Genomic DNA, 57,671 nt, shown 5'->3' on the forward strand with positions numbered 1-57,671 from the left:
ACGCACGCGCATAATCGCCCCAAAAGCATTCGTACGCACACGTAAGTGCGCATTCTCACGAAGAAATTCTAATGAATGTTTCTTCGGTTGCATCGGGAATTTCTCCGCATCCGAGTCTCCAAGGATTTCAAGTTTAGTAACCTGAATTTCATATTTCTGACCTGCGCCTTTACTTTCGGCCAAAGTTCCTGTTACCGAAACCGCTGCGCCGGTTGTAATTCTCTTTAAAGTTTCGTCAGGGGTATTTTCAAAATCGACAACACATTGAATATTATTAATCGTTGAACCGTCATTCAAGGCAATAAACTGATTATTCCTAAAAGTTCTAACCCAGCCTTTAGCATTAATTTCCTGTAAAGTCGTTGTGCTGTTTAATAAGTCTTTAACTTTTGTGTGTCTCATTTTGATTTTTGATTTTAAATTTCTGAAGTTGAATCAAAGAAAATATTGTTATAATTCTGTTGCAAATATAGTTGATTTGTTTGAAATTGTCATGTTTCGGAGAGGTGTATTCAGGTTTTTGTATTGTGTTTTTTTGGAGCAGTTTACTGTTATTCGATGTCTTTTGCTATTAGGCTGTGCATATGTTGTATTGGGACACAGATGACACGGATAAAACGGATTAACACTGATTTTTTAAATTAGAATAGAAAAGCAGATAAGCATTAACAAATAGAAAATCCAGCCGAAGCTGGATTTTTTATTTGAAGTTATAATGCAGTAGTTTCTGTAATTTATTTTTTCTCAAAATCTTCAATCTCTTCATCAGTGAATTCCAGTATTTCGAGTTTAGGTTCGATGAAATCCTGTTCGTTGGCCAATGTTTTATTCAGGGTCAAAACCAAAGCCGGCAGTAACATCAGATTGGATAACATTCCAAATAATAAAGTCAGTGAAACCAGTCCGCCAAGGGCAATGGTTCCTCCAAAACTGGACAGCATAAATACCGAAAATCCAAAGAACAGTACGATTGACGTATAGAACATACTCAAACCGGCATCATTGAAAGTCGCATAAACCGATTTGCGGATTTTCCAGTTGTTTTTCTTTAATTCCTCTCGGTATTGCGATAAGAATCGAACAGTATCATCGACCGAAAGTCCAAATGCAATTCCGAAAACCAATATTGTTGAAGGTTTCAGCGGAATGTCAAAAAAGCCCATAATTCCGGCTGTTAACAGCAACGGCAGTAAATTTGGAATAATTGAAACCAAGATCATTTTGAAAGAACGAAACATAAATCCAATTAAAAGTGCCGTCAGGAAAAAGGCGAAAACCAATGACGAAAGCAGATTGTCCAGCAGGTAGCCCGTCCCTTTTTGGAACACTAATGCTTTACCTGTAATAGTTACATGGTATCTGTCCGGAGGGAAAATTTTATCGGCTTTTTTGCGGATTTCAGCTTCAACGATTGGCATTACGCCTCCGTTTTCATCACGCATGAAAGTAGTAATTCGGGCAAACTGGCCTGTTTTATCTACATAGCTTTTCATTAGGTCGCCTTTGGTGTTTTTGGTAGCATTTTTGGCATACGACAAAATAAAAGCCTGTTCCTGCGAAGTGGGCAATTCGTAGTAATTCGGATTTCCGTTGTAATAGGCCTGTTTGGAATATTTGACCAGATTGACAACCGAAATAGGTTTTGATAATTCGGGAATTTCATCAATTGCGGTTTCCAGCTCGTCCATTCGCTTAAGCGTAGAAAGTTTCATGACTCCTTTTTTGTGTTTGGTGTCAATCATGATTTCGAGAGGCATTACTCCATCAAATTCTTTTTCGAAGAAGATAATGTCTTGGAAAAAAGGTGCTTTTTTAGGCATGTCTTCAATAATACTGCCCGAAATACGCATTTTGTAAATTCCGATAATACTGAATACCAAAAGAGAAACGGCCACTACATAAATTGAGAAACGGCTTTCTTTTACATTTCGTAAAATCCAGTCCATGAACCATTTTACATAACCCCTGTCCAAGTGCTCGATGTGACGGTCTTTTGGAGCCGGAATGTAACTGTGAAAAACCGGAATTACGATAATACACAAAAAGAACAATGCCAGAATGTTGATGGAAGTTACGTTTCCAAATTCAATCAGCAGTTTGTTATTTGAAGTGATAAAAGTGAAAAATCCTATCGCCGTAGTTACGTTCGTCATTAAGGTTGCCATCCCAATTTTGGTCGTAACACGCTGTAAAGCTTTGGCTTTGTTTCTGTGGATTTTGTATTCCTGATGGTATTTATTGGTCAGGAAAATACAGTTTGGAATCCCGATTACAATAATCAGTGAAGGAACCAATGCCGTTAAAACAGTAATCTCATAATTTAATAATCCCAAGAAGCCAAAAGACCACATTACACCAATAATTACAATAACTATCGAAATTAGTGTTGCTCTGAAACTTCTGAAAAAGAAAAAGAAAAGCAGTGAGGTTACCAACAATGAAGCTCCGATGAAAAGACTTATTTCGCTGATAATTGTCTGCGAATTTAATGTTCGGATGTATGGCATTCCCGAAACACGAAGGTCTATTTTGGTTTCTTTTTCGAATGCTTCTACGGCTGGAACTAATCTGTCAGTGATGAAATCCTTTCTGGCAGGAGTGTTTACGATTTTTTTGTCCAGATAAATGGCAGAGCGGATCGTTCCCGATCTTTTATTGAAAAGCAGTCCTTCGTAAAAAGGCAGATCATTAAACAGCTCCTTTTTTATTTTTTCGAGATAAGCCTGATTATTGGTTTTGCCTGCATCGACTAAAGGAACCAATTCGAATTTTTGAAGCGCTTCGTTTTTTTGTAATTTCTTTAAGTCATTTATTGAAATAACCAGATCAACCGCTTTGTCCCCTTTTAAGGTGTTCATCAATTTTGCCCAAGCAGTATAGGCTTTTGGAGTAAAAAAAGTTTTGTCTTTTACACCAATAATGACCAGATTTCCTTCTTCGCCAAACTTGTCCAAAAAGGCATTGTATTCAATGTTTACAATATTGTCCTCGGGTAACATATTGGCTTCGGTATGCGTAAAATGGATGTTTTTCCACTGCATTGCCAATAAAACTGTTGCCACAACAACGATGGACAACATTAAAATTCTATTTCGAAGTACGACTCTGGCAATTAATTCCCAGAATCCTAAGCTAAACCACTTAATCATGTCAAATTTTTAAATCTGCAAAGGTATGTAAAACCATTATAACCCTAGTCTTTTAGGGAAATCTTTTTCTTAGCTGGATTGTTATTTTTTTGTTTTTATTTTAGTTCAAAATAGCTTTGCAGCCTGTAATTTATATATATTTGATTTTTTTAAGGATTATGCAAAATCGTTGAAAAATAACTTTATGAAAAAGTATAAAAATACATTGTTTTATTTAGGTGTTACAGGTGGCTTTACAGCTTTGATATACTTCATAGTCAGGAAAGGGAAACAGCTGGAAGGCAATGAGACAATTCCTCATCCTCAAGTGAGCGGGGATTCTTGGCAGGAATTTTTGACATCAATGATTCATAATGTGCAGGATCCTTTAGCTATTTTATTAGCTCAAATCATTATGATTATTCTGGTCGCCCGGCTTTTTGGCTGGATTTTCAAAAAAATTGGGCAGCCAACCGTAATTGGCGAAATTATCGCAGGTATTGCACTCGGGCCTTCTTTATTAGGGTTGTATTTTCCAGAATTTTTCCAGGCGCTTTTTCCTTCCAATTCATTAGAGAATTTGAAATTCCTGAGCCAGATCGGATTGATACTTTTTATGTTTGTCATAGGGATGGAACTCGATATCAAGGTGCTGAAAAACAGGGCTAAAGAAGCAGTTGTTATCAGCCATGCGAGTATCGTGATTCCGTTTGCATTAGGTATTGGTCTGGCCTATTTTGTTTACAATCGTTTTGCGCCCGAGGGAGTTAAATTTCTTTCTTTTAGTTTGTTTATGGGAATTGCAATGAGTATAACCGCTTTTCCGGTTTTGGCACGAATTGTTCAGGAAAGAGGCATGCACAAAACCAAATTAGGAGCTATTGCCATAACCTGCGCTGCTGCCGATGATATCACGGCATGGTGTTTATTGGCAGTTGTAATTGCGATTGTAAAAGCGGGAACTTTTGAGAGTTCAATGTACATTATTTCATTAGCAGGTATTTACGTATTGGCGATGATTTATCTAGTGAAACCTTTTTTGAAAAGAATAGGTGATTTGTATGGTTCCAAAGACAGTTTAAGCAAGCCTGTTGTGGCTATCTTTTTTTTATTGCTGATAATATCTTCGTATGCAACCGAATTAATTGGAATCCATGCGTTGTTTGGCGCATTTATGATGGGGGCAATTATGCCTGATGTTCCGAAATTCAGAACGGTTTTTATTTCCAAAGTCGAAGATGTGTCTGTAATATTGCTGCTGCCTTTGTTTTTTGTATTCACAGGATTACGTACCGAAATCGGTCTCATTAACGAGCCTTATTTATGGAAAGTGACTGGTTTTATTATTCTGGTTGCTGTTATAGGCAAGTTTTTTGGAAGTGCCCTGGCGGCCAAATTTGTTGGACAAAGCTGGAGAAACAGCCTTATCATTGGGGCTTTGATGAATACACGAGGCCTGATGGAATTAATTGTTTTAAACATCGGATTGGCACTTGGAGTGCTTACAACCGAAGTTTTTACAATGATGGTAATTATGGCATTGATTACTACTTTTATGACAGGACCTGCCTTGGATTTAATTAATTATATTTTTAAAACTACCGATATCACCGATCATGACGAGGAAGCTGACCAAAGCAAGTACAAAATTCTGATTTCTTTTGGAAACAATGAAAAAGGAAAATCACTGCTGCGATTAGCACATAGTCTGGTAAAAAAACAAAACGAATCGGCGAGTATTACTGCGATGCATTTGTCCTTGAGTGATGAAATGCACTCTTTCAATATGGAAGATAAGGAGAAAAGCAGTTTCAGCCCTATTGTGAAAGAAGCGGTTATTTTAAAACAGGAAATCACAACTGTTTTCAAGGCAACACTGGATGTTGAGTCCGAAATTATTGATGTTGCCAATCAGGGAGATTATGATTTATTGTTAGTTGGTTTGGGAAAATCTATTTTCGAAGGAACTATATTAGGTAAAGTAATCGGATTTACTTCCCGAATTATTAATCCCGAACGATTGCTGGATAAATTTACAGGTAAAGAAGGCTTGTTTGCTAATTCACCATTTGATGATAGAACAAGACAGATTGTAACCAGGGTAAAACTGCCATTGGGAGTTTTGATTGACAAGGAATTGAAAGAAGTCAACCAGGTTTTTGTTCCTATATATTGTTCTGAAGATTCTTTTTTGATTGATTATGCCCAAAAATTAATTTATAACAATAATACTGCTGTTACCTTTTTGGATATGAAAGGACACATGGAATCTAATTTTGTTATTGCAAGTGCGGTTAGCTCTCTAAAACAAAAATTCCCTAACAATGTAATTCTTAATAACGAATCTATTCTGCTTGATGAATTTTTGATGAAGCAGGATTTAATGATTGTAAGCCTGGACAGCTGGAAAGATTTGCTGGATACCAGTTCAGGCTGGCTGAGCGGTGTACCATCTGTATTGATTATAAAACCTTAATTATGAACTGGATTTTACTTATCATCGCAGGTTTGTTTGAAGTAGGTTTTGCCACCTGTCTGGGTAAAGCCAAAGAAACTTCAGGGATGATTTCGACTTTGTGGATGGCTGGGTTTTTTATAGCACTTTCCATTAGCATGACATTGCTGTACAAAGCTTCGCAAACCTTGCCAATCGGGACGGCTTATGCAGTCTGGACAGGAATTGGCGCAGTCGGAACAGTTTTGGTTGGGATTTTTGTGTTTAAGGAACCTGCCACTTTCTGGAGGCTTTTCTTTTTGTTTACTTTGATATCTTCGATAATTGGATTGAAATTCGTTTCAGCTCATTAATACTTTGCGTCTCTGCGTCTTTGCGAGCCAATTTCACGCAAAGGCGCTGAGACGCAAAGAAAATGTAGGATCTGATTTCTGAGGAATACTATGAATTGTGGATAGAAAATCTTTTTAAATATTTCAAATCAAATGGATAACGCACAAGAAAACAACACTCTCATATATGTACTACTGGTAATTATTCTGGTGTTCGCTGTGGTGCTTTGTTATCTTATTTATAGATTGACCGCTTCCGCAAAAGCTAAAAAAAGTGTTGAAGAGCAGTTTGGTCTGCTGGAAATGAAAGTTAATAATCTGCAGCTGGAAACGCTGGAGTCACGCCTCAATCCGCATCTTTTCAAAAATATTCTCAACTCGATTCAGTCTCATGCTTATCAGACGTATTTTGCTCTGGATAAACTGGCGAATGTTCTGGATTATATTTTATACGAAAGCAGAAAAAAGTTTGTTTCTCCAAAAGAAGAAATCCAGTTTGCCTTAAATCTGATTGAAATCAACAAAATTAAGGTAAGCCCGCTTTTTGAACTGAAAGTGAAAACCAAGATTGACGAAACCGAAAAGCTTTATGAACAAAATCTGCTGGCACCGCTGATTTCGATTGATTTAATAGAAAATGCCTTCAAGCACGCCGATCTGCAGAGCGCCGATGCTTTTATTTCGATATTATTTGAGTTCAAGGACAATTGTTTCAGTCTGACAGTTTCCAATAAAATTTCGGAGAAAAAAGCTTTGATAAAAGAACGAAGCGGTATTGGAGCCACAACTTTGGAACAGCGGCTGAAAATTATCTACAAAAATCAGTTCAAATTGGATAAATTTGTTGAAAACGACATTTATATTGCGCATTTAAAAATCAATCTCCTTGAATACAAAAATCAAATGCTTACTTCTTGACGATGAACTTCCGGGTTTGACTTACCTGAAAATGCTTTGTGAGCAGATTCCCGAATTGGAAATTGTAAAAGCGTTTAATGATCCTCAAAAATTACTGGAAGAAGTTCCCAAACTCGATTTTGATCTGTGTATTTCGGATATCGAAATGCCTGGAATTGACGGTTTGACTCTGGCGGGTTTACTGCAGGACAAACTTGTTATTTTTACAACTGCTTACAAAAATTATGCTGCCGATGCTTTTGATATTAATGCGGTAGATTATATCACAAAACCAGTTACAAAGGAACGTTTGGAAAAAGCGGTCGCCAAAGCTCTTAAACGATTCCAAAAACTGGATGCTTCCAAAAAATTCATTCATCTGAATACTGATAAAGGAAAGTCGTTATTGCATTTTGACCAGATTCAGTATATAAAAACAGCTGCAGACAGCAGGGACAAGGAAGTATATCTTGCAGATGGCGGTGTTTTAATTCTGAAAAATATCAATTTTGAATCGTTACTGAATCAGCTTCCCAAGGCTGATTTTTGCAGAGTGAATAAAAAGGAAATTATCGCTTTATCGGCAGTGCAGTTTTTCAATCATAATGAAATTACGCTTTCTATTCATGAAAAAAGCGGAAAACCAATTGTGCTGGTTTTGAGTGAAACGTATAGAAATGATTTTTTGGCGAAAGTGAAAATTTAACGCATTACTCCTTGATTTTTTTAAACATATAAGTCATATAAGTTTTATATATGATAAAAAAGTAAAAGAAAACAATATATTAAGACCTATAAGATTATTTAAGTTTTTATGACTGTCCGCAAAGTGTACTAAATATTTTTTGCCTGATTACACAGATTTTCACAGATTTTATAAGCGTTATTAAAGAAATCTGTGTAAATTTTTTTAATCTGTGGCCAATTTTATTGGTTTGGTATTAGTTACGGATAGTCATATAAGTTTTTTTCAAATCGCTTAAATAGGCTTAAATGTCTTTGCTTTTTAAAGATTTCCAGCTAATAAAAAAAGGGAAAACTTATATGGCTTATATGTTTAAAATCCATTTGACGGAACTGTTATTACAAAGTTTTCCTCTCTTGTTACATCCAGCTAAAATTAACTGCCAATCCGTTTTAGGCTTTCAAAATCTGTTCCCATATTTGTACGTGAATTAACTACTTACTACATGAAAAATTTAACGAAATCTTTTTTTTATCTGATAATGATTGGCGGTTTCTCAGGATTGATCTATTGGATTATCCTAAAAGGGAAAATGCTGGAAACTGGACGAAATATTGTGTCTAATCATCAAGAAAATGGACATTGGAATGATTTTGTAACCTCAATGTCACATAATCTGCAGCATCCTTTGTCTATTCTTTTGGCACAGATCGTAACTATTATTTTGGCAGCCCGTTTCTTTGGCTGGGTCTGCCGAAAAATTGGACAGCCAACAGTAATCGGTGAAATGATTGCCGGTATTGTTTTAGGCCCGTCTTTGATCGGGATGTATTTTCCGGAATTCTCGGCCATGCTGTTTCCAAAGGATTCATTAGGAAATCTTCAGTTTTTGAGCCAGATTGGATTAATTCTTTTCATGTTTGTCATAGGAATGGAACTCGATTTAAAAGTGCTCAAGAACAAAGCGCATGATGCCGTAGTAATTAGTCATGCCAGTATTATTGTTCCGTTTGCATTAGGTCTGGGCTTGGCTTATTATATTTATTATTCTTTTGCACCGGCAGGAGTAGAGTTTCTTTCTTTTGGATTGTTTTTGGGAATTGCAATGAGTATTACGGCATTTCCTGTTTTGGCAGGTATTGTCCGCGAACGAGGAATTCATAAAACAAAATTAGGAGCAATTGTGATTACCTGCGCTGCTGCCGATGATATTACAGCTTGGTGTATTCTTGCGGCTGTTATCGCTATTGTAAAGGCAGGCTCATTTACCAGCTCATTGTATGTTATTGTTCTGGCGGTTTTTTATGTGCTTGTGATGCTGAAAATCGTCCGCCCTTTCTTAAAAAAGGTTGGTGATTTGAGATCGACAAGAGAAAGCCTGAGTAAACCGATTGTTGCGATTTTCTTTTTGACTCTACTGCTTTCTTCTTATGTTTCCGAACTGATAGGAATTCACGCTTTATTTGGTGCTTTCCTTGCGGGGGCAATCATGCCGGAAAACAATAAGTTCCGTTCTATTTTTATCGAAAAAATAGAAGATGTTTCGGTTGTTGTTCTGCTTCCTTTATTCTTTGTTTTTACTGGTTTGAGAACCCAGATCGGGCTGATTGACGACCCGAATCTGTGGAAAGTTACGGGAGTTATTATTATGGTTGCCGTAGCCGGTAAATTTTTTGGAAGCGCAATTGCAGCAAAGTTTGTGGGGCACAGCTGGAAAGACAGTCTGTCTATTGGTACCTTAATGAATACCCGCGGACTGATGGAATTGGTCGTACTGAATATTGGGTATGACCTTGGTGTTCTGTCTGCCGAAATTTTTACAATGATGGTGATTATGGCATTGGTAACTACGTTTATGACAGGACCTGCCTTGGATTTAATCAACTTTATGTTCAAAGATAAACCAACGGCTATTCCTGAAGAAATCAGCAGTAAAAGCAAATACAAAATCCTTATTTCTTTTGCGACAGCAGATAAAGGGAAACTGCTGCTAAAAGTAGCCAACAGTTTCGTCAAGAAACAAGGCGGCAATACGATAGTAACTGCGATGCATTTGACATTGAGTTCGGAACTGCATTCCTTCGATGTGAAGGAACATGAAAAAGAAGTCTTTCTGCCTGTTATTTCCGAATCCGAAAATCTGAACCAAAAAATAGTCACTCATTTTAAAGTGTCCAATGATATTGATTCTGATATTACCGAAACGGCCAATCAGGGCGATTATGATTTACTGCTGGTTGGTTTGGGACAGTCTATTTTTGAAGGGACATTATTGGGGAAAGTGCTTGGATTTACAACGCGGATTATCAATCCTGACCGTTTTATTGATAAAATTACCGGTAAAGAAGGGCTGTTCGAAAATTCTCCTTTTGATGAAAGAACAAGACAGATTATTGCCAACAGCAAAATGCCTGTCGGAATATTGGTAGATAAACAACTAGAAGAAATAAACCGTGTTTTTGTGCCGATTTTCTCTGCAGAAGACGGCTTTCTGATGGAATTTGCCCAAAAGCTGATCCATAATAACGGCTCCCAAATTACGGTTTCGGATTCTATGGGCGAAGCCAGAAAAAACAGGGAGATTCAGGAAGCAGTGCGTTCCATCGAGCAGATTGCGCCAAACCATATCATGATGATGCAGGAAAGAACGATCAAAAAAGAGTTTCTGGAGCAGCAGGATTTAATGATTATCAGCCTTGAAAGCTGGAAAAAACTGATTGACTCTCACAGTATCTGGCTCAATAATACGCCTTCAGTATTGATTATTAAACCTTGATTATTAATAGTTCTGGCAGTTTTTTTTCTGGAAAATTGCCAGAGTTTTTTTAAAAGCTTAAATCCAGTATAAAAGTAAGTTTTATGGCAATATTGTCTTTGATATCATCCAGATGATTTGGTCCGTAACGATAATACCCGCCAATTCCCAATCCATTATAGATTTGATTGAACTCTAAACCCGATTCAAAAAAGCCTTTGTCCAAAGTTTTGTATTCTATGCCTATATGTGTTTCGGGATTTTGCATACTGCCCCAAGCCATTCTGGTTACAAAATCTATGGCAGGTTTTATATTTTTAAACAAGAAAATCCTATTGAAACCGTGCTTGAATTGGAAAGACATGTATTGGCTTGAGAAAAATTCATTGAAATACATGGTTTCGAAACTGTTTTTTCCGGCAAATGTGATTCTTTGAAATATAGTATTCTGGTTCAAGTTGTTTGGGGAAATACTGTAAAGCTGTGGCAGAGGAAGGTCTCCATAGGCTCGGCCAGCTTCAAATAATAAAAAAGTCCGCTGTCCGTCTAAATGATTGATCAGATATTCTCCCTTAAAATCTATTTTTGTAAAGCTAAAATCATTTTTCAAAACATCTGGCATCGACTGTATAAGCTGAAATGTAAATTTTGGGTATCTTTTTTCGGCTTCGATCCTTCCAGTAGGCGTTTGCATATAATCGCTAAAGGGATTCCATTTTATAGATAATGTTGCCGTAGTCATCCTGTAGGAACTGTATGCTGTACCGTCTAGATAATAGGTATAATTAAATTTAGGTGTTACAAATGAATTGGACAGTGCCAATATGGTTTCCGTTTTTGGGATAATTTTGGTTTCCAAAGCTATTCGCCATTGTTCATACCTGTAAAATGTACTGAAATTGATTGAGCGGGGATCGTATATCTTGAAAGCTTTTTTTTCGACTACATAATCCGTGCTGGCTATTTCCCTGAGGTCATCAGTATAGCTTCCGCTGATCCAAGTATTGGAAAACTTATCCACTCTGGCACCGAGGCCTGCATTGTATTTAAAATCGTAATCTCTTAATCCATAAGCAGAATAGCCTTCAATCCGGTATTTTCTTGAAAAATCATCATTGGTAGTCCCGCCGATTCCTAATCGGAGGCCTTCGTAATTATTGTAGCTTATAATTTTTTTTAAATCAAGATCCCAGACTTTAATTGGAAAGTAGCCGCTAATGATTTTTCTTCCAAGATTGATTCTGCTTTCTATTCTTTTTTTTATTGAGATGCTATCGAGAGAGAGATAGGTGCTTTTGCTGCGGCTATCCAGATTACCTTTTCTGTATTCTTCCCAAAAGCTTTCTGGTTTATTTATGGCATCGTCCTTAATTTCGATAGCCACAATTGGCTTCTTGATTACTACAGGAGTATTGTATTCAATGTCAAAGTTGGTCGTTTGCGAAAGCACATAAACATAATCGGATTCAGTTCTTTTTCTTGGTTTCAGGTTTTCTTCAATGTCACCATCAAACTGGATTGTACCTCCCAGAATTTTTATATCATCATCATTGGTACCTTTTACGATTTTAAACTTTTTTTCGGCAGGAAACCATAATTCCTGTTCTGGAATATATTGGAATTCATGAATACTGCTAATATTCAATATTCCCCTGATCCGCATTATTGCTTTTGCAATACCAAAATTATTTTGGTCAATGTATAGTATGCCTTCAAGTCCGGCTTCCTTTTTCTTTTTTTTGTTTTTAAAATGAATCATAAAAGCATTCCTGCCGTTTATAGCAACGGTATCCAGAAGCTTGTAGTTGTAATCCTGTAATGCATTATTTGCTATTGGACTATTGTAGTTAGTTTCGAAAAGTTCATATTTCGAGTCGTATATAGAGAACGACTGCAGGCTGAAAGTTAATATTTCATAAACAGGCTGTTTGAATCCAGCCATGCGGGTTCCCAAAATGGTTTCTTTTAATCTCTTATTGTCGTATTGGTATTGTGATACTTTCTCTGTCTGGAATAAATGATGTTTTTTTATGAGCTGCTTGAATTTGTAATCAGTGGAATCTATTTTTTTGAAATGTTTTCCAAAAGGGCTGGTGACAAATACCGAATCTATACTGCCATTGATAGAATCTGGATTGGCAGTAACAATGAGTTTGTTGTAGGATTTGAATTCAAAACTGCTGAGTTTCTGCTGGGGATTGTTTTTTGCTTTGTTTTGAATAGCGTTTTTTATTATGGCCAAAGCTGGATTTGCTTTAGCGATAAAAACCTCGTTCAGCGGGTTTATTTTTGGTGTAAGCGCTATTTTGTAAAATGATTGATTGCTTGTTGTTTGGATAGTTTCGTTAATGTATCCAACATAAGAAATGCTGATGGATTCTATTTTATGTTTGGATGCGATGCTGAACTTTCCATCAACATCCGAAATAGCGTTTGTGCCATCACTTAAAACAATGGATGCAAAAGGGAGCGTTTTTTGTGTAGAGGCATCTTTCACAATTCCATTGGCTTGAAATTGTGCCTGAAGAGAAAGCGTAAAGAAGAACAGTAAAATAAAGTGCTTCATAAAACGGTTTAATACAGTGCGTTTATATGTGTTTTTGCTGGACAAAAATAGGAATAAAAAAATCTGTCTTGCTCAAAAAAACAAGACAGATTTAATATTTGTCACATCATGAGATTAAACCTTCATGATCTCGGCTTCTTTTACAGCAAGAAGTTCATCAATTTTTTTAATATAAGAGTTAGTCAGGTTTTGCACTTGCTCTTCGGCACTTTTGCATATATCTTCTGAAGTACCTTCTTTCTCTAATTTTTTAATATCAGTATTAGCATCTTTTCGGGCATTTCTAATTCCGATTTTAGCATCTTCCGCTTCAGATTTGGCTTGTTTTGCCAGCTCTCGTCTTCGGTCTTCGGTAAGCGGGGGAACACTGATTATAATCACATCTCCATTATTCATTGGATTAAATCCAAGATTAGCAATCATAATTGCTTTTTCAATAGGGTGCAGCATGTTTTTTTCGAAAGGCTGCAAAGTAATTGTTCTGGCATCAGGAACGCTTATTTTGGATACTTGCGATAATGGAGAAGCAGACCCGTAATAATCTACAAAAACACTTCCAAGCATTGCAGGTGAGGCTTTGCCCGCACGAATATTTAAAAAAGCTTTTTCTAAATGCTCAATAGAACCAGTCATGGATTCTTCGGTACTGTCTAATATAAATTCAATTTCTTCAGTCATAATTTAGATTTTTAGATTATTTGATTTTTAGACTATATTTATTTTAAAAGTTAACAGATTTATTAGTGTTTACTATTAATTTAATCTGTCAATATAAATTCTTGAAGTCTAAAAATCTAATGGTCTATTATATATTAACTACTGTTCCAATATTTTCTCCTTCACAGATTTTCAATAAGTTTCCTGATTTGTTCATGTCAAAAACCACGATCGGCAATTTGTTTTCTTGGCTCAGGGTAAATGCAGTTGTGTCCATTACATTTAATCCTTTTTTCAGCACATCATCAAAAGAAATGAAATCAAATTTAACTGCTGAAGCATTTTTTTCTGGATCACAATCATAAACGCCATCAACTCTTGTGCCTTTTAATATAACATCAGCATTGATTTCGATGCCACGTAAAACTGCGGCTGTATCTGTAGTAAAATATGGATTTCCTGTTCCTGCGCCAAAAATTACAATTCTCCCTTTCTCTAAGTGACGATCGGCTCTTCTTTTAATATAAGGTTCTGCGATGGATTCTATTTTTAAAGCAGTCTGCAGGCGGGTTTTTATTCCTTTGTCTTCAATAGCGCCTTGCAATGCCATTCCGTTAATAACTGTAGCGAGCATTCCCATATAATCTCCTTGTACTCTGTCCATTCCTTTGCTGGCTCCTGCAACACCTCTAAAAATATTTCCTCCACCAATTACAATTGCAATTTCAACTCCTGTATCGTGAATCTGTTTGATTTCATCGGCATATTCGGACAATCGTTTCGGGTCAATACCATATTGTAAATCACCCATTAAAGCTTCACCACTTAATTTCAGAAGGATTCTTTTGTATTTCATCAGTCAGTTTTATTTTTTTTAAGGTCACTTTCGTTTATCGAAAGCAATTTCGTAAGCCATCGAGCTAAATCTTACGAAATTTGTGCAAATATAGACATATTCTGTTTTTTTTGAAAATAGTGTTACTTAAAAAATTTAAATTAAATTTTTGTAAGATTTTTACCTGTTTTTAAGATTAGTGGCGTAAATATTTTGATGCGTAATGCATGTGCTTTTCTTTAGATTCTTTTAAAAAAGTTACGATGGCTTAATGTCGGATTGTAAAATTATAATCCGACATTTTGTGTCATTCCATCAGCATAATTTTAAAACAGTGTGTAGCCTAAAATAATTGAAGTGGTTTTATAATCAGAATCCCAAAAATTATAATCCAATAAAATTTTTCTGCTCGTATTATATCTCATTTCAATGCTGTATTTATTATGGAATTTATAACCTATTCCAAAAGCTATATTTGATGTATTGTTAATCTCTAATGGCGTTGAATAATCAATATTTCCGATTTTATATTGAATTTGAGAATTAAAAGCCACAGCAAAAACCAAAGAAGCATTTATAAATATTTTAGAATTGCTGTTTAGAAAAAAATAATGTCTTAAGCCTACAGGGATTTCTAGATATTTATATGTTGCTTCTGCTTTCAATGGAGTAGTATATGTAGTAGCATCTTTTGTTGTTTCAACATCATAAATTTGATAGGTGGGTTCTATTAAAATTGACCATTTGTTTTTATTAAATGGTAAAATAAATTCTGTTTCAATTCCAAATCCGAAAGTTGTTTTTTTTCCAAAATCAGTACTTCGGTATTTGGATTCGGAATTGTTTATGCTTAGTGAAGAACTGTTTATACGCGGTCTTAGCGTCAAGTTGAATACATCTTTCTTTTTTTTCATAGTGTAATCAACAATGTTAGCATTACTGCATTTATTGTATTCGCTAAACAGATTCACTAAACTGTTTTCATTATACTTAAGTTTCAAAAGATTTTTAATGTCAATTAATGAGCATTTTAAATTGTCGAATAGCTGTTTTCTGAACATATTGTTCTCTACAATCTGATTCTCTGAGTTTTTATAACTTTTTAACACTAATTGCTCAATCTTTGAGCCGTCCACATTATAGAAATATTTTACTGAGCTGCCTCCTCCTGAATATAAATTTGCTTTGCTTTCAATCAATACTTTTAAAAACAGCTGTGTTTGTTTAAATTTAGGATTCATGTCATAACTCATATCATTGATGTCCTCGCTTGATATTTCTACTTCAACAGTCTCCCTTATATATTTTGTGATGCCGTAAATTCCGAACTCTTTGACAGAATCGATATTATTTGTTTTTATATCGTCACTTTCGGACAGTCTGTATTTAAAATCAGTAGGATCGCCTAACCAGTCATTATTTTTAATAAAGCATTCAGTTTTTTGCCCCGAATTGTCTATATAATAACCCTTTTCATAAGAAATTTGAGAGTAACTGCTAACGGTTAACAGTGTGGTAAAAAGTAGTAATAATTTTTTCATTTTGTGGTTTAATAATTTTAAAAATGAGTAATGGCTTTTATGTGTAAGTATACGAAAATATTAATTCATTACATTGAATTAATAGATTTTTTCTTATCAAAAAAGAGGGTGCCAGTAGTTAGAGGATATCTATTGTTTATTGATGTAGTGTGATTTATGATTAATTGAAAGGAGGACTGCAGAATATACTATAATTATTTATTTTGTTTGATCCAAAGTGATTTTTATCACATTTTATACATATTCATATCTGTAAATTTGTATTAAATAAACTTGTATATGAAATGAGCATATTGTTATTGAGGAAGCTTTAGAGTAATCGCGAAAAAACGATGAAAGAAACTCCAATTTAGCAATAACAATATGTAAATTTCTTTTAATATGAATTAAATTAAAGGATAATGAAACGTTTAGTCGCCCAAGCATTGTTTAACAGCTATTCCTATTCAGAATACAAAAAAGTGGTAACTGATTTGCTTGCTGAAGGAAAGCCAACAGGAAATAATCAATCAAAGGAATTGCTGGATTATAGTATCCTGAACGAGACAAGAATGAAACGCTTGGATAAAACCTTAGAAGTTCCTGAAAGGGTTGCAGCTAAATTAAAATCGTTAAAAAAAGAATATATCTGGCTGGTTATTGCTGAAGGCTGGTGCGGAGATGCAGCCCAAATTTTGCCAGTGCTGAATAAAATGGCCTGCGAAACTAATAAGATTAAATTGAAAATTATTTTCCGCGATGCGAATGATGAGGTGATGAATCAATATTTGACAAACGGAGCCAGGGCTATCCCAAAGCTGCTGATTATTGATAAAGAATCTGGTAAAGTCTGCGATCATTGGGGGCCAAGGCCTAAAGGTGCCGCAGTTTTAATTAATAATTATAAAGAACAATTTGGAGGCATTGATGATGAGGCCAAAACACAATTACAGCTATGGTATTTGCATGATAAAGGGCTGTCTGTGCAAAATGAAGTCCTTGAAAAAATGTATTCTATAAAAGAATGTGTCTGTCTGTAATTTTTTTTGTTTTTTGTATAAAAAAAATGTAACTTGCTGATTGCTAATCAGGTCTGCTGTTTTGATTTACTTTTTTTAGGTGTCTTTAAATATTGTTTAACAATTAAAAAACATCGTTATGAAAAAACTATTTGAAAAATTTTATGATTATGTGTCACATTTTCTATTTGGAAATGAAAGTGCAGTTCATTATTGATCAATGAAGTAAGCAAGTTGAAAAAGTGTATAAATTGATACACTTTAAATTTCAGCAAAAGCGCATTGCAAATTCACTTTGATATTTGTAATGCGTTTTTTTTGTGATTATAATTTTGAAATAAGGGTTTGCTCAAAATCATTGACATTTATAGCATCTGCTACATTATAATGGCCAATTTTAGTTCTGCGCAAAACAGTCAGATGCGATCCAGAATTCATAGCTTTTCCAAAATCATAAGCAAGAGAGCGAATATAAGTTCCCTTACTGCAGACAACTCTAAAATCAACTTCAGGAAGTGCAATCCGGGTGATTTCAAATTCATGAATGGTAGTTTTTCTCGAAGCAATTTCTACCGTTTCACCAGCTCGGGCGTGTTCGTACAGACGTACTCCGTCTTTTTTTATGGCTGAAAAAACAGGTGGTTTTTGATCAATTTCACCCAAAAATTGTTTGACGGTCTCGTGAATCAAGGATTCGTTTATATGATCTGTTGAGAAAGTTTCATCTATTTCAGTTTCCAGATCATAGGAAGGAGTCGTTGCCCCAATATAAAAAGTACCTGTATATTCTTTGGCCTGACCCTGCAATTCAGAAATCTTTTTAGTGAATTTTCCAGTACAGACTAATAATAAGCCAGAAGCTAACGGATCTAAAGTTCCTGCATGTCCAATTTTGAATTTTTTGGGCAATCCTGCTTTGTTGATTAATGCATACTTAAGCTTATTTACCGCTTGAAAGGAAGTAAAATGCAAAGGCTTATCAATTAAGAGAACCTGACCGTTCAAAAAGTCTTCGGCTGTCATTAGATTATAGTCAATGGATGGATAAAATAGTGAATTGCCAGCAATACAATTCCAGCAATGATTCGGTAGTAGCCAAAAAATTTAAAACCGTTTTTGGTCAAAAATCCGATGAAGCTTTTTATTGCCAATAGTGCAACTATAAAAGCCACAATGTTTCCAATAACCAGTAAATTAATCTGATCATCTGATAGTACGAAGCCATCTTTATAATAATCATAACATTTTTTTGCAGTAGCTCCCAGCATGGTAGGAACTGCTAGAAAGAATGAAAATTCGGCTGCAGAAGTTCTAGATAATTTTTGTGACATTCCGCCCACAATAGAAGCACCGCTTCTGGAAACTCCCGGAATCATGGCAATACATTGGAATAAACCAATTTTTAAAGCCTGAACATACGTTATTTCGTTTGAAGTTTCTGATGCATTTGGGTTATTAAACCATTCATCCACTTTTAGCAGAATAATACCGCCTATCAATAAGGAAACGGCAACTGTTACTGGGTTTTCAAGCAAAGCATCAATTTTTTTGCTGAAAAGCAAGCCAAAAACAACAGCAGGCATAAAAGCTGCTAATAATTTGAAATAAAAATCAAAGGATTGAAAAAAGCGTTTGAAGTACAAAATTACAACCGATAAGATTGCTCCCAGCTGAATTACAATAGTAAAAAGTTTGGTAAAGTCATCGTGAGCAATCCCAAAAAAGGACGAAGCAATAATCATGTGGCCGGTAGAAGAAACAGGCAGAAATTCGGTAATACCTTCAATAATGGCAAGAACAATAGCTTGTAGTGTATTCATTTGGATTTTTAGATTATTGGACTTTTAGAAGTTTAGATATCTTAGATTTTTTAGAAGTCTAAACGCTCTAATGATCTAATTTGTCTAGTTATCTATTGATCTTTTTTAGGATTTTTAAGAATAGCATAAACAGTAATTCCAAAACCAATTAAAACAGTTGTTGGTGCCAAGCGGATTCTTCTAAAATTGAATATTTCGTCGTTAAATACATTTGGATCGTCGCTCCCGCCACCAGACATGAGGATAAAGCCCAGCGCAATTACACCAATTCCAATCAATAGAATTTTATAGTTTACTTTTTCAAAAAGGAATTCGTGCTTATTTTCTTCGTTGTTTTTCATTTTCATCTTTTCATTGCGAGGAACGAAGTAGTTTCATTCCCAATATTTTAAAAGTTTTAAAGCTAAGATCTAAATCCTGAATTAGTATAAATCATCAGTTCTTAAATTCAGGAATCGCTGTGTTGCAAAATAAGTACTTATCCAGGTAATAAGTACACCAATTCCAAATATAGCAACTAATACAAGTGCTACTATTGCCTTGTCAGCTAAAATTTCTAAACCAGGGTAAGTATTATCGAGGTAAATCAGCAATCCTAATAATGCTATAATGGCAAGTCCCGCACCAATCATTCCAAGTTTTATGCTTCGCAAAACAAAAGGTTTGCGGATAAACGATTTGGTAGCGCCCACCATCTGCATAGTTTTAATGATAAATCGGTTGGAATATATGGACAAACGCAAAGAACTATTGATTAATAGTACAGCAATAATTGTCAAAAGACCACTTGCTATTAATATCCACATACTTACTTTTTGAATATTGTCGTTTACAAGATTCACTAATTGCTTGTCATAAACAATATCCGAAATCATAGGGTTTTTGCGAAAGCGGGATTCAATTTTTGCGATACTGTCTCTAACAACATAATTTGCCTTTAAATGGATGTCATATGAATTCTGCAAAGGATTTTCTCCTAAAAAGGTCATAAAATCTTCACCAATAATGTCCGAATGCTGTTTGGCCGCTGCTTCTTTAGAAACGTATACAAATGATCTTGCAAAACGGGCAGTTTTTAATTCTGTGTCAAAAGCTTTTACGATGCTGTCATTGGCTTCGTTTTTAAAGAACACAGTCATAGCAATTTCTTCCTTGAAATCATCTGCCAGTTTTCTAGAATTTATAATGAAAAAGCCCAGTATTCCTAAAAGAAATAATACTAAGAATATACTCAGGACTACCGAAAAATAGGAGGAAAGCAATCTGCGTTTTTGGAATTTATCAAATGATGAAGCCATAGTTTGTTGTAATTATGGGGTAAAAATAATAAACATATTCTTTAATTTGAAGTTAAAGTTTGTCAAAGTTTTAAGTTTTAATATAGAAAGATGATTTTTTGACTCAAATTATACCATTTGTAAATTATAAATCTGTTCTGCTGTCAGTTTTGGGTGCAGTCGATAATTATGATGGTGTCTCGACTGCGTTATCAAAAGCAGTTTTTCAAACGCCCAACAATTCGCAAACTTGTCATTCCGCAGGAATCTGTTTCTTGATAGCAGCAAAATAGATCTTTTCTTGTCGATTTTCTTGCGGAGATGCTTACAGCATGACAATATTGTGTCAAAGCATTTACTAAATAAAGACAAATCAATTAGTGAAAATTTAGTGTAATTCGTGTTTATTTTTCAGTTTAGTTTTTACTTCAATTTACTCAAAATTGGATTAAATGCTTTCGAAGAAACCACTATTTTTTCGCCTATTCTAAGAGATTTCGTTTCTTCTTCCATCGCAATGACTTTTACGATGCTGGTGCCGATTAGCACAGATACGATGTAAATAAAATTTTCTTTCTCGATTTTTAAAATTTCGCCTATGAACTGAAATTTGCCACTGTTGGAATGGCTCGAAAATACTTCAGAAGGAGTCCCCTGTTTTGCGATTGTGCCATTTTCAATAACGATTACCTGATCCGAAAGTTTATAAATTTCAGAAATATCGTGACTGACTAAAATGGTTGTCAAGTTGTATTTTCGATGTACTTCCAAAAGATAATCCTGCAGTTTTAAACGCATTTCGGTATCAACTGCCGAGAGCGGTTCGTCCAAAAGCAGAATGTCAGGCTGCCGAACTAAGGCTCGTGCCAAAGCGGCACGCTGCTGTTGTCCGCCTGATAAATGATTTGGTTTTTGATGCTGTAAAGAAACTAGCTCCATTGTCTGCAGCAGTTCGTCAATAATGGTTTTGTCCTGTCCTTTTTCCAAAGCAAAAAGAAGGTTTTCCCGAATGTTCATATTAGGAAACAATGCGTAATCCTGAAAAACGTAACCAATTTTACGTTTTTGTGTTGGCAGATTTATTTTCGAATTGGTGTCCAGCCAAAAGGTATCTTTTACTTTTATAGTTCCTTCATCTGGATTCATCAAGCCTGAAAGAATTTGCAAAGTTGTTGTTTTCCCAGAACCTGAAGCACCGTACAAAGTGACAAAATCATTTTCCTTGACTTGAAAATCAAGATTCAGAATCATTTCTCCCGATGCGGACTGCAGTTTTTTACTGATTTTAAATTCAATCATGGCAACGGACTTATTTTGCTGAAACGGCGGTTAATACTATAAACACTTAATAAAACAACAAAAGAAAAAACCAGTAAAATTGCCGAATATACATTAGCAGTATGATAATTCATTGCGGTTACTTCATCGAATACTGCTATCGAAACTACTTTAGTCTCATTTGGGATGCTTCCGCCAACCATTAATACGACTCCAAACTCGCCAATTGTATGAGCAAAACTGAGAACAGTTCCTGTCAGCAATGCCGTTTTCATATTTGGGAGGATGACATGCAAAATTGTCTGCCATCTGCTTTTTCCTAATGTGTAGGAAGCGTCAATCAAGTTTTTGGATATTGATTTGAAGCCGCTCTGAGCAGGCTGAACCATAAAAGGCAGACTGTATAAAACGGATGAAATAACTAATCCCGTAAAAGTAAACACCAGTCGGATATCGAAATAATTGTCCAAAAATTTACCAAAAGCATTTTCGGGACTAAAGGCAATCAGTAAATAAAAACCCAAAACTGATGGAGGTAAAACCAACGGCAGACTCACAATGGCTTCGATAATTACCTTTGATTTTATTTTGCTGTATGTCAACCAGTAAGCCAAAGGTAGTCCAACGATAAGTAAAATCACTGTCGTCGTAAAAGCTAGTTGCAGCGTGAGAAATATGGGTTCGAAATCAATCATTGGACAAACTTATTTCGTTGGTTTTTATCATGGCAGTGATTTCGTCATTTTCCCGAATGTCGAGCTGGTCAAAAGCGTTTCGGGTAATTACGGAAGTTATTTTTGCGGTTTCAAAATTCAGGACTATTTTGCAAAGTAATGCTCCTTTTTCAAACGAATCGACAACGCAGTCTATTTTGTTTTGAAGGCTGATAATTCCTGTGATTTTTTTGGCAAGAATGACTTCGGTTTCTTTGAAAAGTAATTTTATGTTATTTCCAGTTTTTAGATAAGATGCTGTTTCAGGAGTATCAATTACTATCGAAGTCAGCACACTATTTTGAACTTTTACTTTAACCATAGACAAAGAGCCTTCGGTTGTTATTTCGATAACATTTCCTGAAATAGAGTTCATTTTGACTTAAATTTTTTAACCACAAATTAAACAAATTAGCGCAAATTAATTTGTGTGAATTTGCGTAATTTGTGGTTACATTTTTATTTTTTGTTTTGCGAATAACCGCAGTAAGTCAGAATCTGAATTGCTTTTTCTGATGAAATATAGTCATAAAATTGTTTAGCCGCTGTATTTCCTTTTCCGTGTTTCAAAATTACGCAGCCTTGCTCTAATAGCGAATGACTTTCCTGCGGAATCACATAGTATTTTCCGCGTTCTTTTTTCATTGCTGGCGACATTGCATCCGATAAAGCGATGATTCCAATATCGGCTGCACCAAAAGCGACAAACTGAGCGGCTTGGGCAATGTTTTCGCCAAACACCAGATTGGTTTTTACTTTATTGTACAGCTTGAAATATTTTAAACTTTCTATAGTTTTGGCACCATAAGGCGCAGTTTTTGGATTTCCGATGGAGATTTTTTTTACTTTGGGATGCAGCAGTGAATTCATTTTCTCTACGTTCGGATCCAATGTTTTACTCCAGACCGCCAGTCTTCCTATTGCATATAATTTTATCGGTGAAACGACAAAACCATTGTTTTTTAGCTGTTTTGGGTAATTCATATCGGCTGAAAAAAACAAGTCAAAAGGAGCACCATTCGAAATCTGTTCGTAAAATTTCCCTGAAGAACCATAAGTAATCTGAATCTCATTATTCGGATTTTTTAATTTATAGACTTTCAAAATAGAATCCATTGCTGTTTTCAGGTTTGCTGCTACAACGACAGTCGCTTTTTGTTGTGCAGAAATGGTACTTGTAATGAATAAAATGATAAATAAGGAAAATAGTTTTATTTTGGTTTTCATATTAATTTTGGGTTTAGATTCTTTTTTGCCACTGATTCCACTGATTTTCACAGATTAAAAAAAACATACAGTTTTGTCATTCCGTAGGAATCTCCTTTGAGGTTATTTGTTTTTCTAATTAAAAATTTTAACTATTTACAGTTATTTTTTAGAACTAAATAATTCGGGTTTAAAGGTAATCATAACATAACTCCAAACTGGTGTTGCATTGCTATTTCCTCCTTTTAAGACTTCCATGCTTTTATCTGCTGATAAATATGAAAAGCCAAGATCAATGCTGGTAAAAGAATTGTATTTGTACCTCAGAATCAAATCGTTTTCAAAACCCAAATACGGATCGACAACATTTTTTTGAGAATCCAAGATTTTATTTTCCAAGTAAAACAAATGAAAATCAGCACGCAGGGAAAGATTTTTATTCCAGTCATAATAGAAAAATAAATAGGGATTTATCAATCCGCCGTTTTGAACATCCTTAGGGAAAGTGGTAAAATAATCCATATTTCCCATGAACTTCCAAGCCACTCCATACAGAGGAACAAAAGATTTGGAAATTTCAGACGGTTTTGTAGCATCGTCACCGCTGATAATTTCTGCACCCAAACGGGTTGTCCATTTTTTTAGCCTGTATTGTATTTCGGGCTGAAAATAATATGCCGAGATAACTGCTCCCGACTGCAATTGTCCGTATTGGTAATAGCCACTGAAAGTGAAATAGAGATTGTCTTTTTCGAATTCCAAACGCCCTCCCGAAGTGGCTCTGGTGTATAATGTCTGCGGATTGGTTTTGCTTTCGAAACTATCGGCGGCATTTATCGTTGTTAGAGTAAAATTTTGATTCAGCTTTGCTCTCAAATAATGCAAGTTCAATAATTTGTAATTATTAAAAGTCGTTGGAGAATAGTTTGTTTCAAAAATCCGTTCCGAACTTTGATTAAAAGCTGTGAGTAACTCCGTCTCGATTCTGTCATTTTTGTAGATAAGGTCAATTCCGTCATGTGCTCGTCCTGCCTGACTCCAGTTGGCCGCCGAGAATAAACGGCCGTTGTCCAGTTCTACTTTTTGACGCCCTAATCGGGCTGAGAAATTCTCTACGATTTCTACTTCTGCGAAAGCTTCATACACATTTAAAGACCCAGTTGTCGATGTTTGTCCGTATTGTCCCCAAACGCGGATGTCTTGAATTGAAGTCAGGAATTTAAACTTCGGCTGTTCGTAACTGATGTTTAAACGGCTTCTTTGTGAGGCAAAAAAAGCAGCTTTGGTCGTGTCATTGGGCAGCTGTCTGTAGCCATTTCGATATTCGCTCCTTGGCCTGAATTCCAGACCGACAGTAAAAATTTTATTTTCTGAATTTACTTTTTTATTAAAACTTTCGATGACCAACAGCGAATCGGCTTCGCGCTGTGTGATGATGTTTTTCTGGACTAATAAATTGGTGATATTGCTGTCGATTTGTGCCGATAGGTTTTCGCAAAAGAGAAAAGTTAGGAATGCAATACTTAGATATAATAAATAGTTTTGTTTCATTTGGTTATCTTGGCTTGTTTTTTCAGTGTGTTTAAAAAGGAATAGTGATTGATAAAAAATTTTAGAACTTCAGATTCTCGGTTTCTTTTTGGGCGAAATCCTTGATTCGTTTTTCGATTTCATAAAATTTCTGAATGGCTTTTTCACCGGCTTCGGTTAGTTTGGTTCCGCCACCACCTTTGCCTCCCAAGACTTTTTCGACTAAAGGGCTTTCGGCACGCTGGTTCATTTCTGTTACCAATTGCCAAGCTTGTCGGTATGCCATTTTCATTTCTTTGGCAGCATTGGTTATAGAGCCAGTTTTTTGAATGTTTTCCAAGAGCCAGATTTTTCCTATGCCTAAAAATGGACCTTCGGTTTCTTCAATCCAAAGGCGAACTTCGATATTGTATTTTTTAGCCGTGGTCATCTGGGTTTTATTTAACAACATATTGCAAACATACGTATTTTTACTTATAAAAAGTAGTGTGTTTGTTTTTTATTACAAAAGAATGCTATTTTTATTTGTGATAGGCGAGCTCAATGTTATTCCCGCAGAGGCGCGAAGTCGCAAAGTTTAAGAGGATTTCTTTGCGCCTTTGCGTCTCTGCGAGAATCCTTTTTTGGATAATTTCAAAAATGCAGAAATGCTGATTTTTAGCCCCGATTGAAACGAAAATCCTTATAAGCCGGGGTTCGGCTTATAAGATTGAAGTGAAAAGCGGGAGTGAACTTGTGAAATATATAAAATGTTCTGCTCCAAAAAACAATTAAGCAAGCTTTGGTAACCAGCGACAATAAATGTAAATTTGCCGTTCATTTTTAGTTTGTTGTTTATAGTTTTTAGTTTGTTGTTATAACCTAAAAACCAAAACAATAAACAGCAAACGGTAAACCATAAACAGAATAATGAAATACAATCCGAACGAAATAGAAGCCAAATGGCAAAAATACTGGGCTGATAACAAAACTTTTGCGGCCAAAAATGATTCAGACAAACCAAAGCATTATGTTTTGGACATGTTTCCTTATCCTTCGGGAGCGGGACTGCACGTTGGGCATCCGCTGGGATACATCGCTTCGGATGTGTATTCGAGATACAAAAGACACCAAGGTTTTAACGTGCTGCACCCAATGGGGTATGACAGTTTTGGATTGCCTGCAGAGCAATATGCAATTCAGACCGGACAGCGTCCAGAGGACACAACCCGCGTAAACATTGACGGTGGAGTAGACAAGGAAGGAAAAGTGATTGCGGGTTACAGAAAACAGCTGGATAATATAGGATTTTCATTTGATTGGGACAGAGAAGTGCGTACTTCGAATCCTGATTATTACAAGCATACTCAATGGATTTTTATCCAATTGTTCAATTCGTGGTACAATAAAGATGCCGACAAAGCCGAAGATATTTCGACTTTGACTGCTGTTTTTGAAAAAGAAGGAAATGCAAACGTAAATGCGGTTTGTGATGATAATATCGAAGTATTTACAGCAAATGAATGGAACGCTTTCGCAAAAGAGAAGCAGGAGCGTATTTTGCTGCAGTATAGATTGACTTATTTGGCAGAAACTGAAGTGAACTGGTGCCCGGGATTGGGGACGGTTTTGGCAAATGACGAAATTGTAAACGGTGTTTCGGAGCGTGGAGGTTTTCCTGTTGTTCGTAAAAAAATGACACAATGGAGCATGCGAATTTCGGCTTATGCGGAACGTTTGCTTCAAGGATTGAACGATATTGACTGGAGCGAAAGTATTAAAGAAAGCCAAAGAAACTGGATTGGGAAATCGGTTGGAGCGATGGTAGATTTCAGACTGCAGAATTCAGATAACAGTATTTCAGTATTTACTACAAGACCTGATACGATTTTTGGGGTTACGTTTATGACGTTGGCACCTGAGCATGAATTGGTTGCCCAAATCACAACTCCTGAGCAAAAAGCGGAAGTTGAAGCTTATATTGAAAAAACGGCAAAGCGTTCTGAAAGAGAGCGTATGGCTGATGTAAAAACCATTTCGGGTGTGTTCACGGGAGCTTTTGCTGAGCATCCGTTTACGAAAGAGCCGATTCCGATCTGGATTGGAGATTATGTTTTGGCAGGTTACGGGACAGGTGCTGTAATGGCGGTTCCTTGCGGTGATGAAAGAGATTATGCTTTTGCAAATTTCTTCAAAGGGCAAAATGGAATGCCTGAAATCAGAAACATTTTTGCGAATGTTGATATTTCGGAAGCAGCGTATGGTTCGAAAGACAATGTGGAAATTGCCAATTCGGATTTTCTGAACGGCTTGAATTATAAAGAAGCGACCAAAAAAGTTATTGAAGAGCTAGAAAAATTAGGTCAGGGAAAAGGGAAAACCAATTACCGTTTGCGTGATGCGGTTTTTTCCCGCCAAAGATATTGGGGAGAGCCGTTTCCTGTGTATTACGTGAATGGTCTGCCTCAAATGATTGATGCACAGCATTTGCCAATCATCTTGCCTGAAGTGGAGAAATATTTGCCAACAGAAGACGGATTGCCACCATTAGGAAATGCTTCTGTTTGGGCTTGGGATAGTGAAAAGTTGTCGGTTGTTGGTTGTGAGTTGATCGATAATGTGACGATTTTTCCATTAGAATTAAACACAATGCCAGGCTGGGCGGGAAGTTCGTGGTATTGGATGCGTTATATGGATGCACACAATGACACTGAATTTGCTTCGGCGGAAGCTTTGAAATATTGGGAAAGCGTAGATTTATACATTGGCGGAAGCGAACATGCAACAGGGCACCTATTGTATTCCCGTTTTTGGAACAAATTCCTAAAAGACAAAGGTTTTGCACCAACCGAAGAACCATTCAAAAAACTGATTAATCAGGGAATGATTTTGGGAACTAGTGCTTTTGTTCAGGGTGTTTGGGTTGAGATAAGTTATCGTTCTGCAAAAAGAGATTTTGCTGAAGAGGATGAAGATTATATTTCAGTTGATTGTCCTCGTCCTTTTTTTATTGGGATTTCAAAGAATGTTTTCGGTTCAAAGGAGTTTCAAATGGATGAATATGGAATTGTATATAACGATGTTTTAAATAAATTAATCAGCGAAAAGTTCCCGAAATTAAAATTTATAAAGGAAGAAGAAAATTTATTAGATGAATGTTATGATTATAGATGTTCAGAAACAAAACTTCATACTGATGTTAATTTTGTGAATTCTTCTGATGAATTGAATGTTAATGCTTTTAAAAGTTGGAGAGAAGAATATCATACAGCAGAATTCATTTATGAGGAAGATGGTAGGTTCATTGTAACTCGTGAAGTCGAAAAAATGTCAAAATCCAAATACAATGTAGTAACTCCGGATGATATTTGTAATGAATATGGTGCCGATACCTTGCGTTTGTATGAAATGTTTTTAGGACCATTGGAACAGGCAAAACCTTGGAATACAGCAGGTATTTCAGGAGTTTTTGGTTTCTTGAAAAAATCATGGAGATTGTATTTTGACGAAAATGGTTTGATTGTAAACAACGACGAACCAACCAAAGACAATCTAAAATCGTTGCACAAAACCATCAAGAAAGTAGCTGACGATATTGAGAATTTCTCTTTCAATACTTCGGTTTCGCAGTTTATGATTTGTGTAAATGAATTGTCGTCTCAAAATTGTCATTCCCGTGCTATTTTAGAGCCGTTGGCAATTGTGATTTCGCCTTATGCGCCTCATATTGCCGAAGAATTATGGTCATTATTAGGGAATACTGAATCGATTGCAACGATTCCATTCCCTGTTTTTGAAGAAAAACATTTAGTGGAATCGGAAAAAGAATATCCGGTTTCCTTCAACGGAAAAATGCGTTTTACCATCAAATTGCCTTTGGATTTAACCAAAGAGCAAATTGAAGAAATCGTTATGAAAGACGAAAGAACCCAAAAACAATTGGACGGAAAAACACCAAACAAGGTGATTATCGTTCCTGGTAAAATTATCAACTTGGTGGGGTAATAAAGGTTCAATATCAATATCAAATTTCAATGGCAATGTCAATGAAAAAATGAATTGATAAGTAAATATAAATTCCAAATTCTATTGACAATGTTCAATTAGAGTTTGGAATTTTTTATTGCCATTGAAATTTGATATTGCAATTGCTATTGAATTTTTTTAATTTTTTTGTAACATTTTAATAGTTCCCGTATCCAAAGGCAGGATCCGATTAATTAACAATTTAAAACTATTAAAAATGAAAAAATATATCTTCTTAGTTATCGCTTTATTGTTTTCGGCATTATGTGTAAATGTGTTTGCACAAACAAAATCATACCCGTTTGAGGTTGTAAAATCAGGAAAGGGAAAACAGTCTATTGTATTTATTCCAGGATTTGCCAGTTCTGGAGACGTTTGGAATGAAACCAAAGCCAATTTTGAAAAAGATTTTACCTGTTATACTCTTACAATGGCTGGTTTTGCAGGGGTTAAACCACAGCCAAATCCTTCATTTAAAAATTGGGAAACCGAAATTGTAAACTATATTAGAGCCAATAAAATCGAAAAACCAATTATAGTAGGACACAGCATGGGCGGAGGACTTGCCTTGGCCATAGCTTCCGATTATCCGGATTTAATGAGTAAAATTGTAGTGGTTGATGCGCTTCCATGTTTGTCGGCTTTGAGAGATCCTTCTTTTAAATCGAAAGAAAATAACGACTGTTCATCAATAGTAAATCCAATAAACGCAATGTCTGAAGATGAATTTCTTCAGATGCAGAAAAGAAATATGGCTATGCTTTTGGCTGATGCTTCAAAGCAGGATGAAGCAATTAGCTGGAGCATGAAATCAGACAGAAAAACGTTTGGCGAAATGTACTGCGATTTTTCCAACACTGATTTGCGGGACAAAATTACATCAATAAAATGTCCTTCATTAATATTATTAGAATTTGGTTTTTCGAATTATAAAGAGCCTATCGAAGTGCAGTATAAAAACTTAAAAACCGCCAGTTTTCAGTATTCGACCAAAGGGCTGCATTTTATTATGTATGACGATAAAGAATGGTACTTGGCTCAGCTGAATAACTTTATAAAATCATAAGAATGGAATTCGAAAATATCTATAAAACCTATTGGGACAGAATATTCAGGCTTTGCATGGGGTTTGTTAATGATTATGATGTGGCTCAAGATTTGGCTCAGGAAACCTTTATAATTGTCTGGCAGAAATTAGACACTTTTAGAAACGAATCGGGCATTGGAACATGGATTTTCAGAATCGCTTCCAACAATTGTTTAAGGCAGATCGAGAAAGAGAAACGTTTCCCAAAATCGGAACTTCCCATTCATCTAAGTGAAGAAAAACAGCCATCATTGGAACCGCAGATTCAGTTTTTGTACAAATGCATAGCCGAATTGCCCGAAACAGAGCGTATCATCATTTCGCTGGAACTGGAAGATGTTAAACAGGCAGAAATAGCCAAAATTGTCGGCCTTTCTGAAGCCAATATCAGAGTGAAAATTCACAGAATAAAAGAAAAACTGACTCAAAAATTTAAAGAAAATGGAAAATAATATAGATTTCAAAAACTTATGGAAACAGCAGGCTGTAAGTCCGCCCGATATTCAGGATCTGTTTACTAAACTCAAACATTTCAAGAGAGTAAGCATGCGAAAATTAATTATAACAAATGTTCTTCTTATTGCAACAAGTGTATTTATTCTTTTCATCTGGTATCGATTTCAGCCTGAGTTTATTTCGACTAAAATCGGAATTGTTTTAGTCATTTTGGCGATGGTAATTTATTTATTTGTGTACAATAAACTTGCTGTCTTTTTTAAAACAATCGATGCTGCTCAGAGTAATAGTGAATACCTGAAGAAATTAATCTCAATCAAAGCAAAACAGCATTTTCTGCAGTCTACGATGCTGAGTCTTTATTTTATACTGCTTGGATTAGGACTGAGTTTATATATGTATGAATACGCATCGATGATGACAATCCTTTGGGCGATTGTTACTTATGCGGTAACGCTGGGCTGGATAGGTTTTACCTGGTTTTATTTGAGACCAAAGGAAATCAAAAAAGAGCAGACAAGAGTTAATAATCTGATTGCAAAATTTGAAGCTGTAAATGAACAGCTGAATGCCGATGAATAACGCTGTAGCTGTAGAGATGCACTGCAGTGCATCTCTACAGCGCGCATCTTGGCAAAAATTTAAATCTCAAACCCAATCGTCAAATTGGAATTTGGGATTTTTTTGTGTAACAATTTTTACGGTTTTGTAACCAATATTAAAAACACAAAAATGAAAAAACACGAAGTTCACATTCTGAAAAAAACGGCTGGATTTTCCAGTATGAAAGATGAATTAACAAAAGAAGTAGAGGTTTTCCTGAATGCTAAGTCGGCTGAAGGATATGAAGTTATAAACGTTTCTTTTACGTATTATGAGGCTTCAGAATTGATAGCATTTATTACAATCTGCAGATAATTCTGGAAATGCCAAAATGACACAATTGTATTTTGGTTCAGAATTTGATGTTTAATTCTAAGATTTTAAACATTAAATATAAAAAATAAAAAAATATGGGAATGAGTTATTTAATACTTGCGGGCGGTATTATGCTGGCAAGCTGGTTAGTGAGTTCTACACTTAAGAACAAGTTTGAGTTTTATTCAAAACTGCATTTACAAAACGGAATGTCGGGTGCCGAAATCGCCGAAAAAATGCTAGCAGATCACGGAATACGTGATGTTCGAGTAATTTCAACGCCAGGTCAATTGACAGACCATTACAATCCGGCGGATAAAACAGTCAATCTGAGTGAAGCAGTTTATAACCAAAGAAACGCGGCAGCTGCGGCAGTTGCTGCGCACGAATGTGGTCACGCAGTACAGCATGCCGTGGGGTATCAATGGTTAACGATGCGTTCGCAGTTGGTGCCAATTGTGAATGTTGCATCTTCTTTCATGCAGTGGATTCTGTTAGCGGGAATCTTGATGATCAGGACTTTTCCATCGCTTTTATTGATAGGAATCGTGATTTTTGCAGCAACTACCTTGTTCTCTATCGTGACCCTGCCGGTAGAATATGATGCGAGTAATCGTGCATTGGCTTGGCTGGAAAATAAACGGATGCTGACTCAGCAGGAGCATGCAGGAGCAAAGGATTCCTTGAAATGGGCAGCTAGAACTTATGTAGTTGCAGCATTGGGATCTATCGCTACTTTATTGTATTATGTTTCTATTTATATGAATAGGAGATAACTGCAAAGGTTTTGAAACATATAATAAAAACGGCTGTCTTAATAGGATAGCCGTTTTGTTTTAAGTTTGTTCAGGTTGTTAGTTGTCACTTTACTGAAATAGTAAAGCTGTTGCAGATTAAGAGTAGTTTAAATTAAAAAATCCAAATTCCAATTGGTGCTAATTGAAACTTGGATTTTAGAATTATAGTTTTTGAATATTTATTTTGCCTTATTGACCTCAACAATATATTTTTCTAAAGCCATTGTCATTGATGGAGTCCCTGGTGTTGGAGCCATAATGTCTACACGTAGTCCGTGGTCAAGGGCTTCTTTTTGAGTTGTACTGCCAAAAACAGCTATTCGAGTATTGTTTTGTTCAAAATCAGGGAAATTTTTATATAATGATTTAATTCCTGTTGGGCTGAAGAAAGCCAATACATCATAGTAAACATCGGCTAAATCAGATAAATCACTCATTACAGTTTTGTAAAAAGTTGCAGGAGTCCAATCTACTTTTAAAGCATTTAATGTAACTGGAATATCTGCGTTTAATTGATCTGAAGCAGGAAGCAGGAATTTTTCGTCTTTGTATTTTTTGATTAATGGGGATAAATCGGCAAAGTCTTTTGGGCCAACATAGATTTTGCGTTTTCTGTACACTACATATTTTTGCAGGTAAAATGCAATCGCTTCAGATTGACAAAAGTATTTTAGTCCTTCAGGAATCTTATAACGCATTTCTTCTGCCACTCTAAAAAAATGATCTACACCATTTTTACTTGTTAATATAATAGCAGTGTAGTTGTTTAAATCGATTTTTTGAAGTCTAATTTCTTTCGCGCTTACTCCTTCTACATGTATAAAAGGCCTGAAATCAATTTTTACTTTATGCTTTTGCTGTAGCTCAAAGTATGGAGAATTTTCCACTTTAGGTTCTGGCTGGGATACCAAAATTGTTTTCACTTTCATAATTTAATAATTTCTAAACGCTATCTTTTGTAAACCAATAATACATAAAATAATAGGGTGCTATTTCGAGAGTGCAAAGATATAAAATAAAATAAAACAACTTGTTGAAAATTTCTTTTCTGTAATTTTTTATCGAAAATACATACAGTAAAACGTTCAGGGCTAATATGCTGTATAAAACCAGCAGCGGAATATTTTTTAAAATAGAATCATAATAGTATAAAATTATGTCGATCGGCAATAATAATAAACCAACATATGTTCGGTAAGTGACTTTCTGAAGGTTAAATAACTCGACTAATTCTTCAATTTTGAATGTAGTTCCAACGATTTTTTCAATTAAGAATTTCGATAAAATGAAATATACAACAAATGTAAAAATCTGAATAAATAGAACCCAATCCGTTTTTGAGCCATAACCAAAAACACTCAGTAAAATTTGTATAAAGAAAGAAAATGAAATAATCTGGACAAAGAACAGAGAAATAGAAAACATTCCTGTCAAATGGCTGCTGTCTCTGTATATCCGGGTGTATTTGTCCGAGAACATTAATTTAGTGAAATCCTCAAAACGATTTTCATAAATGGATTTGGTTAAGGCAATAATGCCGAAAGCTATAATAAAGAGGGCCGTTACCCAATCACTGCTATCTGTTATCCGAGGATGAAGTATATGTTCAGTCATAATTGGAGCAAAATTAGTAATTTTTATAACATTATTTATTATAATTTTATTATAATCAAATGGCATAAAAAGGTTACTTTTGCAACGAAATTACGCGAAACATGAACAATTGCATTGTTATAATTCCTACCTATAACGAAATTGAAAACATCGAAAGCATTATCCGGGCAGTGCTCTCTCAACACAAACCTTTCCATGTCTTGGTTATTGATGATAACTCTCCCGATAATACTGCTGCCAAAGTGGTTATGCTTCAGGAGGAGTATAATGGCAGGCTGTTTTTAGAAAAAAGAACTCAAAAGTCTGGGTTAGGCACTGCGTATGTTCATGGGTTTAAATGGGCATTAAAAAACAATTATGATTTTGTTTTTGAAATGGACGCAGATTTCTCTCATAATCCTAATGATTTAGAAAAATTATACGATGCCTGTCATTTTGGCGATGCCGATCTGGCAATTGGTTCGCGGTATGTTACTGGAGTAAATGTGGTGAATTGGCCTTTGAGCCGTGTTTTGATGTCGTATTTTGCATCAGTTTATGTTAGAATGATTACAGGGATGAAAATTCATGATGCTACAGCTGGTTTCGTATGTTACAAAAGAATAGTGCTCGAATCCATTAATCTGGACAAGATCAGATTTGTTGGCTATGCTTTTCAGATTGAAATGAAATACCGTACTTATTGTAAAAAATTAACCATTGCCGAAGTGCCTATTATCTTTACCGATAGGACTAAGGGACAATCCAAGATGAGTAATTCGATAATAGTAGAAGCTGTGTTTGGTGTTATTTTATTGCGTTTAAAAAAAATATTTAACAGTTTGTAAAAGAGAAATGCTATGAATAGATATTTAATTAAGAATGCTAAAATAGTAAATGAAGGAGTTATTTTTGAAGGTGATGTTCTTGTAGAAAATGATCTGATTGCTGAGGTTTCAGATAATATCAGCCTGAAATCGTCTGATTGTATGATTATTGATGCCGAAGGGAATTATCTTATTCCTGGAGTTATTGATGATCAGGTACATTTTAGAGAACCGGGACTTACTCATAAAGGAGATATAGAATCCGAGTCCAGAGCAGCGGTTGCCGGCGGGATTACTTCGTACATTGAACAGCCCAATACGGTTCCCAATGCTGTTACCCAGGAAATTCTGGAAGAAAAATATAAAATAGCTTCCGAGAAGTCTTATGCCAATTATTCATTTATGATGGGGGCTACCAATGACAATCTGGAAGAAGTACTGAAAACGAATCCTAAAAATGTTGCCGGAATTAAAATATTCCTAGGTTCCTCTACAGGAAATATGCTGGTAGATAATGAAGCAGTCTTGGAGAAGATTTTTTCGTGTACTTCGATGCTGATTGCAGTTCATTGCGAAGATGAGCAGACTATCAAGAATAATTTAGAAAAATATAAAGAAGAATATGGCGAAGATGTTCCTGTAACGGCTCATCATCTTATCCGCAGTGAAGAGGCTTGTTATCTGTCTTCTTCAAAGGCTATTGCTCTGGCAAAAAAAACAGGAGCAAGACTGCATGTTTTTCATCTTTCGACTGCCAAAGAAATGGAGCTGTTTACCAATAAAATTCCATTGGAAGAAAAAAAGATTACTGCCGAAGTCTGCGTACATCATTTATGGTTTACCAATGAGGATTATGAGACAAAAGGCAATTTTATTAAATGGAATCCAGCCGTAAAAACTGCCAATGACCGCAAAGTATTATGGGAAGCCCTTAATGACGGCCGTATTGATGTAATTGCTACCGATCACGCTCCGCATACGCTGGAAGAAAAAAATCAAAAATATTTGCAAGCTCCATCCGGTGGCCCATTAGTACAGCATGCTCTTGTGGCAATGTTTGAAGCACATCATCAGGGAAAAATAAGTATTGAGAAAATTGTTGAGAAGATGTGTCACAATCCTGCGAAAATTTTCAAAATTGAAAAAAGAGGCTTTATCAAAGAAGGGTATTATGCTGATTTGGTCATTATTAATTCAGGATTGCCTTGGAGCGTAAAAAAGGAAAATATACTTTCTAAATGCGGATGGTCGCCTTTTGAAAAATATACTTTTAAATCTAGAATTACCCATACTTTTGTTAATGGCAAACTGGTTTATTCTGGTTTTAAAGTAAAAGACATTCGAGCAGGACAAAGAATGTTATTTGACAGATAATAAAAATAGAATATGAGAAAGACACTGTCTCTTTTTGTACTGGCTGTTTCATTTTTTAGCTGCAATAAGGATCTGGTTGAAAAGCCGGATAACCTTATTGAAAAAAAAGTAATGGAAAACATTTTTTATGACATGGCACTTTTGGATGTCATCAAGTATCAGTCATCCGACTCTTTATATAAAAACGGGATTAACCCAAAGACTTATATTTTTAAAAAATACAAAATCGACAGTACTCAGTTTGCACAAAGCAATGCCTATTATGCCGCTGATTATAGAGAGTATAAAAAAATGTATGATGCTTTAAATGATCGATTAAAAAAGGAAAAAGATGCTATTGACCTCATTAATAAAAAAGCTGAAAAAAAGGAAGCTGCGCTAAAAAAAGCAAAAGGTAAAAAAGTGGCAGATTCTATTAAAAAGATACAGAAAGAGAAAGAGCTAAAAATTAAAAAAGAGAAAGATTCGATAAGCAAGGCTAAAAATAAAAGCGGTTTAAAGTCCAAAAAATAGGCACTTTTATAAAACCGAAATTTCTTTTATATAATCAGAAACGTCTGTGAATGTTATGTTCAAGGCGTTTTTTATTTTTTCATTAGCATATAGATCAGTAGAGTAGGATGACTTGGCAGAAGATTTGCTCAGCTGTCTTTTTTGGCCAAAAAAAGCAGAAGCAATCCAGTCCAGTTTTGATAAAGTATTCATTATAAAAGGAGTGGCGTGATATTTTGGTCTTTTTACTTTCAAAGCATCGGCGATTGAAAACAAAAGATCTCTAAAAATGATATTCTGTCCAATGAGCGTATATCGTTCCCCGTGAATGGTACTCTCCATCAATTGATACAGTATTTTTACAACATCGGTAACAGCTGCAAAGCCAGTAGATCCTTTGGTGTAAAAAGGCAGTCCGTTTTTTACTTTTGAAAAAAGTTCACCGCTTCCCTGATTCCAGAATCCAGGGCCAATAATAACGCCTGGGTTTATAATTACAACACGCAAGCCTTCTTGCTGCCCTCGCCAGATTTCCATTTCGGCTCCATATTTGGAAATTGCATAATCACTATGCAGTTTTTCGGGATTCCATTCGGTTTCTTCAGTAATCACAGATTCGTGTTCGGGCAAGTCGCCCAGAGCCGCTATGGAGCTTACATGACAAAGTTTTTGGATGTTATAGGCTAAACAAAAATTTACAATGTTTGCCGTACCTTCAATATTTGTTTTTCGGACAAGATTTTCGTCTTTGGGATCAAATGAAATCATAGCGGCACAATGATATACTTTGTCAATTCCTTCAAAGGCATTTTCTAGCGATGGAATATCAAGAATATCAGCCTGAACCCATTGTATTGATTCAAAAAGATCATTCTTTTTGTATAATAAAAACAGCGATTTTGTTTTTTGGATGTTATCCAAATTTCTATAAATAGCACGAACTTGTTCACCTTTTTCTGTTAAGTGAATTAAGAGATGCGCGCCTACTAAACCAGTTCCTCCTGTTACTAATACCATATTGACAAATGTAATAAGTTTAAAGTTTCTAAGTTTCTAAGTTTCTAAGTTTTTTGTTGAAAGTTTTAGAGTTCTTAAAATTGAGGACTATGGTTTTGTTGACTCAATTCATAATTCATAATTTATAATTGAATCACTATCTTTGCTCAAAATTGATCAGTACATAATGAAAAATATTATTTCCGAATTACAATGGCGTGGATTGGTTCACGATATCATGCCTGGAACCGAAGAACAGCTTTTAAAAGAAATGACGGCTACCTACATTGGATTTGATCCTACATCAGATTCATTGCATATTGGCAGTCTGGTACCAATTATTTTGTTGGTTCACCTTAAGAATTTTGGACACAAACCTATCGCTTTGGTAGGTGGTGCCACTGGAATGATTGGAGATCCTTCTGGAAAATCGGATGAGAGAAATCTATTGGACGAAGCAACTTTAAATCATAATGTTGAAGGCATAAAAGCAGTTTTATCACGATTTTTAGACTTTAACGATACGACAGTAAATGCACCAGTTTTAGTTAATAATTACGATTGGATGAAAGGATTGTCATTCATCAATTTTGCGCGTGACGTGGGTAAAAGAATCACGGTAAATTATATGATGGCAAAGGATTCTGTGAAGAAAAGACTTTCCGGCGAAGGCGAGGGAATGTCGTTTACGGAGTTTACGTACCAATTGATACAGGGATACGATTTTTATCATCTGCATAAAGAATACAATTGCTTACTGCAGATGGGAGGTTCGGATCAATGGGGGAATATTACCACAGGAACTGAATTAGTGCGCCGTATGAATGTAGGTGAAGAAGCCAAAGCTTTTGCAATGACCTGCCCGCTGATTACCAAAGCCGATGGCTCTAAATTCGGTAAATCCGAAGGTGGAAATGTGTGGCTGACTGCTGATAAAACTTCGGTATTTAAATTTTACCAGTTTTGGCTTAACACGACTGATGTTGATGCCGAAAAGTATATCAAAATATTTACTTTTTTAGGAAAAGAAGAAATAGAAGCTTTAATCGAAGAACATAAAACAGCTCCGCATTTACGAGTTTTACAAAGAAAGTTAGCTGAAGAAATTACAGTTTTTGTTCATTCGCAAGAAGAATTGGACAAGGCGATCAAAGCTTCGAATATTCTTTTCGGAAATGCTTCCGCAGATGATTTGAAACAATTGGATGAAAAGACTTTTTTGGAAGTTTTTGACGGAGTTCCTCAAGCAGAAATTTCAAGAAATGAAATTGAAGCTGGAATTGAAATTATTCCAGTTTTGAACGAAAAAACAGGATTCTTTAAATCAAACGGTGAAGCAAGAAGAGCTTTAACGGCGAATTCCATTTCTGTTAATAAAGAAAAAGTAAACGAAACATTTGTGTTGTCTTCGAAAGATTTAATCAATAACCAGTTTGTATTGCTGCAAAGCGGTAAGAAGAATTATTTTGTGATCAGGATTGTTGTTTAAAATGTTTGTGGTTTGTTGTTTATAGTTTGTTCAGGTTTGATTTTGCGATTAAACAATAAACTCAAAACAAAAAACATTTATACTACCATCAAATTACAACCTCTGATGTCAGAATTATCAAAAACGTCCCAATACCTTTAAAGAGTGTTGGGATTTTTTGTTTAAAAGTTCTTTTTCTTTCATGTGGCAAGTAGAATTATTTTGTGATTTGAGTGAAATAATTGTCTAACTTTACTATTAAATATGCATACACTATGGGAACTCAATTTTTGACAGATGAAAAAGGAAATAAGACAGCAGTTTTACTGCCTATAAAAAAATACAATAAAATGATTGAGCAGTTGGAAGATTTGCACGATATAAAATTGTACGATGAAGCTAAAAGAGATGATGACGGTTCTAGAATATCATTAGAAGATTATATTGAATCTAGAAAGTCAAAAAAACATGGCAAAGTATAAGATTGAAATTAATAAAAAAGCTCGAAAAAGTTTAGACAGATTATCTGATTTTATCGTTGCGCCAATTTTAGGTGCGATTGGTGATTTAGCTCAAAATCCCAGACCACAAGGATACCGAAAGCTAAAAGGCAGGGAAGGGTATAGGATTAGAGTAGGCGATTATAGAGTGATTTATGAAATATTTGACAAAGTTCTTTTGATAGAAGTTGTTGATTTAGGACATCGGAAAGATATTTACGATTAAACCACCATCAGATTACATCCCCGAATATCAGAGTTATCAAAACGTCCCAATACCTCGAAAGAGTTGTTGGGATATTTTTTGCCTAAATCCTGCGTGGCAATAAAGGAACAGGAGTTGATGTTGGCAAGATCAATTACGTTTATTCCTCCTGTTTTACCGTCGTTTATATAGGTCAGGGCATCTTCGGTGTCGCGAATGTGTATCTGCATCCAGGAAGGGCATTCAAATACGCCATTTCCTAACGAATAAGCCTGGGACAGCAGTTCGGTCATTCCGTATTCAGAATGTATGGCAGAAACGCCAAATCCGCTGCAAAGCTGTTCATGTAATTCCTCTCTGATCATTTCCCTGCGTTTGCCTTTCATGCCGCCTGTTTCCATAATGATGGTGTTTTGTAATTGAAAGGTTTGTTTTTCGATTAAATCCAATAAAGCATAGGTAACTCCAATTAGAATAACATTCTGTCCCGCTTCGTCCAGTTCAATGAGTTTTTGGATTAGTTCGTCATGATTGTTAAGGTAAAAACCACTATCGCTGTTATTGGTAAGCTGTATTAAATCTTCGACCATGTGTATTAATGATGAACCTTCTCTTTCCAGATAGGAAGGGAGAAGCGCCAGAATAACATAATTTTCAATATTTCCGTAAAATTGAGAAAAACCTTTGCGATAGCTTTCTTCATAAATAGAAACATCGGTAACTAAATGCCTGCTGGTTATTGCTCCAGTAGTTCCGCTGCTGGTAAATGTGGTCTGAACTGGATTATTATTTGAAACTACTTCCCGGTTTTTGAAAAACTGTATGGGTAAAAACGGAATCTGATGCAGTGATTTTACTTTCTGCGGATTTGTTTTTAGCAGATCACAGAATTCTTTGTAAACCGAATTGTTTTCATATTGAAAGCGAAATATTTTTAAAGCTGTTTTTTCAAATTGCTTCTGGCTCGAAATGGTAAATATGTCGGTGGCTGTAATCAAGTTTTTTTGGCACAAAGATATTATATTTTGAGCCTTTTAGTTTTTGATGTTTAAGGTTTTCAAAAAAAGGCATAAAAAAAGTTCCAATTAAAAGGAACTTTGAATTACTGTACTATTAATTTTCTGCTGCTGGCAGCGCCTTCTTCGATTATCTTTATGATATAAACTCCAGGAGAAAGATTGGAGATATTAAGTTCTTTGGTGTTGATAATAGTCTGCAGTACTTTTTTCCCTAATACATCAAAAATGATTATTTCTTTTTCAGTTTCTTTTTTTGAAGTGATGAAAACTCTACCAGTAGACACAGGATTTGGATACAGATTTAACCCTTCAATTGAGGTGTCTTCTTGAGTTTTTGGCTGTTTGTTATCTTGTGCTAGTGAACTAGTTGTGAATAAGATAGCCGTTAAGAGAGTAATATAAAAGTAGTTTTTTGCCATTAGCAGTATTTTAGTTTTAGTAAAGATAGGAAAAACTTTAATACAAAAAAAGCATCCTAAATTTTTAGGATGCTTTTAGTATTTATTTAACTATAGAGTTTTATTTTAGTAAATTAACTCCGTCAACTGTACACCACGCACCTGCTGTTAGTGAAGCACCTGTAGCTGCAGCGCTTTGAGTGAAGTTTCCTTCTGGGAAAGCAACTACAATTAAATCAGTAGCTCCAATTGGCAAAACATTTGTAGTGTTAGTGATTTTTACATCTGTAAGTTTAATTTTTCCTGTTTTTACTTGGTGATCATTTGTAGCGCCATCAAGAATACTTACTGCACTTCCTTTAAAAGTTGTACCACCTAGATTTGTGAAGTTTCCGTATCCATCGATGATGATGTTACTGTATATTCCATTTCCTTCTTTTTTAAATTGGAAAGCATCTACTTGATTATCACCAGCTTCTGGTACATTTCCAGCTTCTCTTTTTAGAGTAATGTTTTTCACTGTTGGTCCATAAGCATTATCATTTGAAGAAGCTTCGATTTCCATACCGTAGTTACCTTTACCAGTTTGGTAAGCATACCAGTTTGTATTAGCAGCACCTTGCCATCCATCCTGCCAGTCAAAAGCATCATCATAGTTACCATAAGAAATTGCATTAGTCATACTTACAGTTCCTCCGAAGAATTCGTATCCGTCGTCAGCACCTTTATAAGATACCAAGTGGTCTAAAGTTGTTCCTGAACCTACAGAGTAGAAAGTAAAACCGTTGTTTTCTTTGTCTCCATCAGCTAATTTTGCACCAGCATATTCAACTCTTGTGTACACTAATGAACCACCGTTGTGAGCAGCATTTGTTCCGCCATAGTTAATTTTGTTTCCATCTTCTGAAGTAGAAGATGATTTTCCGCCCGCTACATTTACTGGAGCATCACCATACATAATGATTCCTCCCCAAGATCCTGGTACTTTTGATTTTTCAGTAAATACTACTGGTTTGTCAGCAGTTCCTTTTGTGATTAATTTTCCGCCAAGTAAAACAACTAATGCATTATCTCCATTTTCTTTGTTGCTTGTTATTGTAGATCCTGCTTCAAAAGTTACTGTAACACCAGCGTTGATTTTTACAATCCCGATTAAGTTATAGTTTCCATAAGGATAAGTTATACTTGCTGTAATTGGTCCTTTTATATCTCCTGTTGCTACAGGTATTGCAGTTACTGTTACAGTTCTTGTTACGACTTCAGATCCTGGTACATTATATGAGATAACAGATGATCCAACAGAAACTCCAGTTATTACACCAGATTTAGCATCAACAGTTGCTACTGCTGGAGTGGCACTTGAAAAAGTTCCGCCTGGAGTAGTACTTGAAAAAGTAGTTGTTCCGCCTATGATAATACTTTCGGTACCAGTTAATGGTGCAGTTTCTGGAACTGTTATGGTATCATCATCACTGCTGCATGATGCGATTAATAAGCCTAAAGACATTGCTAAAGCTAAAAATTTTGTTTTCATAGTTTGTTGTTATTTTGTTTTTTATTTGAAACAAATGTATTGGCAAAATTCTCTTAGGGAGTTATCAGAACATTACATTAAAGTTATTATAAGACGATGTTATTGTGAATAAAATGTTATGAACTTTATGCTTTTCTATTGGTTTTGATTTTCAATAAGATATCATATGTTAAAACAAAAAAGCTCCGAAATTCGGAGCTTTTGCTTTGTTGTAATCTGGGTTAGGTTTTAAAAAGTATAACCTAGTTTTAATGAGAATCCAATTCCTTTTTTATAACTGCTTGCCAATAGAGATTGTTCATCTACTTTTATAGTTCCATCATTTCCGAATTCCAGTTTTCGTAGCGGATTCAATAAGTTGTCTGCAGTGAATTTTACATCAAAGTGCTCCGAAATCTTGCTTCCCCAAACAAAGTCTAATTGCTGTACCGGCAGTTCGTAAGTATGATCCTGGCCATTAGTTCCTACTGCAAATATTCTTTTGCCAAATACACCATACACTAAAGAGATAGTGTTGGTCCAGTCGCTGCTAAAACTGAATTCATATTTTAGATCCGAATTGACCATCCAATCGGAGGCTCCTTGTAATGATCTTGACTGGTGAGTTTCAATAGAAGGCTTGTCTGTAATAACTCCGTCCTCATCTATAGATTCAGAAGTAGGGCTTACAGAAACTTTTGATGACATCAAAGTAGCATTAAATCCCCATGAAAAATTACCTAAGCTTTCGTTGATTCTTTCTAAACCAAGAATGAATTCAGCTTCAAGACCAAATAAGTTAGCACTTTCAGAATTTAAAAAAGTTGTAATGGTTCCAGTTGTAGCATTAGAGACAAATGTTTTTTCGATTGGATTGATAATGTGTTTTCCAAATATTCCAATAGCAAAGACTTCTTTTGCAGTAGGGAACAATTCATATTTTAAGTCACCATTATAATTGTCGCTGTTTTTCAAAATAGAATTTCCTTGAGTCGAAGTTCCATCGGCATTTATATATGATATTGGAAATGCTTCCATGATAACAGGCCGGCTGTATGTTTTGCTTGCTGCAAAACGAATATTAGCAGTTTCCGTCAATAGATATTTTAAGTTTAACGATGGCAAGAAATAAGTGTTATCGTATTTTAGTATTTTAAAATCAGCATCAAAAGTTCCTAATGTTCTATAGTGTGTTTCTTTTGTAGTGTTTTCAAATCGAATTCCTGCATTTGCTTCCAGTTTTTCTCCAAATTTCCAAAACAGATTTGCATAACCAGCATTCGCCATTTCATCCAGTTTAACTTTGTAAGTAGCATTAGAACTTTCGTTAAAAGTCACCTTGTGAGCTAAAATGTCATTAATTATCTGTGGGTCAATATCATTTATACTGGTAGAAATACCGCCATTTTCACTGGCACTGGCAACAAAACGGTATGATGATTCCATCGATGATCCATTACCATTATAACCAATAGTTAATTTGTTCTGCTTGTCGTTGTTTCCAAATTTTAAGTTATACTCTACTAAAGCAGAATAAAAGGAATCACCATCTACTGTTAAATACTGACGTAAGAAATTATTTCCGCCATATGAAGTACTGATCAAATCTTCACTTTCTTTAATACCTGTAAAGAATTTTCTATCTGGCTGCTCATATTTTGTAACAGCATAGGAAGCTCCAGCTTTAATTGTCTGGTTTTTGTCTTCGGTTATTGCATATTCGCCTAGCAATTGTCCATTTAAGTAATCACTTTTGTCTAACTGATTTGTACGAATAAGCGTGTTTTGAATTGCAGTCCCTCCAGATTGACCGAATTGATCTTTTATAGAGTTTAATGTAGTACGGATGTACATTGTATTAAAAGATAATTTAAGTCTGTCTGTATTAAAATTTAATCCAATCAATGCAGAATTTGTTGTCTTAAAACGATAATCAGTAGTGATGAAATTGTTAACATACTTTGAACCTGTAGTCTGCAAATCGATTGTTCTATCCACACCCTCTCTTACTGCAAAATTATTATCGTAGTTTAAAGAAAGCAAATACGAAAAAACATTACTGTTTTTCAAGTTGAATTTTTCAGCATGCAAAAGATTGATACTTGTATTCAAAGGGCTTTTCTGCTCCATTACACTAAAACCTTTGTCATTGCTTACTGATTGTAAAGCTTGATTGGTTGTGAATTTTTTTCGTGTCGCCGTTTCACCCAAAAAGCCTGGCAGTTCTCTTTCACTTCCGTTAAAACCCCAAAATCCCTGTGGCGTTTCGGCATCTTGAGAAAGCAAGAAATCTTTAAGGCTGTTTCCAGTGGTGTAACCAAAACCAAGATTTAATTTGGTAACACTCTTATTTACTTTTGAGGTTTGTATATTAAAAGTTCCTCCAGCAAAATCTCCATAGATGTTTGGGTTAAATGTTTTGTAAACATCAATTGTTCCAACAATGTTCGTTGGAAACAGATCCAAAGGCACAATTTTTGAAAATGGATTATTCGTTGGCGCCGCTAATTCATTAATCAATAAATTATTGTAACGGTCTTCCAGTCCGCGTACAAATAGTCCACGAGAGCCTACTTTTGTAATTCCGGTAATTTTAGTCAAGCCTTCTTCTACATCACTGACTCCTTTGCGTGACATTTCCTGTGCTCCAATACTTTGCTTAATGACAACGGCCTGTTTTTGTTCTAATAATAAAGCAGTTTCTTTTTCGCGTCCTCCACCATTGGATTTTACTACTACATCTTTCAATTTGTAGCTTCCAGATCCTAATGAGTTATTCAGTTCTACTGTTTGACCAGCGACAACAGTTACAGGAGCTTCTACCGTTTCGTAGCCCAAAAAGCTGAATTGAATTGTATAATTTCCAGGAGCAGTTGTGATCGTATATTTTCCGTCAATGTCCGTATTAACACCAATTTTTGTTCCTTTTATAAGGACATTCGCAAAAGGCAGCGGCTGATTGTTGGAATCTTTGTCTAATAAAACACCTGTTATGGTTCCGTTATTTTGTGCCAAACCAATAACGCAAATAAATAGTGTAAAGAATAGAAATTTTAATTTCATTTTAAGTTGTATTTAATTTTCTGCAAATAAATGGCAGGATTCTAGTCTTTGTGTTAACTTCGGGTTATCAATCAATGTCATAATTATTATGAAATTGTTACCATATTAAATTAAGGTTAAGTCGGCCTTTTTTACATTGTTAATAATAGTTTATTGTTACTTTTACATTGCAATAAAAAGTTATTGTATCTTATTATAGAGTTGTATACAATATAAAAAGCTTAATTTTTGCTACTAAATATGAAGAAAAGAAACACAAAAATTCTTCTGGTTGATGATGAACCAGATATTTTAGAAATTGTAGGTTATAACTTAGCACAAGAAGGCTATCAGATAGTTACCGCAGTCAATGGGAAAGATGCTATCGAAAAAGCAAGAAAAGAAATTCCAAGCCTTATTATAATGGATGTTATGATGCCAGAAATGGATGGTATGGAAGCTTGCGAAAATATTAGAAAAATACCTGAATTAAATAATGTCATCATTACTTTTTTGACGGCTAGGAATGAAGACTATTCCCAAGTAGCCGGTTTTGATGCTGGAGCCGATGACTATATTACCAAACCTATAAAGCCAAAATTGCTGGTCAGCAAAGTAAAGGCATTGTTAAGAAGGCTAAAAGAACAGGATCAAAGCAGTGAAACGCTCAATGTGGGCGGTATCGAAATCAATAGAGAAGAATATAAAATCGTTAAAAACAATTCCGAAATCGCTTTGCCAAGAAAAGAATTTGAATTATTCTATTTACTGGCTTCAAAACCTGGAAAAGTATTTAAAAGAGAAGAGATTCTGGATAAAGTATGGGGCAATGATGTCGTAGTCGGCGGAAGAACAATTGATGTACACATCAGAAAACTTCGAGAAAAAATTGGTGATGATCTTTTCAAAACCATAAAAGGTGTAGGATATAAATTTGAAGTTTAAATTAAGAACTTGAACTAAAGACTAAGAATCCAGATTTTTATTTAGCTTCGCATAGTCTATATTCTATGCTTTAAAATCTATATTCTAAAATAAATAATGAAAATCAGTTTCAAAAAGAGTTACAAATTTGCTATAAAATCAGCATTGTATATCAGTATATTCGTGTCTGGGTTTTCTATGATACTTTCTAGAATTCTTTATAAATCTTCAATCAATAGCATGTTGCTGTTTGGATTTATTAGCCTGTTTTCTGTTTATATATTTTCTTTTTTTGTTTTGCAGTATCGTGTAGAGCGCTTTATATACAGAAGGGTGAAAAAAATATACGATGATGTTTCTCTTTTAGAATCCAGCACATTTATCAATAAGCCAATCAATACCGATATGGAAACTCTGACCAGAGAGGTAAAAAAGTTTGCTACCGATAAAAAGCTCGAGATCGAAATGCTGCAGATACGCGAAGAGTATCGACGGGAATTCCTTGGCAATGTTTCCCACGAGCTTAAAACACCATTGTTTACAGTACAAGGATATTTGTCTACACTTATTGATGGTGCAATGGAAGATAAAACCATCAGGAAAAAATATTTGAAACGCGCCGAAAAAGGAGTCGAACGATTGATTTATATTGTAGAGGATCTCGATATGATTACCAAATTAGAATCAGGAGATTTGAATCTTGAATTTACAAAATTTGATATTGTAAAGCTTATCAGGAATGTTTTTGATCTGCTTGAAATGAAAGCAGACAAAAAAGATGTCACTCTGGCTTTTGAAAATGACAATATTCAGCCCATTTTTGTAAATGGAGACAAAGACAAAATTCAGCAGGTAATTGAAAATTTAATTGTAAACTCCATAAAATACGGAAAAGAAGGCGGTTTGACAGAAGTCTCTATTGTGAATCTGACTAATAAAAAAGTACTCGTTCGCATTTCTGATAACGGCGAGGGCATAGAAGCTCATAATATTTCCCGCATTTTTGAACGTTTTTATAGAGTTGATAAAAGCGGTGCCCGTACCGAAGGAGGTTCAGGATTAGGACTTTCTATTGTAAAGCATATTATCGAGGCTCATAAAGAGAAAATTTATGTCGAAAGTGAGTTCGGAATAGGATCTGAATTCTCTTTTACACTCGAAAAGACATATATAACCGATCATTATGGAGTAAAAAAGAAATTAAATTAATGATTTGGTAATTATTACTTAAACAATGTTAACTAACTGATTTATAATTAAATAAATTTAAATTAAGGAAAAAAGAAACCATTTTATATTACAGAAAAAGACGATTAACATTAAATTGTTGTCTAAATAACATTGTGTTAACATTAGCTTAACATAACAGCTTCACCTTTGCAAAAAAAATAATAAATCATAAATCAAGATGAGAAAAATTTTATTTGCAAGTTTATTAATTGTTTCATTTTCAATAAATGCGCAAGATAAAGATAAAAGGAATGCTGAAATCCAAAAAGAAGTAATCCGTGTTTTAGACTCTATAAACGCTGCCAATAAAGAAAAGCAGACTCAAAAAGAAAAAGAAGACAAAGATGCCTGGTACAAAAAATTTTCTTTTAGAGGTTATGTACAAGTAAGATACAACGGATTATTTTCTACAAATGATAAAGTGTCTTGTGAGCAATGTGATAAATCATGGGGAACTACTTCGGCCGATCCAGATGCCAAATCCAACAATGGTTTTTTTATAAGACGCGCCCGACTAGTTTTCTCGGGATATGCGCTTCCTAATGTGTTTGTTTATATTCAGCCAGATTTTGCAAGTTCACCTTCTACAGGAGTAAATAATTTTGCCCAGCTTAGAGATGCATACGCTGATATTTCATTTGATAAAAAAAGAGAATATAGAGTTCGGATTGGGCAAAGCAAAATTCCATTCGGTTTTGAAAATATGCAGTCCAGCCAAAATCGTTTGACTCTTGACCGTAATGATGCCTTAAACAGCGGTATACCTAACGAAAGAGATTTAGGAGTATTTTTTTACTGGGCTCCTGCCGAAATAAGAGAGCGATTTGCAATGCTCGTAAAAGACGGCTATAAAGGTTCTGGGGATTATGGAGTATTTGCTTTTGGTGCATACAATGGTGCTAATGTGAATAAAACCGAAGCCAATAGAGATTTGCATGTTGTAACCAGGATTACCTATCCATTTGTTATAGGTAATCAGATTATCGAACCAGGTTTGCAGGCTTACACTGGAAAATGGGCTTTTACAAGTGAAATATCACCAGGAGTAACAACAAGTTTTAATAAGCAATATGTAACAGATCAAAGGGTTGGCGCTACTTTTGTACTGTACCCAAAACCATTCGGAATTCAAACAGAATATAATATCGGGAAAGGGCCACGCTATGACAAACTTACCAATGCAGTTGAAGTTACCGATTTAAGCGGTGGTTATGTAACTTTAAATTACAAATGGGATCTGAATTTGGAGAAACACCATTTTTTATATCCTTTTGCTAAGTTTCAATATTATGACGGAGGAAAAAAATTCGAAAAAGATTCTAGAAGTTATATTGTAAGAGATTATGAGTTTGGTTTAGAATGGCAGCCATTGAAAGCATTTGAATTAACTGCTGAGTGGGTTGTCTCGGACAGGACTTTTGAAGACAGCGTTTTAAAAGAGAATAGACAGCAGGGAAATTTATTGCGGTTGCAAGCCCAGATTAATTTTTAATATTTAACGGAATTTTTTAAAAATCAGGCTGTTTTACAACTGGTGAAACAGCCTTATTTTTATTTATTGTATTGATAATCAGTAATTTTTATATTTTGTTGATTATGATATTTTTTCTTTATTGTAAAATTAGTGTAAAAATATCTAAATAGTAAAGATTGAATAACGAACGCTTAACATACGCTTAACGCAGCGATATTACTTTTGCTAAAAAATTAAAAGACACGTAAAAAATGAATACAACTAAATTTAAAATAGCAATCCTCTTAATAGCAGTAATGACAATTGGATTTTCATTTACAACTATTAATAAGGTAACGGTAAAAGGTTCAGATACAATGGTTATTTTGTCGCAAAAATGGGCTGAGGTCTATATGAAGAAAAAACCAGGGACTTCTATTCAGGTAACAGGAGGAGGTTCGGGAGTAGGTTTGGCAGCTTTAATTAATGGATCAACTGATATTGCCAATTCCAGCCGTCCTATCAAAACATCTGAAGTGGAGAAAATAAAAGCAAAATATGGAACATTGGGAGTTGAAATTCCATGTGCAAAAGATGGTTTGTCTGTTTTTCTTAATAAAGGTAACACTGTATCAGAATTGACTTTGAAACAGATTGGAGATATTTTTTCCGGGAAAATAACAAACTGGAAAGAAGTAGGAGGAGCAAATGCTAAAATACAATTGTATGGCAGAGAAAGCAGCTCAGGTACATTTGAATTTTTTAAAGATCACGTAGTTAAAACTGATTTTTCTCCTTCTTGTCAAACTTTGCCTGGAACTGCAGCAATTGTAAATGCAGTAAAAAAAGATAAATATTCTATTGGTTACGGAGGATCTGCTTATGCTGAGGGTGTAAAAGACTGTGCTGTAAAAAAAGATGCCAAAAGCAAAGGTGTTTTGCCAACAGTTGCTACGATTAAAAATAATACTTATCCAATTTCGAGATATCTGTATATGTATTTGAAAGCAAAGCCAACAGGCGAAACCAAAGCTTTTATCGATTGGATTTTGAGTGCACAAGGCCAAGGATTAATTGCCGAAGTTGGATACTATCCTTTGAAGTAATAATGCATACCGCATCCCTCATTGCATTTTAGAATGAGGGATAGTGGTGCATATACTATATGAACTTTCTAAAAAAATAGAATGAATTCTCAAACACCCCCAAAATCAAATACTTTTACAGAAGAAAGCTTAAAGAAGCAATTCAGGATTTCTGAGTTCCTGGCCGAAAAGATTATTTCATCCGTTGCTTTTCTATCTATAGCAGTCATTTTTTTAATATTCATTTTTGTTTTTAAAGAGTCAATACCTTTATTTAGTCCGGGATCATCTTCTAAAGCAAAAATTGAAACTGCTGCACAATCTGCTGATAAGCCCGAATCGTACAGCGCCTCAGAAGAGCTTAAGCCAGAATCGTATGGTTCTCCAGCTGCCGAAGATTTAAAACCTGAATCGTATGGTTCTGAAACAGTTTCGGATGATGAATTAAAACCTGAATCGTATGGCGATACTCCAAAGGAAGATTTAACCGTTTCATCCGATGAGGAAACTGCAAAAGTGGTTTCGCAAAATCAAGAAGGAGCAGATAATACGTGGAGTACTTTTTTTTCTACAGAATGGGTTCCAGTATCTGATAATCCACGATTTGGATTGTTAGGGCTCTTAATCGGAACTTTGAAAGTGACTATTATTGCAATGCTTATCGCCGGTCCTTTGGCAGTTTTAGCAGCTTTATACACTTCCTGTTTTGCATCCAGACGAGTGAAAGAAATTATCAAGCCCATTATCGAAATGCTTGCTGCTTTTCCATCAGTAGTTATTGGTTTTTTTGCCTTGATGGTATTGGCTAGTTTTTTCCAGAATGTTTTTGGGTATGATTCCAGATTAAATGCTTTTATTGGCGGAATAGCAATGGCTCTGGCAGCAATTCCAATAATTTACACGATATCCGAAGATGCACTGGCTGCAGTTCCAAAAACCTATACCGAAGCCAGTTTGGCTCTTGGGGCTAGTAAATGGCAGACTGCTTTTTTTGTGATTTTGCCAGCAGCAACTCCAGGTATTTTTGCCGCTTTATTATTAGGAGTAGGAAGGATTTTTGGAGAAACTATGATTGCGCTTATGGCAACTGGAAATGCGGTATTAGTTTCTGCAAATCCTTTTGAGAGCGTAAGAACTTTTGCAGCAACAATTGGTTCCGAAATGGCCGAAACGGTATTTGGAGAAACACATTACAGTGTACTGTTTTTTATAGGCTCACTGCTTTTTGTTTTCTCATTTGCATTAAACGCTGTGGCCGAATTCTATGTGAAGGGTAAATTATTGAAAAAATTCCAAGGTAAATAAATATGGAAACAGTTTTAAATCAAACAGAAAATCAATTTTTTTCTGCAAAGAAAAGCGGCTCGGAAACTAAAGGAAAATTTTTTATTGGCCTGACCCAATTGGCTGTAATACTTATTATTGCTATCCTGTTTGTCATTTTGGGAATTATTGTATATCAAGGGCGAAGCAAATTCTCTTGGGAATTTATTGCATCTTTTCCAACTAATGGTATGACCGAAGGAGGAATTTTTCCAGCTTTGATAGGGACTTTTATTCTGGTAATCGTAATGTCATTTGCAGCAGTTCCTTTTGGAACCATTACAGCACTGTATTTAACTGAATATGCTGGCGAAAACTCCAAATTTGCAGCTGCAGTCCGATTCTCGGTACGAACGCTGGCAGTTGTGCCTTCTATTATATTTGGTCTTTTTGGTCTTGGGTTTTTTATACAATTTATTGGCGCAGGAGCTGATAATCTTCTTAATGATGGTCAATTGCGCTGGGGACAGCCCAATATTCTTTGGGCAAGTTTAACCATGTCTTTGCTGACATTGCCAGTTATTATTGTTTCTGTCGAAGAATCTCTAAAAACCATTCCTAGAGAAATGAGGGAAGCAAGCCTGGCACTTGGCGCAACCAAATGGCAGACTATCCGCAAGGTAATTCTGCCCGAATCAGTTTCGGGAATTATGACGGGAACAATCCTTGCAGTTAGCAGGGGCGCTGGCGAAGTGGCACCAATTCTTTTTACGGGAGCTGCTTATTATCTGGCTACATTGCCGGGATCTTTGAGCGATCAGTTCATGAATTTAGGATATCATATTTACATTATGTCTACCCAGTCTTCTGATGTCGAGAAAACAATGCCTATTCAGTTTGCTACTACTTTAGTTTTGTTAATCTTAACATTATCACTCAATGTAGTTGCAGTCATTATCAGGGCTAGAATTAGAAGGAAAGCGAAATAAAGTATTAAGTATTAAGAAACTGCTGTTGTAAAGAATAGTTTTGGATGTAAAAATTAGTATTCTTTTTTGACTAACAGACTTAACCAATAAAAAAATGAAAGACATAAAAATAAAAGTTAATAACCTGTCATTATACTACGGCGAAAAAAAGGCGCTGAATGAAATCACAATGGATATTCCAGCCAATAAGGTGACTGCCCTCATTGGTCCTTCAGGCTGTGGTAAATCAACGTTTTTGAGATGCATTAACCGGATGAATGATTTGATTCCGAATGTTTCCATTACAGGAGAGATGCTTGTTGAGGGAATTGATATCTATAACAAAAATGTAGATGTTGTCAATATCCGAAAAAAGATTGGAATGGTTTTCCAGAAATCCAATCCTTTCCCGAAATCCATTTATGAGAATATTGCGTATGGCCCTAGAATCAATGGTATTAAAGATAAAGTCCAATTGGATGAAATTGTAGAAACCTCTTTGCGTCAGGCTGCCATCTGGGACGAATTGAAAGACCGCCTGGATGATTCTGCCCTTGGACTTTCTGGCGGTCAGCAGCAGCGTTTGTGTATTGGAAGAACATTGGCGGTAAGCCCGGATATTATTTTGATGGATGAGCCGGCTAGTGCATTGGATCCTATTTCAACTTCCAAAATTGAGGAATTAATACATCAGTTAAAGGATCAATATACCATCATTATTGTAACACACAATATGCAGCAGGCAGCGAGGACGAGTGACCAGACAGCTTTTTTCTATATGGGAGAGCTGATCGAAATGGGCAAAACCAATACGATATTTACGAATCCAGCGCGAAAACAGACCGAAGATTATATCACTGGAAGATTTGGATAAAAGTATAATTTAAAAATTAAATGATTTAAAAATAGAAAGACCAACTATCCCTTGCTGCAAACGTAATTTTTAAATCTCTCAATTTTTTTAATCTTTAAATAAAAAAAAATGACAACACATTTCGAAATAGAATTAAATAAATTAAAAGGCATTATTGAAAAAATTGGGCTTCTGGCAGCAACTCAAGTTAGTGAATCCATCAAAAAACTTTTGTTTGAGCCCGAAACTGTTGAGGTAAAAATCATCAAAAAAAACGAAAATAAGATTGATAAACTAGATGTAAAAATTGATGAGGTCTGTCAGAGTATTTTTGCTTTGCAGCAGCCCGTTGCTTCTGATCTGCGCTTTATTATGTCGGCGATGCAGATAAGCAATGAGTTTGAACGGATTGGGGATTTATCGCTAAGCATTGTAAAAAAGTCAAAAAACATAAAAGAAAAACACGATTTGATTGTGAAGTTTTCTGTTGGCGATATAACCAAACAGGTGGAATTGATTACTGCCAAAACGAATAATTATTTTTTAACGCGTCAGGAAAGCACGATTGGAGAGATATTCGTTTTGAGCAAGGAAATCAAAAACAAATCGGAAGATACTATTCATGAAATTATCAATGAAATGAAGACTAATTCCAAGGCGGTTGTTTCTGGAACGAACTTGATAATAGTTCTAAAACATCTGGAACGCATTTCCGAGCATTGTACCAACATCGCGGAGTATGTTTATTTTATGGTCAATGCCAAAATTATCAAGCATGACAAAATAGATGATATACTGCCTAGAGAATAGTTTTCAGTTTAGCATTTAAAAGTCAATTTAAGAAAGTCGGAGCTACTGTGGTGGTTTCGACTTTTTTTATTGGTTTTTTTGAGTTTTGGATATTGTGGGCTTTGTTTTTATGTCTTGGGGTGAAATTGGGCTAGCCAAGGTGTAGGAGTTGCAGAGACTGAATGGAAAAGCGGAAATTGTATTTTGTAAGTTTGTGACTATAATTTTCTATATTTGAAAAAGGCAGTAGTTGTGTGTAATATTAAAAAAGCTCCTCGGAAGACCAAAGAGCTTTAAGTAAATCTTTCACTTAATTACGTTTTCTCTATTGAGAAAAGAGGCTTGATTAAGCATTACTGTACAAATATAAGGCATATACTTGTAAAATCAACTTTTTTAAGAAAAAATTAATGAGATATAATAAGCTTGAATACTATCTTTCTCAACCTAGACTAAACATATTTTTATTAGTTTCAGGTAATTCAAAAACAAAAGCGCAAAAATTATACATAGCAAATTTAAGAGTTGCACAATCTTTTTATCCGGTATTGAATTTATTTGAAATATTTTTGAGAAATATTTTTAACTATCAGATATCTGCACATTTCGCAAATCCAAACTGGATTGTTACGGAGAAAAATGGTTTTATGAATGACAATTCATTAAGTGGATCAAGGTTTTTTCTTAAAAATTCAATCATAAGTGCTGAAAGAACTATAAGAAGAAAAGGCGGAGTAGTAACGGCAGGAAAAGTTGTTGCTGAACAATCTTTTGGTTTTTGGACTAGTTTATTCGATACTCACCATTACCGGCTAATTGGTGGAGTTGTTATACATTCTTTTAATAACAAACCTGCTGGAATTAATAGAAGTGCAATAAGTCAAAAACTAAAGAGAATAAGAGAATTTAGAAACAGGGTTTATCATAACGAATCTATTTGCTTTAATGGTAATGCAATTGATTTTACATATGCGGAAAATATCAAAAGCGAAATATATGAAATGTTGAATTGGATTGATTCAGATTTGACAGACTATGTTGAATTTTTTGATGCAATTGATAGCAAAATAATTATTGCGAAACAGATATGAAAAAAGACTTGCTCAAGTACTACAACGAATTTAGGCAATACGTTTAATGGAAAAATGGTTTTGAGTTGGGATGATTTAGCAAATCTGAAAAGAGGACTAATTTTTTGTTTGGCAAGTTCGCTTCGTTCCTTGTAATAACGTTTTTTAACATCCCAATATTCCGCAAACTTGTCATGCTGACGAAGGAAGCATCCCCACAAGTAGCTCGCCAAAGGCAGTCCCAAACGTTGGGGAATACCACACGGAGATGCTTCCTACATCAGTATGACAATATTGGGAGCTGTTGTATGAAATATTAGTATCTCTGCAAAAAAGCAAAATCTCTCTCCTTAGCCCCGATTACTTCGTCATTTCGCTTCGCTCGTGTGCAGTGAAAATCCTTGTGGGCTGGGGTTCGGCCCACAAGATTACTTCGTCAGTTCGCTATCGCTCGTGTGTAACGGAAAGCGGGACGAATGTTTCCTGAAAATGCCCAATCTTTCTGCTCCTAAAAATTTTAATTGCAGTTATTTTAAAAGACTTTGAACAGCTCTTCCCAATTTACGGTACTTTCTAGTTTTGGCAGTCCTTGATAATGATCAATTTTTGAAATATCTTCGATTTTAAAGTGCTCTTGGCAGGTAAAGGGAACAAGACCATCTTCCTGCAGTTTTTCGGCGAGATAAACCTGCTCGTATTGCCCGGGAGTGGGGATGAAAAAAGCTTTTTTGTTCAGTTTTACCAAATCCATGATTGTGGTGTAGCCGGATCGGCAGAGGACTTTTTCACTTTCGTTGAAGGTGTGTTCCAGCTGGCGGGTTTTCATGAAGTTATAGTAGGTTACGTTTCCTATCTGTTCTTTCTTTTGTTCGGCTTCGATGATTCCTTTTATGAAAACGACTTTTCCTTCGAAACGTTTTACTTCTTCGGTAAGATGGGCTTCCAATAATCCGCGCTGAGGTTCGGGGCCGGATAAGATAATCATCAGGTCATACTGGATGGGCAATGCCTTTTTGTGCATTCGGCTCAAAGGCCCGAGATAGTTTAATGTAAGGGAATTGTTCTCTAAATGCCCCAGTTTTCCGGTAAGATTTAATTCGGAATTGACATCGGGGATCCAGCAGGCGGTATATTTTTTTATGATGTGCTGATGTATTTTACTGGTAAGCCAAGTGGTGTTTCCGGTTAGAACATTCAGCTGGTGCGTGATAAAGACAGACGGGATTTTTTTGCTGTAAACTCCTAGTCGGTTGTCCGAAATGATTCCGTCGATTTCGTATTTTTTAATCCATTTTTTTACGATTTTTTTCTCTTCGCTGATGGCTTCGAGCATTCGGGGTAAGCTTTTTATCAGTTTCCATTTAAAGTTTTTGCCGTTTTTGGCATATTCAATTTGGTAGGATGGCAATTTAAGAGTTTTCAAGTACGGAAATTCTTTGCGAAGCAACTCAAGTGCAATCCCATCAGAAGCAATTATGGGTGTGAAGTTGTTTTCCTGCAATGCTTTGATAATTGGGATACAACGCGTAGCATGACCTAGTCCCCAGTTTAAGGGCGCTACTAAAATGGTTTTATTTTCGGAGTTCAAATTCATGTGCAAGTCTTACGGTTTAGTTGTAAGGCTAAGATACTTGGTGTGTTGCTTTTTAATGTTTGCAATGTATTACTAAAAGATTATTTTAAACGATAAGTTGTATGTTTATTTTTTTTGGGTGAATGCGTGGTTTTTTGGCCACGGATGAGACGGATTTAAACGGATTGTCACTGATTTTTATTAAGTTATCTGAAATCTGTGTTATCTGTGGGCTATTTTTTAGCTTTAATTTATTCTCGCAAAGGCGCAGAGGCGCAAAGCTTTGCATGTATTTCTTTGCGTCTCTGCGCCTTTGCGAGAATAATATTGGAACAAAGTTCAGCGAGAGATTGAGGAAATAAAAAAAGGCTTTCCAGATTTCGGAAAGCCTTGAGTTGGAACTCAACAAACAGATTTATTGCTTGATATACGTTTTATTTCCGTTTGAATTGATGTAATATTTGCCTCCCTGCGGACCTGTGTATACTTTTTTGCCGTTGTATTCTCCGGTTACTTTATCAGCTGTTTTGACTGCCGATTTTGTTTTATCCGAAGTTTTGGCAACTTCTTTTTTTGCTTCTTTCGATGCTTTGTCTGCAGTTTTTTTGGTCTCTTTTACGGTTTTATCGGCTGTTGCTTTGGAGTCTTTCGATGCTTTGTCTGCAGTTTTTTTGGTCTCTTTTACGGCTTTATTGGCTGTTGCTTTGGAGTCTTTCGATGCTTTGTCTGCAGTTTTTTTGGTTTCTTTTACAGTTTTATCAGCCGTAGCTTTGGAATCTTTAGTTGCTTTGTCTGCTTTTTTCTTGGTTTCTTTAGCCTTTTTTTCGACAGTTGCTTCTTCTTTGGTTTTAGAAGTTTGACCATAGAAAGTGTTCGAAGCAATAAGGAAGAAACTTAATACCAATAATTTTTTACTTAAGCTTAACAGTGTGGTTTTTTTGTGAATTTGTAATTTCATAACAATAAGTTTTTAGATTGAACCTAAATTTACAAATTTATTTTTAATATGGCATAAAACATTTAAAAATAAGCTCTTAACTCAACGCTTCCTCTGTGAATAGCGTCGCTTGTTTCACTTTTTCGGCCTTGGTAAATTAAAT

The 57,671-nt window shown here is 35.3% G+C and carries 54 protein-coding genes (2 of these 54 cut by a window edge); 28 read left to right on the forward strand and 26 right to left on the reverse strand.

The annotated features are described in order from the left end of the window. Positions 1 to 402, reverse strand: partial view of an asparagine--tRNA ligase gene (asnS, locus tag ABEG11_RS08745; RefSeq protein ID WP_194641469.1) — the start only. 1,032 nt of this gene lie to the left of the window's left edge; 402 of the gene's 1,434 nt are visible here — the first part of the coding sequence; its start codon is at positions 400 to 402; its stop codon lies beyond the left edge, outside the window. Between the two features lie 332 nt (positions 403 to 734). Further along, positions 735 to 3,149, reverse strand: a complete 2,415-nt coding sequence (locus tag ABEG11_RS08750) for an efflux RND transporter permease subunit (protein ID WP_348823786.1) — start codon at positions 3,147 to 3,149, stop codon at positions 735 to 737. Between the two features lie 184 nt (positions 3,150 to 3,333). Between ABEG11_RS08750 and ABEG11_RS08755 the strand changes: the two genes are divergently transcribed. From ABEG11_RS08755 to ABEG11_RS08775, 5 genes are all read left to right on the forward strand, one after another. Beyond that, complete coding sequence (locus ABEG11_RS08755; RefSeq protein ID WP_348823787.1) at positions 3,334 to 5,604, forward strand: cation:proton antiporter domain-containing protein; 2,271 nt, start codon at positions 3,334 to 3,336, stop codon at positions 5,602 to 5,604. Between the two features lie 2 nt (positions 5,605 to 5,606). After that, positions 5,607 to 5,936: a DMT family transporter gene (locus tag ABEG11_RS08760; RefSeq protein WP_348823788.1), complete on the forward strand. Its 330-nt coding sequence runs from the start codon at positions 5,607 to 5,609 to the stop codon at positions 5,934 to 5,936. A 132-nt stretch (positions 5,937 to 6,068) separates the two neighbouring features. Then, a complete protein-coding gene (locus tag ABEG11_RS08765) occupies positions 6,069 to 6,833 on the forward strand; it encodes a sensor histidine kinase (protein WP_348823789.1) in 765 nt (254 codons plus the stop codon). Beyond that, positions 6,802 to 7,518: a LytR/AlgR family response regulator transcription factor gene (locus ABEG11_RS08770; protein ID WP_348823790.1), complete on the forward strand. Its 717-nt coding sequence runs from the start codon at positions 6,802 to 6,804 to the stop codon at positions 7,516 to 7,518. The genes ABEG11_RS08765 and ABEG11_RS08770 overlap by 32 nt, the downstream gene beginning before the upstream one ends. Positions 7,519 to 8,002: 484 nt before the next feature. After that, entirely contained in the window at positions 8,003 to 10,273 is a 2,271-nt protein-coding gene (locus ABEG11_RS08775; RefSeq protein WP_348823791.1) for a cation:proton antiporter, read from the forward strand. Between the two features lie 49 nt (positions 10,274 to 10,322). Here ABEG11_RS08775 and ABEG11_RS08780 read toward each other — a convergent pair whose 3' ends face one another. The 4 genes from ABEG11_RS08780 to ABEG11_RS08795 form a co-directional block, all read right to left on the reverse strand. Then, positions 10,323 to 12,818 carry a DUF5686 family protein gene (locus ABEG11_RS08780; RefSeq protein WP_348823792.1) on the reverse strand — a complete coding sequence of 832 codons (2,496 nt, stop codon included), beginning with the start codon at positions 12,816 to 12,818 and terminating at the stop codon, positions 10,323 to 10,325. A gap of 114 nt (positions 12,819 to 12,932) precedes the next feature. Then, the gene (gene frr, locus ABEG11_RS08785) at positions 12,933 to 13,496 is read right to left on the reverse strand and encodes a ribosome recycling factor (protein ID WP_348823793.1); all 564 of its coding nucleotides are present in this window, start codon (positions 13,494 to 13,496) and stop codon (positions 12,933 to 12,935) included. A 127-nt stretch (positions 13,497 to 13,623) separates the two neighbouring features. Next, positions 13,624 to 14,331 carry a UMP kinase gene (gene pyrH / locus ABEG11_RS08790; protein ID WP_348823794.1) on the reverse strand — a complete coding sequence of 236 codons (708 nt, stop codon included), beginning with the start codon at positions 14,329 to 14,331 and terminating at the stop codon, positions 13,624 to 13,626. A gap of 305 nt (positions 14,332 to 14,636) precedes the next feature. After that, the gene (locus tag ABEG11_RS08795) at positions 14,637 to 15,851 is read right to left on the reverse strand and encodes an outer membrane beta-barrel protein (protein ID WP_348823795.1); all 1,215 of its coding nucleotides are present in this window, start codon (positions 15,849 to 15,851) and stop codon (positions 14,637 to 14,639) included. Positions 15,852 to 16,252: 401 nt separating this feature from the next. On the opposite strand from ABEG11_RS08795, the gene ABEG11_RS08800 reads away from it, so the two are divergent. Continuing rightward, the gene (locus tag ABEG11_RS08800; protein ID WP_348823796.1) at positions 16,253 to 16,870 is read left to right on the forward strand and encodes a thioredoxin family protein; all 618 of its coding nucleotides are present in this window, start codon (positions 16,253 to 16,255) and stop codon (positions 16,868 to 16,870) included. Positions 16,871 to 17,173: 303 nt separating this feature from the next. Here the strand turns inward: ABEG11_RS08800 and truB are convergent, their stop codons facing one another. The 4 genes from truB to ABEG11_RS08820 all read right to left on the reverse strand — a co-directional run bounded on the left by truB (position 17,174) and on the right by ABEG11_RS08820 (position 19,967). Beyond that, complete coding sequence (gene truB, locus ABEG11_RS08805; protein ID WP_348823797.1) at positions 17,174 to 17,872, reverse strand: tRNA pseudouridine(55) synthase TruB; 699 nt, start codon at positions 17,870 to 17,872, stop codon at positions 17,174 to 17,176. Beyond that, entirely contained in the window at positions 17,872 to 18,669 is a 798-nt protein-coding gene (locus ABEG11_RS08810) for an undecaprenyl-diphosphate phosphatase (RefSeq protein ID WP_348823798.1), read from the reverse strand. Before ABEG11_RS08810 ends, truB begins: the two co-directional genes overlap by 1 nt. 92 nt (positions 18,670 to 18,761) lie before the next feature. Continuing rightward, entirely contained in the window at positions 18,762 to 19,010 is a 249-nt protein-coding gene (locus ABEG11_RS08815) for a DUF3098 domain-containing protein (protein WP_348823799.1), read from the reverse strand. An 81-nt stretch (positions 19,011 to 19,091) separates the two neighbouring features. Next, positions 19,092 to 19,967 (reverse strand): cell division protein FtsX, encoded by an 876-nt coding sequence (locus ABEG11_RS08820; RefSeq protein WP_348823800.1) that lies wholly within the window; start codon positions 19,965 to 19,967, stop codon positions 19,092 to 19,094. 98 nt (positions 19,968 to 20,065) lie between these two features. Here ABEG11_RS08820 and ABEG11_RS08825 point away from each other — a divergent pair, with 98 nt between their 5' ends. After that, a complete protein-coding gene (locus tag ABEG11_RS08825; RefSeq protein WP_348823801.1) occupies positions 20,066 to 20,239 on the forward strand; it encodes a hypothetical protein in 174 nt (57 codons plus the stop codon). Positions 20,240 to 20,369: 130 nt separating this feature from the next. On the opposite strand, the gene ABEG11_RS08830 is transcribed toward ABEG11_RS08825, so the two are convergent. The 6 genes from ABEG11_RS08830 to ABEG11_RS08855 all read right to left on the reverse strand — a co-directional run bounded on the left by ABEG11_RS08830 (position 20,370) and on the right by ABEG11_RS08855 (position 25,103). Beyond that, positions 20,370 to 21,245: a sulfate/molybdate ABC transporter ATP-binding protein gene (locus ABEG11_RS08830; RefSeq protein WP_348823802.1), complete on the reverse strand. Its 876-nt coding sequence runs from the start codon at positions 21,243 to 21,245 to the stop codon at positions 20,370 to 20,372. Then, positions 21,242 to 21,919 carry a molybdate ABC transporter permease subunit gene (modB, locus tag ABEG11_RS08835; RefSeq protein ID WP_348823803.1) on the reverse strand — a complete coding sequence of 226 codons (678 nt, stop codon included), beginning with the start codon at positions 21,917 to 21,919 and terminating at the stop codon, positions 21,242 to 21,244. Before modB ends, ABEG11_RS08830 begins: the two co-directional genes overlap by 4 nt. Next, positions 21,912 to 22,313 carry a TOBE domain-containing protein gene (locus ABEG11_RS08840; protein ID WP_348823804.1) on the reverse strand — a complete coding sequence of 134 codons (402 nt, stop codon included), beginning with the start codon at positions 22,311 to 22,313 and terminating at the stop codon, positions 21,912 to 21,914. The genes modB and ABEG11_RS08840 overlap by 8 nt, the downstream gene beginning before the upstream one ends. Positions 22,314 to 22,396: 83 nt before the next feature. Continuing rightward, positions 22,397 to 23,164, reverse strand: coding sequence for a molybdate ABC transporter substrate-binding protein (gene modA, locus ABEG11_RS08845; protein WP_348823805.1), 768 nt, complete (start codon positions 23,162 to 23,164; stop codon positions 22,397 to 22,399). Positions 23,165 to 23,305: 141 nt separating this feature from the next. Continuing rightward, positions 23,306 to 24,694: an alginate export family protein gene (locus tag ABEG11_RS08850; protein WP_348823806.1), complete on the reverse strand. Its 1,389-nt coding sequence runs from the start codon at positions 24,692 to 24,694 to the stop codon at positions 23,306 to 23,308. 61 nt (positions 24,695 to 24,755) lie between these two features. Continuing rightward, a complete protein-coding gene (locus ABEG11_RS08855) occupies positions 24,756 to 25,103 on the reverse strand; it encodes a winged helix-turn-helix domain-containing protein (RefSeq protein WP_348823807.1) in 348 nt (115 codons plus the stop codon). A gap of 479 nt (positions 25,104 to 25,582) precedes the next feature. Between ABEG11_RS08855 and ABEG11_RS08860 the strand changes: the two genes are divergently transcribed. The 6 genes from ABEG11_RS08860 to ABEG11_RS08885 all read left to right on the forward strand — a co-directional run bounded on the left by ABEG11_RS08860 (position 25,583) and on the right by ABEG11_RS08885 (position 31,915). Continuing rightward, positions 25,583 to 28,657 carry a leucine--tRNA ligase gene (locus ABEG11_RS08860; RefSeq protein WP_348823808.1) on the forward strand — a complete coding sequence of 1,025 codons (3,075 nt, stop codon included), beginning with the start codon at positions 25,583 to 25,585 and terminating at the stop codon, positions 28,655 to 28,657. Between the two features lie 238 nt (positions 28,658 to 28,895). After that, positions 28,896 to 29,744: an alpha/beta fold hydrolase gene (locus ABEG11_RS08865; RefSeq protein WP_348823809.1), complete on the forward strand. Its 849-nt coding sequence runs from the start codon at positions 28,896 to 28,898 to the stop codon at positions 29,742 to 29,744. A 2-nt stretch (positions 29,745 to 29,746) separates the two neighbouring features. Next, the gene (locus tag ABEG11_RS08870) at positions 29,747 to 30,217 is read left to right on the forward strand and encodes an RNA polymerase sigma factor (RefSeq protein WP_348823810.1); all 471 of its coding nucleotides are present in this window, start codon (positions 29,747 to 29,749) and stop codon (positions 30,215 to 30,217) included. Next, a complete protein-coding gene (locus ABEG11_RS08875) occupies positions 30,207 to 30,803 on the forward strand; it encodes a hypothetical protein (protein ID WP_348823811.1) in 597 nt (198 codons plus the stop codon). Before ABEG11_RS08870 ends, ABEG11_RS08875 begins: the two co-directional genes overlap by 11 nt. A gap of 150 nt (positions 30,804 to 30,953) precedes the next feature. Then, entirely contained in the window at positions 30,954 to 31,139 is a 186-nt protein-coding gene (locus ABEG11_RS08880) for a hypothetical protein (protein WP_348823812.1), read from the forward strand. Positions 31,140 to 31,234: 95 nt separating this feature from the next. Continuing rightward, positions 31,235 to 31,915 carry a zinc metallopeptidase gene (locus ABEG11_RS08885; protein WP_281636484.1) on the forward strand — a complete coding sequence of 227 codons (681 nt, stop codon included), beginning with the start codon at positions 31,235 to 31,237 and terminating at the stop codon, positions 31,913 to 31,915. 200 nt (positions 31,916 to 32,115) lie between these two features. Here the strand turns inward: ABEG11_RS08885 and ABEG11_RS08890 are convergent, their stop codons facing one another. Together ABEG11_RS08890 and ABEG11_RS08895 are read right to left on the reverse strand one after the other, a co-directional pair. Continuing rightward, positions 32,116 to 32,865, reverse strand: a complete 750-nt coding sequence (locus tag ABEG11_RS08890; protein WP_348823813.1) for a uroporphyrinogen-III synthase — start codon at positions 32,863 to 32,865, stop codon at positions 32,116 to 32,118. A 13-nt stretch (positions 32,866 to 32,878) separates the two neighbouring features. Further along, complete coding sequence (locus ABEG11_RS08895) at positions 32,879 to 33,550, reverse strand: DUF4271 domain-containing protein (protein WP_348823814.1); 672 nt, start codon at positions 33,548 to 33,550, stop codon at positions 32,879 to 32,881. A gap of 101 nt (positions 33,551 to 33,651) precedes the next feature. Between ABEG11_RS08895 and ABEG11_RS08900 the strand changes: the two genes are divergently transcribed. Genes ABEG11_RS08900 through ABEG11_RS08910 form a run of 3 tightly spaced genes read left to right on the forward strand, consistent with a single transcriptional unit; the run spans position 33,652 to position 36,243 of the window. Then, positions 33,652 to 34,377, forward strand: a complete 726-nt coding sequence (locus ABEG11_RS08900; protein WP_348823815.1) for a polyprenol monophosphomannose synthase — start codon at positions 33,652 to 33,654, stop codon at positions 34,375 to 34,377. A 12-nt stretch (positions 34,378 to 34,389) separates the two neighbouring features. Beyond that, positions 34,390 to 35,730, forward strand: a complete 1,341-nt coding sequence (locus ABEG11_RS08905) for a dihydroorotase (protein ID WP_348823816.1) — start codon at positions 34,390 to 34,392, stop codon at positions 35,728 to 35,730. Positions 35,731 to 35,742: 12 nt separating this feature from the next. Beyond that, positions 35,743 to 36,243 (forward strand): DUF4296 domain-containing protein, encoded by a 501-nt coding sequence (locus ABEG11_RS08910; protein WP_348823817.1) that lies wholly within the window; start codon positions 35,743 to 35,745, stop codon positions 36,241 to 36,243. Between the two features lie 6 nt (positions 36,244 to 36,249). Here ABEG11_RS08910 and ABEG11_RS08915 read toward each other — a convergent pair whose 3' ends face one another. Beyond that, positions 36,250 to 37,239: an NAD-dependent epimerase/dehydratase family protein gene (locus ABEG11_RS08915; protein ID WP_348823818.1), complete on the reverse strand. Its 990-nt coding sequence runs from the start codon at positions 37,237 to 37,239 to the stop codon at positions 36,250 to 36,252. Between the two features lie 166 nt (positions 37,240 to 37,405). Between ABEG11_RS08915 and tyrS the strand changes: the two genes are divergently transcribed. From tyrS to ABEG11_RS08930, 3 genes are all read left to right on the forward strand, one after another. After that, positions 37,406 to 38,707 (forward strand): tyrosine--tRNA ligase, encoded by a 1,302-nt coding sequence (gene tyrS, locus ABEG11_RS08920; RefSeq protein ID WP_348823819.1) that lies wholly within the window; start codon positions 37,406 to 37,408, stop codon positions 38,705 to 38,707. Between the two features lie 254 nt (positions 38,708 to 38,961). Next, positions 38,962 to 39,168 (forward strand): RelB antitoxin-like protein, encoded by a 207-nt coding sequence (locus tag ABEG11_RS08925; protein WP_348823820.1) that lies wholly within the window; start codon positions 38,962 to 38,964, stop codon positions 39,166 to 39,168. Further along, the gene (locus ABEG11_RS08930) at positions 39,155 to 39,412 is read left to right on the forward strand and encodes a type II toxin-antitoxin system RelE family toxin (protein WP_348823821.1); all 258 of its coding nucleotides are present in this window, start codon (positions 39,155 to 39,157) and stop codon (positions 39,410 to 39,412) included. Before ABEG11_RS08925 ends, ABEG11_RS08930 begins: the two co-directional genes overlap by 14 nt. On the opposite strand, the gene ABEG11_RS08935 is transcribed toward ABEG11_RS08930, so the two are convergent. From ABEG11_RS08935 to ABEG11_RS08950, 4 genes are all read right to left on the reverse strand, one after another. Next, positions 39,409 to 40,410 (reverse strand): LuxE/PaaK family acyltransferase, encoded by a 1,002-nt coding sequence (locus ABEG11_RS08935; RefSeq protein ID WP_348823850.1) that lies wholly within the window; start codon positions 40,408 to 40,410, stop codon positions 39,409 to 39,411. The two genes, ABEG11_RS08930 and ABEG11_RS08935, sit on opposite strands and share 4 nt — an antisense overlap. Positions 40,411 to 40,493: 83 nt before the next feature. Then, the gene (locus ABEG11_RS08940; protein ID WP_348823822.1) at positions 40,494 to 40,829 is read right to left on the reverse strand and encodes a T9SS type A sorting domain-containing protein; all 336 of its coding nucleotides are present in this window, start codon (positions 40,827 to 40,829) and stop codon (positions 40,494 to 40,496) included. 100 nt (positions 40,830 to 40,929) lie between these two features. After that, positions 40,930 to 42,342 (reverse strand): beta-helix domain-containing protein, encoded by a 1,413-nt coding sequence (locus ABEG11_RS08945; protein WP_348823823.1) that lies wholly within the window; start codon positions 42,340 to 42,342, stop codon positions 40,930 to 40,932. Positions 42,343 to 42,570: 228 nt separating this feature from the next. Further along, entirely contained in the window at positions 42,571 to 45,384 is a 2,814-nt protein-coding gene (locus tag ABEG11_RS08950) for a TonB-dependent receptor (RefSeq protein ID WP_348823824.1), read from the reverse strand. 240 nt (positions 45,385 to 45,624) lie between these two features. On the opposite strand from ABEG11_RS08950, the gene ABEG11_RS08955 reads away from it, so the two are divergent. The 9 genes from ABEG11_RS08955 to ABEG11_RS08995 all read left to right on the forward strand — a co-directional run bounded on the left by ABEG11_RS08955 (position 45,625) and on the right by ABEG11_RS08995 (position 55,019). Next, positions 45,625 to 46,308 carry a response regulator transcription factor gene (locus ABEG11_RS08955; protein WP_348823825.1) on the forward strand — a complete coding sequence of 228 codons (684 nt, stop codon included), beginning with the start codon at positions 45,625 to 45,627 and terminating at the stop codon, positions 46,306 to 46,308. 96 nt (positions 46,309 to 46,404) lie between these two features. Further along, positions 46,405 to 47,496 carry a sensor histidine kinase gene (locus ABEG11_RS08960; protein WP_348823826.1) on the forward strand — a complete coding sequence of 364 codons (1,092 nt, stop codon included), beginning with the start codon at positions 46,405 to 46,407 and terminating at the stop codon, positions 47,494 to 47,496. Positions 47,497 to 47,695: 199 nt separating this feature from the next. Beyond that, complete coding sequence (locus ABEG11_RS08965) at positions 47,696 to 49,009, forward strand: porin (RefSeq protein ID WP_348823827.1); 1,314 nt, start codon at positions 47,696 to 47,698, stop codon at positions 49,007 to 49,009. Positions 49,010 to 49,242: 233 nt separating this feature from the next. After that, entirely contained in the window at positions 49,243 to 50,076 is an 834-nt protein-coding gene (locus tag ABEG11_RS08970; protein ID WP_348823828.1) for a phosphate ABC transporter substrate-binding protein, read from the forward strand. 81 nt (positions 50,077 to 50,157) lie between these two features. Then, positions 50,158 to 51,360 (forward strand): phosphate ABC transporter permease subunit PstC, encoded by a 1,203-nt coding sequence (gene pstC, locus ABEG11_RS08975; RefSeq protein WP_348823829.1) that lies wholly within the window; start codon positions 50,158 to 50,160, stop codon positions 51,358 to 51,360. A 2-nt stretch (positions 51,361 to 51,362) separates the two neighbouring features. Beyond that, a complete protein-coding gene (pstA, locus tag ABEG11_RS08980) occupies positions 51,363 to 52,307 on the forward strand; it encodes a phosphate ABC transporter permease PstA (protein ID WP_348823830.1) in 945 nt (314 codons plus the stop codon). A 94-nt stretch (positions 52,308 to 52,401) separates the two neighbouring features. Next, on the forward strand, positions 52,402 to 53,160 hold the full coding sequence (gene pstB, locus ABEG11_RS08985) for a phosphate ABC transporter ATP-binding protein PstB (protein ID WP_348823831.1): 759 nt from the start codon (positions 52,402 to 52,404) through the stop codon (positions 53,158 to 53,160). A gap of 108 nt (positions 53,161 to 53,268) precedes the next feature. Further along, positions 53,269 to 53,949 carry a phosphate signaling complex protein PhoU gene (gene phoU, locus ABEG11_RS08990; protein WP_348823832.1) on the forward strand — a complete coding sequence of 227 codons (681 nt, stop codon included), beginning with the start codon at positions 53,269 to 53,271 and terminating at the stop codon, positions 53,947 to 53,949. A 389-nt stretch (positions 53,950 to 54,338) separates the two neighbouring features. Next, positions 54,339 to 55,019 carry a hypothetical protein gene (locus ABEG11_RS08995; RefSeq protein ID WP_348823833.1) on the forward strand — a complete coding sequence of 227 codons (681 nt, stop codon included), beginning with the start codon at positions 54,339 to 54,341 and terminating at the stop codon, positions 55,017 to 55,019. A gap of 511 nt (positions 55,020 to 55,530) precedes the next feature. Here ABEG11_RS08995 and ABEG11_RS09000 read toward each other — a convergent pair. From ABEG11_RS09000 to ABEG11_RS09010, 3 genes are all read right to left on the reverse strand, one after another. Continuing rightward, on the reverse strand, positions 55,531 to 56,592 hold the full coding sequence (locus ABEG11_RS09000) for a glycosyltransferase (protein WP_348823834.1): 1,062 nt from the start codon (positions 56,590 to 56,592) through the stop codon (positions 55,531 to 55,533). Positions 56,593 to 56,986: 394 nt separating this feature from the next. After that, complete coding sequence (locus ABEG11_RS09005) at positions 56,987 to 57,529, reverse strand: hypothetical protein (RefSeq protein WP_348823835.1); 543 nt, start codon at positions 57,527 to 57,529, stop codon at positions 56,987 to 56,989. Positions 57,530 to 57,591: 62 nt separating this feature from the next. Next, on the reverse strand, positions 57,592 to 57,671 hold the 3' end of the coding sequence (locus tag ABEG11_RS09010; RefSeq protein WP_348823836.1) for a DUF8818 domain-containing protein. The gene runs 3,355 nt beyond the window's last position; only the last 80 of its 3,435 coding nucleotides appear in the window; its start codon lies off the right edge, out of view; its stop codon occupies positions 57,592 to 57,594.

Source organism: Flavobacterium aestuarii (assembly GCF_040049115.1).
GTDB classification, from domain to species: domain Bacteria; phylum Bacteroidota; class Bacteroidia; order Flavobacteriales; family Flavobacteriaceae; genus Flavobacterium; species Flavobacterium aestuarii.

Coding starts and splice junctions, on each gene's coding strand:
- ABEG11_RS08750 (WP_348823786.1), bottom strand. CDS start 3,149: ATGATTAAGTGGTTTAGCTTAGGATTCTGGGAATTAATTGCCAGAGTC.
- ABEG11_RS08755 (WP_348823787.1), top strand. CDS start 3,334: ATGAAAAAGTATAAAAATACATTGTTTTATTTAGGTGTTACAGGTGGC.
- ABEG11_RS08760 (WP_348823788.1), top strand. CDS start 5,607: ATGAACTGGATTTTACTTATCATCGCAGGTTTGTTTGAAGTAGGTTTT.
- ABEG11_RS08765 (WP_348823789.1), top strand. CDS start 6,069: ATGGATAACGCACAAGAAAACAACACTCTCATATATGTACTACTGGTA.
- ABEG11_RS08775 (WP_348823791.1), top strand. CDS start 8,003: ATGAAAAATTTAACGAAATCTTTTTTTTATCTGATAATGATTGGCGGT.
- ABEG11_RS08780 (WP_348823792.1), bottom strand. CDS start 12,818: ATGAAGCACTTTATTTTACTGTTCTTCTTTACGCTTTCTCTTCAGGCA.
- frr (WP_348823793.1), bottom strand. CDS start 13,496: ATGACTGAAGAAATTGAATTTATATTAGACAGTACCGAAGAATCCATG.
- pyrH (WP_348823794.1), bottom strand. CDS start 14,331: ATGAAATACAAAAGAATCCTTCTGAAATTAAGTGGTGAAGCTTTAATG.
- ABEG11_RS08795 (WP_348823795.1), bottom strand. CDS start 15,851: ATGAAAAAATTATTACTACTTTTTACCACACTGTTAACCGTTAGCAGT.
- ABEG11_RS08800 (WP_348823796.1), top strand. CDS start 16,253: ATGAAACGTTTAGTCGCCCAAGCATTGTTTAACAGCTATTCCTATTCA.
- truB (WP_348823797.1), bottom strand. CDS start 17,872: ATGACAGCCGAAGACTTTTTGAACGGTCAGGTTCTCTTAATTGATAAG.
- ABEG11_RS08810 (WP_348823798.1), bottom strand. CDS start 18,669: ATGAATACACTACAAGCTATTGTTCTTGCCATTATTGAAGGTATTACC.
- ABEG11_RS08815 (WP_348823799.1), bottom strand. CDS start 19,010: ATGAAAAACAACGAAGAAAATAAGCACGAATTCCTTTTTGAAAAAGTA.
- ABEG11_RS08820 (WP_348823800.1), bottom strand. CDS start 19,967: ATGGCTTCATCATTTGATAAATTCCAAAAACGCAGATTGCTTTCCTCC.
- ABEG11_RS08830 (WP_348823802.1), bottom strand. CDS start 21,245: ATGATTGAATTTAAAATCAGTAAAAAACTGCAGTCCGCATCGGGAGAA.
- modB (WP_348823803.1), bottom strand. CDS start 21,919: ATGATTGATTTCGAACCCATATTTCTCACGCTGCAACTAGCTTTTACG.
- ABEG11_RS08840 (WP_348823804.1), bottom strand. CDS start 22,313: ATGAACTCTATTTCAGGAAATGTTATCGAAATAACAACCGAAGGCTCT.
- modA (WP_348823805.1), bottom strand. CDS start 23,164: ATGAAAACCAAAATAAAACTATTTTCCTTATTTATCATTTTATTCATT.
- ABEG11_RS08850 (WP_348823806.1), bottom strand. CDS start 24,694: ATGAAACAAAACTATTTATTATATCTAAGTATTGCATTCCTAACTTTT.
- ABEG11_RS08855 (WP_348823807.1), bottom strand. CDS start 25,103: ATGACCACGGCTAAAAAATACAATATCGAAGTTCGCCTTTGGATTGAA.
- ABEG11_RS08860 (WP_348823808.1), top strand. CDS start 25,583: ATGAAATACAATCCGAACGAAATAGAAGCCAAATGGCAAAAATACTGG.
- ABEG11_RS08865 (WP_348823809.1), top strand. CDS start 28,896: ATGAAAAAATATATCTTCTTAGTTATCGCTTTATTGTTTTCGGCATTA.
- ABEG11_RS08870 (WP_348823810.1), top strand. CDS start 29,747: ATGGAATTCGAAAATATCTATAAAACCTATTGGGACAGAATATTCAGG.
- ABEG11_RS08875 (WP_348823811.1), top strand. CDS start 30,207: ATGGAAAATAATATAGATTTCAAAAACTTATGGAAACAGCAGGCTGTA.
- ABEG11_RS08880 (WP_348823812.1), top strand. CDS start 30,954: ATGAAAAAACACGAAGTTCACATTCTGAAAAAAACGGCTGGATTTTCC.
- ABEG11_RS08885 (WP_281636484.1), top strand. CDS start 31,235: ATGGGAATGAGTTATTTAATACTTGCGGGCGGTATTATGCTGGCAAGC.
- ABEG11_RS08890 (WP_348823813.1), bottom strand. CDS start 32,865: ATGAAAGTGAAAACAATTTTGGTATCCCAGCCAGAACCTAAAGTGGAA.
- ABEG11_RS08895 (WP_348823814.1), bottom strand. CDS start 33,550: ATGACTGAACATATACTTCATCCTCGGATAACAGATAGCAGTGATTGG.
- ABEG11_RS08900 (WP_348823815.1), top strand. CDS start 33,652: ATGAACAATTGCATTGTTATAATTCCTACCTATAACGAAATTGAAAAC.
- ABEG11_RS08905 (WP_348823816.1), top strand. CDS start 34,390: ATGAATAGATATTTAATTAAGAATGCTAAAATAGTAAATGAAGGAGTT.
- ABEG11_RS08910 (WP_348823817.1), top strand. CDS start 35,743: ATGAGAAAGACACTGTCTCTTTTTGTACTGGCTGTTTCATTTTTTAGC.
- ABEG11_RS08915 (WP_348823818.1), bottom strand. CDS start 37,239: ATGGTATTAGTAACAGGAGGAACTGGTTTAGTAGGCGCGCATCTCTTA.
- tyrS (WP_348823819.1), top strand. CDS start 37,406: ATGAAAAATATTATTTCCGAATTACAATGGCGTGGATTGGTTCACGAT.
- ABEG11_RS08925 (WP_348823820.1), top strand. CDS start 38,962: ATGGGAACTCAATTTTTGACAGATGAAAAAGGAAATAAGACAGCAGTT.
- ABEG11_RS08930 (WP_348823821.1), top strand. CDS start 39,155: ATGGCAAAGTATAAGATTGAAATTAATAAAAAAGCTCGAAAAAGTTTA.
- ABEG11_RS08940 (WP_348823822.1), bottom strand. CDS start 40,829: ATGGCAAAAAACTACTTTTATATTACTCTCTTAACGGCTATCTTATTC.
- ABEG11_RS08945 (WP_348823823.1), bottom strand. CDS start 42,342: ATGAAAACAAAATTTTTAGCTTTAGCAATGTCTTTAGGCTTATTAATC.
- ABEG11_RS08950 (WP_348823824.1), bottom strand. CDS start 45,384: ATGAAATTAAAATTTCTATTCTTTACACTATTTATTTGCGTTATTGGT.
- ABEG11_RS08955 (WP_348823825.1), top strand. CDS start 45,625: ATGAAGAAAAGAAACACAAAAATTCTTCTGGTTGATGATGAACCAGAT.
- ABEG11_RS08960 (WP_348823826.1), top strand. CDS start 46,405: ATGAAAATCAGTTTCAAAAAGAGTTACAAATTTGCTATAAAATCAGCA.
- ABEG11_RS08965 (WP_348823827.1), top strand. CDS start 47,696: ATGAGAAAAATTTTATTTGCAAGTTTATTAATTGTTTCATTTTCAATA.
- ABEG11_RS08970 (WP_348823828.1), top strand. CDS start 49,243: ATGAATACAACTAAATTTAAAATAGCAATCCTCTTAATAGCAGTAATG.
- pstC (WP_348823829.1), top strand. CDS start 50,158: ATGAATTCTCAAACACCCCCAAAATCAAATACTTTTACAGAAGAAAGC.
- pstA (WP_348823830.1), top strand. CDS start 51,363: ATGGAAACAGTTTTAAATCAAACAGAAAATCAATTTTTTTCTGCAAAG.
- pstB (WP_348823831.1), top strand. CDS start 52,402: ATGAAAGACATAAAAATAAAAGTTAATAACCTGTCATTATACTACGGC.
- phoU (WP_348823832.1), top strand. CDS start 53,269: ATGACAACACATTTCGAAATAGAATTAAATAAATTAAAAGGCATTATT.
- ABEG11_RS08995 (WP_348823833.1), top strand. CDS start 54,339: ATGAGATATAATAAGCTTGAATACTATCTTTCTCAACCTAGACTAAAC.
- ABEG11_RS09000 (WP_348823834.1), bottom strand. CDS start 56,592: ATGAATTTGAACTCCGAAAATAAAACCATTTTAGTAGCGCCCTTAAAC.
- ABEG11_RS09005 (WP_348823835.1), bottom strand. CDS start 57,529: ATGAAATTACAAATTCACAAAAAAACCACACTGTTAAGCTTAAGTAAA.